This window comes from Xenorhabdus sp. SGI240 (genome assembly GCF_040081915.1).
Lineage (GTDB): Bacteria > Pseudomonadota > Gammaproteobacteria > Enterobacterales > Enterobacteriaceae > Xenorhabdus > Xenorhabdus bakwenae.
On the sequence record NZ_JBEBMB010000022.1, the window covers coordinates 1 to 55,021 of the forward strand.

Here is a 55,021-nt window from a genome sequence, read left to right on the forward strand (position 1 = left end):
GGGCGTTCAGGCACTGGACAAATTAAAATCCAGTCTGGATATATTTACCCAGATTGGAGTTCAGGGACTGGAAGAATTAAGAGCCAATCTGAATAGATTTGCGCAGGTGGGGATTCAGGCCATGGAGAATTTAAGAGATGGTTTGAAGGCATTTGCACAATTCGGAACCGAGGCTTTGGAAGCGCTAAGAGCCGCCATGGACTTTTTTGGTAAAACCGGAAACAAGGTTTTTGGTTCACTTAATGATGGCGCTGATTTGCTGTCGAATAAAGGAGGTAAAGATACCTTTGGAGGACAACGAAAAGGTTTGGGGGTATTAGGGAATATCGGTCAAAAGGTTTTTGGCGTTTTAGGTAATGGTATAAATATTCTGGCAAGTGTTGGTGTAAAAGGCCTGTCTTTTTTAAGTAGTGCTTTTAGTGTATTAGGTAAAGCAATGCTGTTTATTGGCCGAGCTATGATGGCGAACCCCATTCTTGCTATTATCGGCGTTATCGCAATGGCTGCTATTTATATTTGGCAGAATTGGGAAACATTAGGACCCAAATTCACTGCTTTGTGGGAAAACATCAAAAATGTTTGTAGCAATGCATGGCAGGGAATTAAAGACAGAGTCAGTGCTGCTTGGGAAGGTATTAAGAGTTATTTCATGGATGGGGGATTAATTGGTCTTATTTACCAAAATTGGGACACGATTAAAAAAAGCACTTTAGAAGCCTGGGAATCCGTTAAAGCTAAAATAGGTGAAGTTTGGGAGTCCGTTAAACAGAATACATTGGAAATTTGGGAGAGCGTTAAAAAATCAATTTCAGATAGATGGAATGAAATTGTTGCTGATGTTCAGGCTATTCCTGAAAAATTAAAACAGGCTGGTTCGAATATGATCGACAGTTTGTTATCTGGTATTCAAGAAAAATGGGAGAACCTGAAAAATAAATTTGCCTCTATTACTGATTGGTTTAAATCGTGGTGGTCTGATGATGAGAAAAAAGAGGTCACGTTAAAAAAATCAGAGGAAGTTACCAAGAGCGAAACAGCTAAACAGGCGAAGCAGATTGCTCAATACGATACAGGCGGGAATATTCCGGCTGGAGAATTCGGCATCGCGGGTGAGCGTGGCCCTGAAATTATCAGAGGGCCGGCAAGTGTGATCAGTCGGAGAAATACAGCGAAATATGCTGCCGCTGGTGTTGCTCTTAGCACAATGTCACTACCGGTTGCGGCGCAGGATGCACCATTCCACGCGCAGAGTTTACCTGCTCACGCGTATGAGGAAGTGCAGGCGAAACGGGAGCGGAGTCAGCCACAGCAATACAGTGGCGCGGCACCGCAATATAACATCTATGTCTATGGCTCCCAGGGACAATCCGCGCAGGATATTGCCCGTATGGTCAGGCAGGAATTGGAACAAAGGGAACGCATACAACAGGCTCGTACGCGTAGCTCATTTTCAGACAGAGGAGAAGATTTCTCATGATGGCTGCACTTGGTTTATTTGTTTTTATGCTGAAAACAACGCCCTATCAGACTTTTCAATATAAACAGAGTTGGCGACATGCCTTTAACAGCCGCGTGGGAGCGCGGCCTGCATGGCAGTTTGTCGGTTCAGACAATGATACGATCACGCTATCAGGGGAGCTTTATCCTGAACTGACAGGGGGTTCACTTTCATTAACCGCATTGAAATTGATGGCTGATAGTGGCAAGGCGTGGTCTTTTATTGATGGCAGTGGTGCCATTTACGGTATGTTCGTTATCGAAAGCATTGATGAGACAAAAACAGAATTTATGTCAGGCGGTGCGGCCAGAAAAATCAGTTTTACGCTGACTTTGCGACGTGTTGACAATAATTTGTTTGAAATGTTGGGCGATTTGCAGGATCAGCTTTCTGATATCAAGAAAGATTTACCTAATTTGCCAAAGAAACTTTCTGCATCCAAAGATGATGTTGTGGGTAAAGTCAAGGAAGTGTTCTCATGATTGATTCTGAAAAGTGGATACCCGACACGGATTGGATTCCTCAATTTGATTTGGTCACTGGAAAAACCAGTAAGCCTGCTTTTCGGCTGGAAATCAACAACCAGGATATCAGTGGAAAGATTCAATCACGCCTGATGTCATTAACATTGACGGATAATCGTGGTTTGGAATCAGACCAGCTCGATATTGAGTTGGATGATGCGGACGGAATGCTGAAGCTGCCTCGTCGTGGCGATATTCTTATCTTAGAACTGGGGTGGCATGGCCACTCCTTAACACCGAAAGGAAAATTTGTTGTTGATGAAATTGAACATAGTGGTGCGCCCGATCGATTAACCATTCGTGCCCGCAGTGCAGATTTTCGTGGTGATCTGAATACGAAAAAGGAAATTTCTTACCATAAATGCACGCTAGGCAGTATTGTCAGTACCATTGCTGCCCGAAATAAATTGGCATTTAAGATCAGCTCAGAGTTGGAAAATATCTCTGTGCATATCGATCAAACCAATGAATCTGACATGAGCTTTTTGACTCGACTGGCAAAACAAGAAGGTGCAATCGCTTCAGTCAAAAATGGCGAATTATTGTTTGTTCAGCAAGGGCAGAATAAAACAGTGAGTGGTCAGAATATTCAGACTGTGCTGATCACGCGTCAGTCAGGGGATAGTCACAGATTTTCTCTGTCCGATCGTGAGGCCTATACTGGTGTTGTTGCCCAATGGATGGATACACGTACAGCAACTAAACAGACGGTTAAACTGAGGCGAAAGGAATCAGAGGAAGGAAAAGCTGAACTTGTCGTTGAATATGAAAGTAGTCGCCAATCATCAGGCAAAAGTTCTTCTCAAACAGACAAAAAAACCACTAGAAAAGAGGCGGCTTCTTCCGGGAAAAAGCAACCACAATCCTCTAAAAAAGACAAAGATCTTAAACCTAAACCACCTGCACCTGGCAAAGTTAATTTGGCGAAGAAAAAACCAAAAACGAAAGGTCGTGGGAAGCCAGCTTATATTAAAAAGGGGAGTAAAAAGAAAAGCAAAAACAAAGGTAACGGCAGTATCGAGATAGAAGCAAATTTCGATATTGCAGCAAGCTCATCTTATGAAGAACAGCGTGAATCAACGGTTGAACACCATCAAACAACGACGGTACAGCAAGAATCTGCAAGCTATTTGGTGGGAACTCAGGAGAATACTCTGGCGCTTTCGCGTATTTATTCTGACAAAGAAAGTGCAGAGCGTGCCGCTATCGCTGCTTGGAAAAAAATACAACGAGGTGCTGCGCAGTTCTCTATCACATTAGCATTGGGGCGTGCTGATATTTATCCTGAAATGCCCATCCAGTTAGAAGGGTTTAAGCCAGAAATTGATGGAACTGACTGGACCTTGGTCAAAGTCACTCATACGCTCAATGACAGTGGTTTTACGACATCATTAGATCTCGAAATAAAAAGCGACTAATTTGAAATGAGTACTTGATCTCTATATGAGATCTTTGATATATTGTTCACCAGACGAGACGGTGTTATTTCAAGACAGTTATTTCAAGATAACGATTTCAGAAAGGTGAACAATATGATTAAGTGTCCTCTGTGTGATCAATCAGCGCATACACGTAGCAGCTTTGAGCATTCGAGCCAAACAAAGGAGCGCTATAACCAATGTCAGAATATCAATTGTGGGGCAACGTTCGTCAGCCATGAAACCTTTGTCCGTTTCATTTCTAAGCCAGGTGAAGTCCAGAATGTGACGCCACATCCAAGGGCAAAAACCAAGAGACAACCTCGCCAGAAAGCAGCTGCCGTACAATAAATAACGAAAAAATTATTGCTCCAGTTTTTTTGCCACCGTTATGGTGGCTTTTTTTTTGATGCTGGACTGAAGGGGTTCTCTATTCGAGAACTTTTTGTGACGCCCACTCGTCAACAAAGTAGGCGTCAAAACCATTTAACTGTTTATTTCTGGTTCTGATATTGTTCCTGCAAAATCCTTTGCATTTCATCTTTGATGTGTAGTTTTTCTTTTTTCAGACGCACAACTTTATCGTTGTAACCTGCACCATTTGGGCCTTCAAGTTGGGCTATCTCGTGGTCAAGTCGGTTATGTTTTTCAAACAGGGATTGGAAGCGGGGATGAGACTCTTTCAGGTTGGATACTAAATCACGATATTCTGGAAACATAAAACCTCCTATACGAAATTCACTACCACACTCAATGAGAGTGTAGCAGGTCATTTTAATATCAGATTTGAGAAATATCACATAAAAAAGAACTGGTAGAACCTGTTCATCTGGTTGGTGATTAATAAAAATTAACATTGATTATGAGTAATAGATTTTTTCTTATTTGATGCCTTTAAGAATCAGTGCCTTGCCAAAAAACATAATTTACCCCAATTTTTTTGTTGTTATTATCTAGTCTCCTTTTTAAACATATTCAGAGGTAATATATGAAAAAATATCTATTTCCTTTAGCTGCATTGATGGTATCAACTTCGGTTTTTGCCGACAAAAAACTGGAAGACATCGCCCCTTATCCTGCGCCTTCTGAGAAAATGGCTCGTAGCGTGATTGAATTGCCTCAGAAAGAACATGAAAACGGCTATATAGTTGAGTTGGTGATTGGCAAAGATATGAAAGTGGATTGTAATCATCACTGGTTTGGCGGTCAGTTGGAGACTAAAACGCTGGAAGGTTGGGGATATGACTATTATGTGCTAAATAATGTGACGGGTCCCGCTTCAACAAAAATGGCTTGTCCAAATGAAGAAGAAACAGTGCGTTTTGTTCAGGTTCAGTTAGGTAAGGATGCTTTTATCCGTTATAACAGCAAATTACCTATCGTAGTATATACGCCAAAATCGTTGACCGTTAAATATCGTATTTGGCAAGCCTCGGATGAGGTAAAAAAAGCAGTTATCAAATAAATTTTTTGATTAACTAAAATAAACAACCTGGGTTGTTATATTAAACTCAGGTTGTTTAAAAATGCATTTCTTCGTTGCTTATTGTTAATGTAACAATATACCAATTCAATTTCAGGGTGCGTGTTATATTTCCCTGCTGCGCGGGGAAATATAAGGCCTCTCGTCGTCTGGCGGATTGCAACTTGAAGTTTATCGAGTATAAATCAATTTATATTGATTTTTTCTTTATTTTTCTGTCTGTGGTTCCTTGCCCATAATTAAAAACACTAACTAAACTGTTTGTGGATTCTTTTGCATTCATGCAAATCTCATTGAGGAATCATCGAATGTTTAAAAAGTTATCGGCAGAGTTTTTGGGGACTTTTTGGTTGGTGTTTGGTGGATGTGGTAGTGCTGTTTTAGCTGCGGCATTTCCACAGCTGGGGATTGGTTTTGTCGGCGTATCTCTGGCTTTTGGTTTAACGGTGGTAACGATGGCCTATGCCGTAGGGCATATTTCAGGAGGGCATTTTAATCCGGCGGTAACATTGGGATTGTTCGCTGGCGGGCGTATTTCAGCTAAAGATGTTATTCCTTATATTATTGCCCAGATCATAGGAGGAATTGCGGCAGCCGCAGTACTGTACCTTATCGCCAGCGGTAAAAGTGGTTTTGATGCAACGGCAAGTGGTTTTGCATCTAATGGCTATGGTGAACATTCTCCTGATGGTTTTTCATTACAAGCTGCAATTATTATTGAATTAGTATTAACCGGTTTTTTCTTGATTGTCATTCTTGGAGCAACAGATAAAAATGCACCGGCAGGTTTTGCACCATTGGCTATCGGTTTAGCATTGACACTTATTCACTTAATCAGTATTCCAGTCACAAATACTTCGGTTAACCCGGCAAGAAGTACTGCGGTTGCTATTTTTCAGGGGACCTGGGCCTTGGAGCAGCTTTGGGTATTTTGGTTGATTCCATTAATTGGCGGTACTATCGGTGGATTGATATACCGGACACTCTTACAGAAAGATGATTCATCCGTTAATTGATATTTCCCTCATTTTGATTAAGCCATGTTATAGCATGGCTTTTTTTATTCCTTTTTATGGTAGATTTATTCACATTTCAAGCTCTTCTTAAAAGGAAAAATGATGGAACAAAATATAACATGGGAACGGGGTGAATATTGGATCACAACGGATAAGAGTAAGATCGATATGCATTTCGTTCATAGTGAATTAACGCAATTATTTTGGGCGCGGGGTGTTGAGTTGGATAAAGTCAAAACTGCAATAGAAAATAGTTTATGCTTTGCATTATTTCATCGTGATAAAGCAATTGGTTTTGCAAGATTAGTAACTGATTTTTCAATGTTTTCTTATCTTTCTGATGTGTTTATTATCGATGACTATCAGAAGAAAGGATTAGGGCGTTGGTTGGTAGAATGTGTTTTACAGCATCCGATTATTCCCCATGTAAAACATGTGATGTTGGTGACTTCTCATGCAGGTTGGCTTTATAAGAAACTGGGATTTTCACCTGTCGTAGAGCAGGATTTTGTATGGACATTAGACAAAACGAAAATCCCTGGAGTACCTCAATAAGTGTTAAGAAAGCAGGCGGCTATTATTAGTGTTTGGATAATACCGCCTGCGCTGTTTATATCCACTCATTAGAAATAAAAATTCACGCTGAAAATAAATATCATCATCTATTAGCCGTATTATTTTCTTTATATAAGGTGAAAATATCAGGTAATAAAGTTGTTAAGCCAATGAAAGCCATCAATGCACCAACCCATAGTGGAGCCTGCAATCCCCAGCCTAAATCAATACACAATCCACCAAGAAAAGAGCCGATGACCACACCCAGCGTTATCACGGAGGAGTGAATTGTATTAACCAGTGGGCGACTATTAGCTGTTCGCATCACCCGAATGACCATAGCTGGGTTCATCGTTACTCCGACTAATCCGATACCAATTAGGGATAAGGCTGCAAGTGATTTGTTATCAGCAAACAAACCAAAGAGCAGGAGAAATAGGGTAAGAGAAATTAAGCCGATGGTTAAGACTGTGATTATATGGCGATCTGCGAATTTACCTACCACGATATTGCCCACTATTGTGGCGATACCATAGAGAATCAGCAAACTGGCGATCATATCATCACTATAACCCGTTACCTCTTTTAATATTGGTATAAAGTAAGTAAATGCCGCAAAAGTTGCCCCGATAATCAGCAAGCTGGTGGAAAAAACACACCATAATTTCAGATTTTTTAGTTCTCTTAGTTCCGCACGTAAACTAATAGCAGGGATTTTGGGGATAGAGGGAAGGTAAAATATGCTGATAACACTTGCTATTGTGGCTAATACACTGGTTGTCCAAAAACTTTCTCTCCAATCGACATATGTGCCTATTAAGTTAGCCATGGGTAGCCCTAAGATCGTTCCCAACATAATGCCGGAAAGTACAATAGAAATTGCCCATGCTCGTTGCTGTTCCCTTACGATTTCCACACAGATTGCCAGTGCAACACCAAAGAAGGCTCCCGAAGCGGCACCAGTAATAATCCTTGCGACCATTAGCATGGGATAGGAATTTGCAAGTGCACCAAGGATTTCACCGATAATGAAAGTCACGTATAGGCTAATTAATGCTGTTTTGGGGGATGTTTTTAATAATCCCGTAGCGAGAAGTGGGCCACCAAACGCCATGGCTAAAGCATATAAGGAAACAAGATAACCAATTTGAGAAATGGATACGCCTAAATCGTAAGCCATAATTGGTACCATTCCCGTCACTTGAAATTCACTAGTCACTATAGTGAAGATACCGATGGTTAGGATGTAAATGGCCAGAGGAATCGATTTATGCTTTTTCGTAGTATGGCAATTATTCATATTACTAGGGCTTAAGTTTTCCATAATTAGCGTCTTTTGTTGATCATTTATGTAGTAGGGATTACAAAATTATATGACTTGCGAAAATGGGTCAATATATTTATGTTATAGTTACTACAAAAATAACAATGGTACATATGATGGCACAACGAGGACGTCCTTTAAGTTTTAATCGTGATATTGCGCTTCAACAAGCAATGGAGCTGTTTTGGAATAAAGGTTATGAAGGTACACAACTTGTTGATCTCACGGTTGCGATGAATATCAACCCACCGAGTTTCTATTCGGCATTTGGCAGTAAGAAAAAAGCCTTTTATGCAGCGGTTGAACTCTATATTAAAACAGTCGGGGCTAAAGCAATGGACAGTCTTAATGAAGCTGTTAGTGTAAGGGAAGGTGTGCGAGCAATGTTAGAGTGCTCTATCGAGGTGGTGACTTCGAACCGATCCGGCGGCTGTTTGCTGATTTTAGGAGTGATTAACCATTCTCAAGAAAATGAGGATGTTCATGCTTATCTTAAAACTGTGCGTAAAAACACACTCGCATTGATTCATAGTCGGATAGAAAAAGGGGTAAAAGATGGTGAGTTACCCGATGATACCAATGTTGGAAAATTGGCATCATATTTTTTGGGGATTATACAGGCCATTTCATTGCAGTCACGTGATGGCGTGTCAAAAGAAGAACTGATGAGTTTGATTGAGCCGGCAATGACTGCAATACCTTCTTAAATTAATTGATACCAGAAAGCCAGTACTTGCAACCCAACCAGTACCAATCATCACGACCCTGGGTTTGATAAATTTGATCATGTCATGCAGGGTATCACCTGCTTCAACGTGCCCACCTTGACTATTGATAAATATTTTTATTGGATCACTACTGATTTCCTGAAAAATTATTAGCTGCGTTATTACCTTTTCAGCGAGTTGTTGATTAATTTCTCCCGCAATAATAACGCAGCGCGATTTAATGAGTTGATTTTGAGTATATGGGGTTGTTGCTCCCTCGTTTTCGGATTTATTGGTAAATTCGTTATGCATTATTTTTTATTCCGTAACAAATAATGTTGGATATATAAATAATATAGATTTAAAAAATAATATTTTCTAAAAAATTTGAACTTTATTTTTGTTTTGTAACATCATCAAAAAAATTGAATTAAATTTTTAAAAATTTTAATTTTTTTATGAAATTATAATGATATATATTTATGTTCATGATTTTTATGGTTGTATAACACATGTAATAAAAAGAGATACAATAAAAAAACTCAGTGTATTTGTGGTTGAATTTGGTTGTATATTGTAACTTCCATGCTGTAAGTTTTATTTCTGTGTTTTTTTATATATTTGAAAGCATGTGAGCTGATGTTTTATACCCAGCAATATCGCCAATTGCATTAATTAGCCGTGATGTAAATGTAATAAATTAGGAATGAATTATGGAACATCTTGACATAGAAGAAGTGTCTGACAAAATTTTACACGAATTATTGCAGTATCGACGTCGTTTTCCTGAGTCTGAATATACACTTCAAGATGAAGAAAAAAAGGTTTCCGAGGTTCAGCTACCACGTATCCGTGCATTTGTGGAGCAAGGGAAACCTATCGAATGTATTTTACCTGCCTTTCCGACAAAATCCCCCAATCCTAGAAAAGTATTGGGTAAAATGCCGGATATGGCAGAAAAATTATCACTGATTTTTCTGAATTCCCTTTGTCAGCGTATTCAGCTTTATTATCCACCTGGGGCAAATATTGTTATTTGTTCTGATGGTCATGTTTTTAGTGATCTTATTCTTGTCGATGATGACACAATTACCCATTATCAATTAGAAATTGAAAAATTGTTGCATGAACTGGGCGCGACTCATCTTTCAGTTTTTAATCTTGGTAACGTTGAATCACTAACGCAATATACTAATGATTACGATCAACTGCGTGAATTATTGGTTAGTCGTTACGCCTCTTCAATCGAGGAGATCAAAGAAGAACTTAAAAAAACGGAAGAAGGTGTTCAATTATATCGGGCGATTACTCGTTTTCTTTATGAAGATAGCTTATTGCCGGAATATACAGGTTCAAAAAATGCGTTGCAAAAAGATGCACGCCAGCGCTCGGCTGGGGTTATTCAACGTAGCTGGGCGTGGGGTAATTTGTTGGCAGAACAGTTCCCTTTGGCGATCCGTCTTTCTATTCACCCGCAGCCCGTGGACAGTATCAAAATTGGTATTCATATGATGCCAACCCGCGATGATTGGTTGACGCCGTGGCACGGCGTTGCGGCCAATATTAATGGTCAGTTTGTACTGATGAAAAGCGATGAAGTGAAAAAGATGAATGGAAAGCTGATCGAAATTCGGGGTGTTCCAAGCCATTACGTGATTGAAATGTCATCAGAAGAAAACCCGCAAACAGAATTCCAAACAGCGACAGCATAAGCAGAATAACCACGTGGTATACCGTATTTTAGAGAGAGAAATCATGAATACCTATGAACTTGATTGTCATATTGAGGCGATGAAACCTTTTGGCGTATTAATTACGCCCAATTACCCTGAGCAGGATATTACCGCACTGTCGGTTGATGCTTTGCGTGAATTAGCCCGAACTCATCTGCTGGTTGTATTGCGTGGCTTTCAATCCGGTTTTACGGATAAAGAGAAATTAGCGGAATATTCTGGCCGTTGGGGTGAAATCATGATGTGGCCATTTGGTGCTGTATTGGATGTTATGGAGTCTCCGAAACCCTCTGACCATGTTCTGGATAGCAGTAGTGTACCGTTGCATTGGGATGGAATGTATAGGGAAACGATCCCTGAATTTCAGATATTTCACTGTGTATCTGCCCCCGAAGCGGCTCAAGGAGGGCGCACCACGTTTGTCAACACGGAACAATTGATTACTGAGACCAGTGATGATGAGCGTAATGCATGGAAAAATACGACTATTACTTACCGTACAAGACGAGTGACACATTATGGCGGCGAAGTGACTTCACCGTTGGTTTGTCTTCATCCCGACGGTAAAAAATGGGTGATGCGTTATAATGAGCCGATGGGCAAAGAAGATGTGAAGTATGCTGATCATCACGCTTTGAAGATAGATGGCATGTCACACGAAGAGCAACAAGCTCTTGAGGAAACATTGTATAACCGATTGTATGATCCGCGTTATTTCTACGCCCACCAATGGCAGTCTGGTGACATTGCGGTTTGCGATAACTTCACTTTATTACATGGACGTGAAGCTTTTATTTCCCGTTCTCCTCGTCATATTCAACGGGTGCATATCCACGGCGTGCCCGTGTGTAAAAATCACAGCTTCCGTACTATTTCTGTTTCCGGTTCTGTTTCCAGTGCCGATTAAGTAGACGTTACCTTGAAGGAGGTTTGATTAATGTCGCGTATTGTCTTAGCTGCGGTTGCAACGCCTGGTCATGTTTTACCAATATTCACTATTGCGGAGCATTTAATAGGACAGGGACACGATGTCACAATATTCAGTGGTTCCTTGTTTCAACAGAAGGGAGAAGCGTTAGGAGCCACTTTTATTCCTTTCGATAAGCAAGTCGATGTGGATTACCGCTATCTGGAAAAATATTTTCCCGAACGGGCAGAACATCCACCGGGAAATACTCAGATGGCACTATCGCTAAGGCGATTTTTTGCCGAACCTATTCCTGTGTTATCGAAACAATTGATGCAAGTGATCGAAGAAGGACAAGCTGACCTGCTCATTATCGATAATACCTTTTATTCAGTGCTGCCGTTATTGCAGAAACCGGCTGAAAAACGTATTCCTGTCATTGCTATTGGTGTTTCTCCGCTGCCGTGGTCAGCAAAAGATGCCATATTCTGGGGGGCCAGGATCCCACCTGAATTATTACCTGCTGATTTAACACGCGAGCAATTGGTCGATGAGGAAACGCACCAATTAATTGAACAGGTCAGGGCCGCATTCAATCAGTCACTTGCTGCTGTAGATTGTCTCCCACTGACAGGAGATCATAATGATGTTTTGATGAGCGGAGTTGATCGTTTCTTACAACTGGCAACTCAGTCATTTGAATTTTCTCGTGATGATTTACCTGAAACGGTGGAGTTTATTGGCTCATTACCGGTGAAAGTGGAAGAGGATAAAACGCAAATCAGTTGGCCGGATGAGAGCCAGCCCTTGATTCTGGTGACTCAGGGAACACTGGCTAATATTGATTTTAGCCAATTGATATTACCGGCATTGCACGCATTGGCAACGTTGCCAGTTCGGGTATTAGCGATTACCGGTGGCCGTTCTATTGATGTCCTGGGCAACGATCTGCCAGAAAATGCCAGAGTGGTAGAGTATCTCAATTTTGAACACTGGCTTCCAAAATCATCAATTTTTATTACCAATGGTGGATATGGTTCACTGAATTCAGCCATTCGTCACGGTGTCCCTTTGGTGGTCGCGGGAACAGGAGATGGTAAGCTGGAGGCCGTCGCCCGCGTTATCTGGTCACGTTGTGGTATCAGTTTGCATACTGATACACCAAGTGAGCAGCAATTATATCAGGCGGTGACAAGGATATTATCTTCCCCGATATGGCACCAGCAGTCACAGATCATTAAGGCAGATTATGATGCCCATAATGCGTTGGCATCAATAACGCGTCATATTAATGAACTGATGACCCAATAGGTATTTTGAAAGCCGAAGGGGATAAAATAGAACGCGGTACGTTTTTCTTACCGCGTTCTTTTATGATTAGGCTTTTTCCCGCACGCCTTCAACGGAAATGATCAGTTCGACTTCCTGAGATTTTGGTCCCAGATCTTCTTTAATATTAAAGTCTTTTAGTCTGAGTTTGCCTGTCGCCTCAAAACCCGCGCGATATCCTCCCCACGGGTCGTTTCCGGCATTGATCAATTTTGCGTCTAGTGTGACAGGCTTGGTTACACCATTTAATGTGAGATCGCCGGTAATAAAGTAATGTTCACCTTCTTTCTTAACATTCGTTGATGTGAATTTAGCTTCAGGATATTTATTACTGTTCAAAAAGTCAGATCCACGTAAATGCTTATCTCGTTCGGCATGTTTGGTATCTACACTATCGGTTTTGATAACCACATTCACTTTATCGTTTGCCGGATTTTGCGGATCAAAAGTAAAGTTACCATCGAAATCCTTAAAACCCCCATAAAGCCAGCTAAATCCTAAATGCTGAATACGAAATTCAATAAAGGCATGTTGGCCTATTTTATCGAACTTATAATCAGCAGCGAGTGCGCTTCCTGTACTCATAAGCCATCCCCCTACGGTCAGGGCTACTAGCGTCTTTTTCAGCATAATAATTCTCCAAAAGTCATTTTAATTTGGTTTGTAACCAAACATTCTTTTTAGGGTGGTGTCACTTTCAATAAAGTGATGTTTCAGTGCCGCAAGCCCATGTAATAGGGAGAGCACGACAACAATCCAGGCAAGATAAAGATGAATAACGCCCGCCGTATCAGCCTGTATGCCTTGACCTGTTAAGGTTGCAGGAATTTCAAACCAGCCAAAAATGCTGATAGGTTGCCCATCGGCGGTAGAAATAAGATATCCACTAAATAGAATACCAAATAAGGTGATGTAGAGAGTGAGTTGCATCAATTGTGAACTGAGGCGTATAAAAAGACTGTAGCTTGCCAAGGGTTTTGGTGGTGGCGAAATAAATCGCCATACTACCCGAATAATCATGACAATAAATAATAAACTACCTATACTTTTATGCAGCTCAGGAGCACGATGATACCAGTTATCGTAATAACTTAATGTGACCATCCATAATCCAAGTGCAAACATTCCATAAACAGCGAGTGCGGCTAGCCAATGAATTAAAATAGAAATATGGCCAAAGCTGGTGGAGGTGTTTTTGAATGACATATTATATCCTTATTTTTAATATAAAGATGTTTCTACAATATAGCCGAGAGTTTTTAAATTGCGTAGTGAATTAATTTCTTTATTTTATGTGTTATTTTATTTTTTATGGGGTGTTATTCTAATAATATGGTATTTTATAATGTATTAAATAATTCACTATTTTAATAGGAAAATATTAAATTTTATTTAATTACACTGTTTCATTATTATATACCAATCCAACTTCAAGATGCGTGTTATATTTCCCCGCGCAGCGGGGAAATATAAGGCCTCACGTCGTCTTGCGGATTGCAACTTGAAGTTTATCGAGTATAGAGAGAAAGACGATGTATACATTGTGGATAGCCAATAAAAATTACTCTTCCTGGTCACTGCGTCCGTGGATTTTGCTCAAAGTGTTGGATATACCTTTTAATGAAAAGTTGAGCTATTTTGAAGATGCTAAAAGCAGCCGTGAGAAATTCCAGGCATTTTCACCTACGGGTTTGGTTCCTTGTCTGATTGATGGAGAGATTACTGTCTGGGATTCTCTGGCAATTGTGGAATATCTTGCTGAAGAACATATACAAGTTTGGCCATCAGATAAAATAGCCAGGGCATGGGCGAGAAGTGCTGCGGCAGAAATGCATTCTGGATTTGCAACATTACGTCAGTTTTGCACGATGAATTGTTCTATTCGTAATGAGCTTAATGAAATAACACCCGAATTACAGTGCGATATTGAACGAATTGATGCACTTTGGGCAGAAGGGCTAACTAGGTTTGGGGGTGAATGGCTGGCGGGAGATAAATTTACGGCTGTTGATGCATTTTATGCCCCTGTGGTTTTCCGCGCCCAAACCTACGGATTGAAATTTTCTGCAATCAGTCAGGGATGGGTTGATCGTATGTCAAAACATCCTGCAATGGTGGAATGGGCAGAAGCTGCACGAAAAGAGCCTAAAATAACGCATTGATTGGTATAAAAGCGTTAATCTATTTATCTGGGAAAAAAAAGCTCCGTATAGGAACGGAGCTGAAATGGGTAAAAGTAGCTGGGAAAATGTAGTACAAAAGTATAATAACTCTGCGACATTAAATGCGGATTAAACAAAATGCAAGGTTGCATAAAAAACATCTAACCTTAGAAATATTATTGATCTCTCTCGGATTATCCCACCTTTGAAGTCTATCTCCGGCAGTATAATCAGTATTTTTAACAGTTATATAGACAATGGATAGTTAGAATGAAAAATTCAATTGTGGGATCGACTCTGGCTCTAGGTTTACTATTTTGCTCATGTACACAGGCAGAAGCTCAAGCTATCTCTGTAGGTTATGCACATATCAAACTACAACAAGAAAAAGCATTAAAGAGCGCAACACTAAATTATCGTTATGAACTTAATAATGAGTGGGGAATATTATCTTCATTTACCCTTGCTAAGGGCGAGAGAGAAGAGAGTGAAGAGGCTTACAAGGCAAAATTTAATTATTACTCATCTATGAAAGGTCCCACTTACCATATTAATGAATATATCAGCATGTATGGGCAAATGGGTATTGCTTCCCTTAAAGGGAAATTTACAGAAAATAATGATGATAGTGCTATTGAACAAAGTCATTTATCAAAAAGCACATCAGCATGGGGGAACGAGTTTTAATATCGGCTTTGGCTATCGTTTCTAATTTCTTAGTTTGGGCAAGTTGTTTCTGATTGCGAATACTTGGTATGGCTGATAGTGCATAACTGCGCTGTTTATCAACCGAGCCATACCAAATATCAATGGTTATCATAGGTTGATCCTTCATCCATTGACTAATGAGATATTGCATCCCGAATGGCTTCCAAGGCTGCGGGGTTCTCAATCAGGGCAATATCGCTTGGCTCACGTCCTTCACAAATAGCCTGCATGGTACGGCGCAACATTTTTCCTGAACGGGTTTTCGGTAATTGCGTCACAAAATAGACCCGAACCGGACGTCCGACGCTGCCGATTTTCTTATCAACCAATTCCATTAATGCTTTCTCCAATGTGGCAAAATGGTCAGCACTCTGGATTTCTCGTCCTTCTTTGAGGACAGCAAACGCCACGGCAGCTTGTCCCTTTATTTCATCCTTGACACCAATGACGGCAATTTCGGCGACATCTTCGTGGCTGGCAATGCACTCTTCAATCTCTCGTGTTCCCAAACGATGGCCGGAAACGTTAATCACATCATCCGAACGTCCCAGAATAAAATAATACCCCTCGCTGTCACGTATCCCCCAGTCAAATGTCGAATAAACTTGCTGGTCAAAGTGACTCCAGTAAGTATTAATGAAACGGGGATCGTCGCCATAGATGGTCTGGATGCAACCCGGTGGCAAAGGGCCTTTGATGACCAGCATTCCTTTTTCATTATCCCCACATTCCTGCCCCGTCAGTTCGTTGAGCAGTTTGACGTTAAAACCGTACATGGGAAAGCCGGTGCTGCCAAAACAGCCTGGCCTGTCATCCAGACTGCGGGCAATTGCCATAATGGGCCAGCCTGTTTCAGTTTGCCAGTAGTTATCAATGACAGGCACATTAATAGTTTCGGTAATCCAACGGGCGGTATGTTCATCAAGGGGTTCTCCCGCTAAATAGAGTGTTTCAAGCGATGAGATATCATATTTGGCGATACAATCCGTCGGGTATTTTTTCAGAACGCGGATTGCTGTAGGGGCAGAAAACATTCGGGTGACACGATGTTTTTCGACAATTTGCCACCAGATGCCCGCATCCGGGCGTATCGGGAGACCTTCATACATGATGGTAGCCATGCCGGCGATCAAGGGGGCATAGACAATATAAGAGTGCCCGACAACCCAGCCAATATCCGATGTGCAGAAAAAAACGCCGCCTGCCTTACCACCAAAAATAAGGTCCATTGATGTTGCCAGCGCTACGGCATAACCGCCGACATCACGTTGAACCCCTTTCGGGGTTCCGGTTGTACCTGATGTATAGAGCACACAAGACGTTTCATTGGAACCGAGCCAGGTGACAGGAACTTCCGCATCAAGATGCTGCTGCCGTAGTGTGGCAAAATCTATATCCCTGCCGTTCACCCAATGAATATCGGATAGCCCGCGATCTACCATCAAAACATGACGGGGCGTGTGCTTGGCTAACGCAATAGCTTCATCAAGCAGAGGTTTATAAGGAATGATTTTTCCCCCACGTGAACCCGCATCCGCTGAGACGACTAAAACCGGTTCGGCGTTATCTAATCGGGTAGCGAGACTGTGGGAAGCAAAACCGCCAAATACGACTGAATGGATTGCCCCAATACGGGCACAGGCCAGTAAAATAAACAGGGCTTCGGCCACCATTGGCATATAAACAACGACACGATCGCCTTTTTTTACGCCGAGCGACAACATGATGGCGGCGGCTCGATTCACTTCCCGATGTAATTCTTTATAGGTGAAAACTCGTTCGCTATTGGTTTTAGTTTCCGTTGAAATGGCAATCAGTGCTCTGGCATCGGGTTGGCTTTCCAACCAGCGGTCGAGTGCGTTGTAGCAGAGATTAGTTTTTCCCCCACAAAACCAACGGGCAAACGGGGGATGACTATGATCCAGCGCTTGTTCAAAAGGCTGTTGCCAGTGTATTCGTTCAGCCTGTTCTGCCCAGAAAGTAGCGGGATCATCAATTGAATGCTGATAGAAATCTTGGAATGACATAATCTCTCCTACATCCATCGCTCAGGGGTATATACCCGATAAACTTCAAGCTGCAATCCGCAAGACCTTATATTTCCCCGCTATGCGGGGAAATATAACACGCATCTTGAAGTTGGATTGGTATACACATTATATGACATACAAATCAAGGTATTCGTTTACCGGAATGTCTCTCAATGACATCAGGTCAAGAGATACCGCTAAAATTTTTTGTTGCTGCTCTTGCGGGAAGCGACGCGCCAGATTGGTTTTGAATTTCTCCTCTAATAGCGGAATGCCCTCTTTGCGGCGACGGGCGTGTCCAAGCGGGAATTCGATTTTAACTTCGTCCGGTTGGGTGCCATCGGTGAATGTCAACGTCAGCGCATTGGCGATGGCGCGTTTTTCGGGATCGTGATAATCACGGGTAAAATCGGGGTCTTCGACGCAGACTATTTTTTCCCGCAAGGCGTCAATGCGTGGATCGGCCGCGATATCATCTTCATAATCCGCCGCCGTCAGACGACCAAAAATCAGTGCAATAGCAACCATATATTGAATGCAGTGATCCCTGTCGGCGGGATTATTCAATGGTCCTCGTTTATCAATGATCCTGATACAGGCTTCGTGGGTGCGTATTGTGATGTGAGCAATATCTTCAATGCCCTTGCCGCGCTCTTTCAGTTGCTGATGTAAGATCATAGCCGCTTCTACCGCAGTTTGTGAATGGAATTCTGCCGGGAAAGCGATTTTGAACAGCACATTTTCCATCACATAAGAGCCATAAGGGCGCTGGAATTTGAAGGGCTGACCATTGAACAGGACGTCATAAAACCCCCAAGTTTTGGTCGTCAATACGGAGGGATAGCCCATTTCGCCTGTTTGGGCTATCAACGCCAGACGTACGGCACGGGAAGTTGCATCTCCCGCCGCCCAGGATTTGCGAGAGCCGGTATTGGGGGCATGGCGGTAAGTTCTCAAGGATTGTCCGTCAACCCAGGCTAATGAAACCGCACTTAATATTTCTTCCCGTTTCAGCCCCAGCATTTGGGCAACAACCGCCGTAGATGCCACTTTGACTAAAACGACATGATCCAATCCGACTTTATTGAAAGCATTTTCTAATGCCAGACAGCCTTGAATTTCATGCGCCTTAATCATCGCTGTCAGAATATCCCACATGGTGAGTGGTTTTTCTCCGTGGGCAAGCGCATTTCTGGACAACCAGTCGGCGGTGGCAAGTATTCCGCCAAGATTATCAGAAGGATGTCCCCATTCGGCCGCCAGCCAGGTGTCATTGAAATCAAGCCAGCGGATCATGGCTCCAATGTTGAATGCAGCCTGAACAGGATCGAGCTGAAATTGAGTTCCGGGTACACGCGCGCCATTAAGCACCGTTGTGCCCGGCGCAATTGGCCCTAATAACTTTGTACAGGCGGGATATTCCAGCGCTTCCAGTCCACAACCCAAAGTATCTATCAGGCAGTGGTGGGCTGTGGCGTAAGCAATTGGGGATGTAATGGTGTAGTCCATGACATAATCCACAATATCTACAATCACCTGATCGTAATCAGGACGGTTGTTAACAACAGAGGTAGACATAATTAATCCTTAAATCGAATTATTAACGTTGTTCAATCGGTATAAATGCCAAATTTTCAGGGCCAATATAGTTAGCGGATGGACGGATAATTTTGTTATCAATACGTTGTTCAATAATGTGAGCGGCCCAACCGGAAGTACGGGCAATCACAAACAGCGGGGTAAACATGGCAGTAGGGACTCCCATCATGTGATAGGAAACCGCAGAGAACCAATCGAGATTCGGGAACATTTTCTTGTTATCCCACATTATGGATTCAATCCGATCCGCAATGTCATACATCTGAGGCGCCCCTGCTTCCTGAGACAGTTGCCGGGAAATTTCTTTAATCACTTTATGGCGGGGATCGGAAACAGTATAAACCGGATGACCAAAACCCATGATGACTTCTTTTCTCTCCAAACGGGCCAGAATATCGGCCTCGGCTTGCGCGGGAGTGTCATAACGTTGCTGGATTTCAAATGAAACTTCATTGGCCCCGCCATGTTTTGGTCCCCGCAGGGCACCAATCCCCCCGATAATGGCAGAGTAAATATCTGATCCAGTACCCGCAATGACCCGGCTGGTAAAGGTAGAAGCATTAAATTCATGCTCGGCGTACAGGATAAGGGAAGTCTGCATGGCTTTTTCCCATGATCCCTGTGGTTTTTGACCATGCAAGAGATGGAGAAAGTGTCCGCCAATGGAATCATCATCGGTTTCAACTTCAATGCGGCGGCCATGATGGCTGTAGTGATACCAATAAAGCAGTATTGAACTGAGCGAGGCGAGTAAGCAATCAGCAATATCGCGGGCACCCGCCAGGTTGTGATCTTCTTTTTCTGGCAAAGTACAACCCAGTACAGAAACACCAGTACGCATGACATCCATAGGATGCGCCATCGCAGGCAGTGCTTCCAAGGCGGCTTTAACGCTGCCGGGCAGGCCCCGCAAGTATTTCAATTTGTTTTTGTAGGCAGTTAATTCTGCACGGGAGGGAAGCTTGTCGTGGATGAGAAGATAAGCGACCTCTTCAAATTCACAATGGGCGGCCAAATCGAGAATATCATAGCCACGGTAATGTAACTCATTGCCATTTTTGCCAACGGTACAGAGCGCCGTATTGCCTGCCGTAACACCGGACAGTGCAACTGATTTTTTGGGTTTGATGGGTGTAGATTCAGAGACTCCCGCTGTCGTATTCTGCTTACTCATAAGTATCACCTCTGCTATTTTTCTGGGAAAACAGGGCATCCAGTTTTCGTTCAAAATCGTAGTAGTTGATGCTTTCATAAAGTTCATTACGGGTTTGCATCATATTGATGACATTTTTCTGGGTGCCATCCCGACGCAAAGTGGTATAGACCTGTTCGGCCGCCTTATTCATCGCCCGAAATGCCGATAGAGGGTAAAGGGCAATGGCGACGTTTACGCGCCTTAATTCTTCGATTGTAAAGAGCGGCGTAGCACCGAACTCGGTAATATTCGCTAAAACGGGAACCTGCGTTCTGGACGCGAATTCCTGATACATAGGCAGCTCTGTGATTGCTTCAGGGAACAGCATATCGGCACCCGCTGCGATATAAGCTGCGGCCCTGTCCAGTGCGGCATCTAACCCTTCTACGGCCAGTGCATCTGTGCGGGCCATAATGACAAAATTCTCATCAGTGCGGGCATCAACGGCAGCCTTGATACGGTCTACCATCTCCTGTCTGGAGACAATTTCTTTATTTGGACGATGGCCACAACGTTTAGCACCGACCTGATCTTCAATATGGACACCTGCAGCCCCTGCTTTAATAATAGAACGAATTGTGCGGGCGACATTAAACGCTGAGGAACCGAATCCAATATCGGCATCGACAAGCAGCGGTAAGTCACAGACATCAGTAATGCGGCGGACATCAATCAACACATCATCCAGCGTAGAGATCCCCAAATCGGGTAGCCCCAGTGAACCTGCGGAAACCCCACCGCCTGAAAGGTAAATCGCCTTGTAACCTGCCTGTTTTGCCATCAATGCATGGTTTGCATTGATGGTTCCGACGACTTGTAGCGGAGATTCGTCCTTTATTGCCTGACGAAAAGCTAAACCAGCGGAAGAAAATGCCATATACAACCCCATTGTTACTAAAATGAAACCGATCTGTGTTTGATTGTTACTATGGAAATGTTTATAGCAAGGTTTATGCCAATACTTTAAAAGCGGGAAAGTGAACCCGCAGGGATATAACAATCGTATTGTTTTTATTATCTAAATTAATTGGATGAATAGGTTTTGGTTGATGGGTGGTTACTGTTTAGCTATTGGCTATAATGTATATTTGTTTCATCTTGAATCAAATATGTTTCATTTTTGTTTCATGTTTTGGCGGTGAAACAGTATACAAGAAATGGGGGAGGAGATATGGCATCAGCACACTCAGGGGAACGTGATAACAACAAACCCGTGATTTGGACAGTCTCTGTTTCCAGGCTGTTTGATCTTTTTCGTGATATTACACCGGAATTTGATCATCAAGCTGATATCACACCGATTCAGTTGGGTTTTGAACGGGCGGTTCAACATATTCGCAAACGGCTAGAAACCGAGCATTGTGATGCTGTGATTTGCGCTGGGTCTAATGGAGCCTATTTAAAAAGCCGTTTATCCGTGCCGATGATTATTGCTAAAGCCAGCGGATTTGATGTTATGCAGGCATTGGCGCGTGCCCGACAAATCAGTTCCCGAATGGGGGTGATTACCTACCAGAATACGTTGCCTGCATTAGAAGAATTTCAGCAGCGTTTCAATTTGCGCATTGAACAACGCAGTTATGTCACAGAGGAAGATGCCAGGGCGCAGGTTAATGCTTTGAAAGCGATGGGCATCAAAGTGATTGTCGGGGCAGGATTGATTACCGATCTTGCTTATGAAGCTGGGTTAGTGGGGGTTTTTGTCTATTCAGCGGATTCGATTCGGCAGGCATTTCGGGATGCTTTAGATATGGCCCGGATGAGCAAACTGAATCAGGCTGTGATTTCGCCTTATCCTACAGAAGATAAACTACGCACACGGCATACAATCAACGATATCAGAGGCAATTCTGTTGCGGTAGAACAGGTGCGCAATACAATTATGCTGTACTCCCGTTCAACGGCAACAGTGTTAATTCAGGGAGAAAGCGGTACGGGAAAAGAGTTGGTGGCACAGGCTATTCATCATGAATATACCTTGCGGTATGGGCAACTCGCGGGTAAGCATCCACGGCCGTTTGTGGCGGTTAACTGTGGCGCGATTACTGAGTCTTTGCTGGAGGCTGAACTGTTTGGCTATGAAGAAGGCGCTTTCACTGGTTCACGACGTGGCGGGCGTGCGGGGTTATTTGAAATTGCACATAGGGGGACGTTATTTCTGGATGAAATCGGTGAAATGCCGTTGCCTTTGCAAACGCGGTTATTAAGGGTATTGGAGGAAAAATCGGTTGTCAGGGTGGGTGGATATCGCCCGATTGCTGTCGAGGTGCGGATCATCTGTGCGACGCATTGTGATTTGGATACCTGGGTCAGGGAAGGGCGTTTTCGGGCAGATTTGTTCTACCGTTTGAGTGTATTGCGGATCAACATACCTGCCTTAAGGGAGAGGGGAGATGATATTGGTTTGTTGGCGATAGCGTACTTACAACGGGCTTTTGCGGTACTTAACTTACCCGTTTCTGCATTGAGAATACAAGAGCTTGCTGGGTGTCATGACGTGTTGCACGTCTATCATTGGCCGGGCAATGTGCGTGAATTACGTAACTTAATGGAACGGATAGCGCTCTATTTAAGTGCACATCCAGAACAGGCGTTAACCTCTGCATTGATATTATCACTGTCACCTGAGCGCCAGATTGGCACCAATACTATTAGCAGTATGAAATCCGCTCAAATTGCGTCCCCTTCTTTTATTGAAAACACGTCTTCAGTACACGATATTTCAGTACATGAGATTGTGGCGCGGTTTTCAGGTAATCGGCGTGCGGCAGCGGAATATCTGGGCATTAGCCGCACGACGCTATGGCGGAAGTTAAAGAAGGAGCAGGAAAAAGTTAAGTAGAAACAGTTTCCCCGTTTTTATCATGCTAATCGGCTATTTTAATTGTTAGACAATGAATGCTCATTAGATCTTGTTTGCTAACAGATGTGCATATCGTTTTATATCAATATTTCCGCCACTCAAGATAATTCCGATACGTTGCCCTTGCAATTGTTCCCGCATTGCTTTTGCCGCAGCAAATCCCAAACAACCGGTAGGCTCGACAAGGGTTTTCATTCGCTCTGCCAAAAAGTACATGGCATCAATTAATTGATCATCTGACGCAGTAAGAATATCTTGGACAAGGTGGCGAATGATGGCAAACGTGTGTTGCCCTAAGTGCTGTGTTTGGGCACCATCTGCAATGGTTTTTGGGGTGTCTATATGAACTATTTCACCTTTTTTAAAAGATTGCTGACCGTCATTACCGGCTGCCGGCTCGACACCAAAAACCTGACATGTAGGGGATAAGTGAGCAGCGGCAAGCGCAGAGCCAGATAATAATCCCCCACCGCCAAGGGGTATAAACAGAGCATCCAACTCGCCGATTTCTTCAAATAGCTCCTTAGCTGCGGTGCCTTGACCTGCAATGATATGGGGATGATCGAAAGGTGGAATGAGTGTCATACCGTGTTTTTCCGCCAGTTGCCGGCCGATTTCTTCACGATTTTCAGTATATCTGTCATAAAAAACGACTTTACCACCATAACCTTTTGTTGCTGTTATCTTAGCCTGAGGAGCATCGTGTGGCATGACAATGGTGGCTGAAATATTCAGTAATTTAGCTGCCAGCGCAATTGCCTGTGCATGATTGCCGGATGAAAAAGCAATAACCCCTGCTTTTTTCTGTTCATCATTAAACTGGGATAGCGCATTCATGGCTCCGCGGAATTTGAATGCTCCCATTTTTTGATAGTTTTCACATTTGAAATAGACTGTAGCGTCAAAGAGTTTATTGACAGTTGTTGATGTGAATACAGGCGTCTTATTGATATAGGGTTTAATACGAGAATGTGCTGCATGGATATGATTATAATCGGGAATAAACTTCATTATTTTAGTCTCCTTTGCCCAGTAACGTATCTCAAATATTATTGAATACCTTGATAATAAGAAGACAATACAATCACAATATTGTGGTTAATACTGGGATGGCTGTATCATTATGGCATCTTAGAATCTATATATTCCTGAGGCATCCAGCCTGCTTCCCCTGAGTCTTTATATGCCCAATACCAACCATTTAATACTCGGCCCAGATACAGATATTCTCCCGCTTTTACTGTTAACTCGTGAGCGGTGTAATCTTCCTTACATATTGCGTTATCAGGATAAATGAGATCCAGAATTTGTTGAGGAACCCAGCCACTGACATTTAAAGAGTTTGTAGTCCAAATCCAGTAAGGGTACTCAATATCGCTATGGCTGATCGAAACAATATCTCCAGCTTGTAATTTGATCGGATTTGGATAAGCGCTAACATAATCGTGTATAACAATACCTTTTCTCATTATTTTTTACTCTTCACTGATAATTATGATTAGGATATTACAACTCAAAGATACAGAAATAATTATGTGCTATACCAACGGGTTGGATACATGACCGTTAATTCGTAGTCATTCAGACATAGCAATATCCAATAGGCACTCTTGCAACAGTGACAATACTTCATCACTGTGCCCAGTGCGTTGCATCATAATGATCGCCCCTTCGACAAGTAAAGCAAATTTCTGCGCCAGACGTTTTCCGTTAAGTTTTGGGGGTAGAGAAGACGCAATTACCTGTTCCATTTGCTTTTTATGCGCCTGAATAAGAGGAATAACTTGTGGTTGTTCCTTTCCTATTTCGATGACTGTATTGATGAATGCACACCCTCTGAATTCATTAGAGTTGAACCATTCAGCTAATGTTTTTGTCAGAGCTTCAGTCGGTGAGCTAGAACGATTTATGTTAGCCTGGAGAGATCCTCTAAACCACTGAATCCACTGTTCATGGCGATAATCAAGAAAGGCCAGTATCAGGTCATTTTTGGATGGAAAGTGGCGATAGAACGTGACTTTCGTTACCTCAGATTCCTTAATGATGCGGTCAATGCCTGTAGCTCGTATACCATCACGGTAAAACAACATGTGGGCTGCTTTTAGTATGCGCTCACGAGCTTTGGATACTTTTTTACTCATAATCCCTTATCTCCTCATGCAATTATTATTTATGTGGACAGACCAGCCCGCTTAATTTACTGTGTGTAGACAGATCTGTCTACATGCAATAAGGAAACTATTATGGAAATAAGGCAACCTGTACCTCCATTCACATTTGAAACTGCTGAATTGAAGGTCCGTCTGGCAGAAGACGCTTGGAACACCCGGAATCCAGAGAAGGTCGCGCAAGTGTATACAAAAGATACATTCTGGCGTAACCGTACTGAATTTGTGGAAGGACGTGAAGCCGTTGTCAATTTTTTGACACACAAATGGAATAGGGAGATTGATTACCGTCTTATCAAAGAGTTATGGGCATTTGATGAAAATCGTATTGCTGTACGCTTTGCTTATGAATGGCATGATGACTCAGATAATTGGTTCCGTAGTTTTGGCAATGAAAACTGGGAGTTTACTGGACAAGGTTTAATGACACGTCGTTTCGCATGTATCAATGATATGCCAATCAAGGAGACGGAAAGGCTTTTTTACTGGCCATTAGGGCGTCGTCCTGATGAACATAAGGGACTAAGTGAATATGGCTTATGAACTAATAAAAATTGTTTTGCAAGGTAAGAAATTATCAGAATGATGTTCCTCAATGGGCATTGAGCGAGAAAGACAGGGGCGGATCAGATTGCCCCTGATATCCAGAGTAGGATGTTTTAGATTGAGTTGTGACTAATACAATTAATATCCGATAGCTATATATTGTACTTGTGAACTTGACCAGTTTCCAAGTGAGTCGTGAACAACAATTAAGAATTCTTCTTTTGATCTAATTTCAGCAGATATGCCTTGCCCCCACTGATCTCCTCTAACATAACTACCAGTTACAACAAAACACTTATTTTTAAATGGAATTGGAAATTTTCGTAAGTCCGTATTTCTTATTCCACCGTTCACAACTCCCCATTGAATAATTAGTCCACCAGGGAGCGTTTGATAACCCGATTCACTAAGTTTTGATTCAAAACTGTTCATATCCGGTATCTGGTCTGATCCATTTCCTACAGTTCTATAAACCAATTCTGATAAGCCAAGATTCTTCACAAATTCTGCTTTATCAGGAATATCCGCACCGTTCTGATCCTTAGACAAGCGAGTATTGGCATTCTCATTTGCATTACTGGCATTTTGATTAGCTGTATTTGCTAAATCGTATGCTATTTTTACTGCTTTTGGTGTTGCGGCATTAGTTTCGCTATCACTACTAATGTCATTGCTTAGGGTAACAAGTCCTTTATCTTGCAGTGTTGCATAAGGATGATTCCGGCTTTGAGCATGATTTTGAATTAAATCTTTTACATACTTTCGAGTTGGTACTATGACAAATTCATCTTCTTCTAAGGTTGGTGTATTAGGTTGGTTATATTTAGTTTTCATATTTACTCCCTTGTTTAATTAATAAGTTTAGTGCTAGGTAACATGAATGCAGTGGATTATTTCTTCACCTGTGAATATCAATAAAATAAGTTAATCAATATTGGAGAGTCAGTTTTGACTCAGCTCCGTTAGAAAATTGCATATGTTTTGATGATAGGATGGCATAAAAAAGTCAGTGAATAATTAATAAAGTTTATTTTTATTCTGACAAAATTATATAAATAAGGTATTTTGATTGCACATTTGTAAAAAATCCCTCGCATATAATCAATTTATTCAACTATTATCACGTATTAATCTATTTCGATGAGTGGTTTTTTTATGTGATAAAGTCGATATTTCACATCCTTTAACCTATTGATAGATAGTATTTATAACATAGTGCAGTTGGGGGGCATATTAAATCTCTTTAGTCGCTTGCTGAGTTTTGAGTTACGTTGATTAGAGAGGATTATTTATACTGAAATCGGATAGGTGAATAACTTGGATGATATAGAAGTTATCATTTCAGTACTCCATTAATGATGAAGTAATAATAATTTTATTTTTGAGTGATTTCATCAAAAGGGGGCGATATGAAAGTATTATTTAATATAATTTTGATAGCGTTATCTTTAATCATACAGCCAGCTTTGGCTTGGCAAGATTATGACATAAGATTTGTGAATGAATGGTTATCTAAAAGTCTTAACGTGCCTTTTAAACCAGGTTCTGTTGACGTTTATTATTTGTCTAAAATAAATGACTCGTGTATAGCAGCTATTCCTAACCCACTAAATTTCAAGCTTGATGAATCAACTCCAGAACATCGTGTGCGTGTTCAGGATATTAACTCCAGTACGACGTGTGTAGGGAGGCAAAAAAAGATAATTTGGGCGGTGAGCACGAAAAAATATCCTGCCAGCCTAGACTTTGGCGCTTGTTTTGTGCAATGGAGTGTCACTTACTATTGCGATAGCAGCCAAGATCAGAGAACCAAGAATCTTTTTCTTCATTGACGACCCCCTTGTACGTAAGGAAATTGAACTTAAATTTCAATGCCAAAATCACACTACCTATCTATGGGTTAAACCTTATCATCGTATGGTATGCTTCCCAAAACCACAGATAAACAAAAATAATTCTCATTTTTATTTGCCTTTTTTGATTTCTCAGGTGACTTATTACTTTGAAAATATTTCACTTGATCATATTTCAGGAAATTTATGGCAAATAATAGTCAAAAATTAGAAAAACGCCCAATCGCTACCATGATTCAGAAAATTTTAACAGGGACATTAGTATTGGGAGCGGCATTCTCTAGCGCGGTTTACGCGACCGAAGACCCCAAAGAGCAAAAGCCGGAAAAGCAAAATGAGGTAATGAAATTACCCACCCTTTCCGTTGTCGAAAGTTTACATAACAGCACCAGCGCGGGAAGTTCAGTACTTAAAAAGGCAGATATTGACCGCACTCAGGCCGATAATGTTGCTCAGTTACTCGACCAGCTTCCCGGTGTTTCAATGTCAGGCTCTCCGCGTCCTGGTGGGCAAACACTGAATATCTGGGGAATGGGCGATCAGGAAGATATCAAAGTCACATTGGACGATGCACCCAAAGGGTTCGAGAAATATCGTCAGGGTTCTATCTTTATTGAGCCTGAGTTAATCAAACGGGTAGAGGTTGATAAAGGGCCACACAATTTACTCAACGGTAATGGCGGATTTGGTGGTTCAGTCAAACTTGTAACAAAAGAGGCGAACGATTTGCTGCGCCCTGATGAGGATTGGGGTGGCTTTGTCAAACAAAGCTATCACACCAATGACAGACAATCGATCAGTAGTGGTGCAATATACGGCAGGGATCCTGACGGCTTTGCTGATGGGTTGCTTTATGTGAGCAAGCGCGATGGGCACAATATTAAACGCCCTGATGGCACACATTTTGAGTTTTCACAAAACAACCAAACATCTTATTTGTTGAAAACCAATTTTTATCCCAGTGATGCCCATACGATTAGCTTGTCCGCTATGCGATCTGAATCAGATGGCTGGCAGCCTTGGGCAGCCAAACGAAAAAAAATGAGTGTACCTTCAGTCTACGATATAAAAAAATATGGTTTGGATGAGGCATGGAAAAGGAAGCTCGTTTTTCGTCATCAAATCGATCAGAACTACACTGCCAAATGGAATATCGCACCAGAGAACAATCCTTGGTTGAACCTGACGATGATTTATGCTTATTCAAAAACTGAGCAAAATGACCATCGGCCAGAAGATGTTACAGCTAATTATAGCTCCTCTATAGGAAATAAAAGCTGGGTTGATTACACCGATCATCTGGTTGATATCAACAATAAAAGCGCATTCTCAACAGGTATCATTGAACATGAGTTACTGGTGGGAACCCGTTGGCATAAAAACGAACGCAATGTACTGATGTTCGATAAAAGCAAAATCAAGAACAAAAACTACAACTATGGTTATTATCAACCGGGTTATATGCCTGCTGGAGATCAATTCACTTACAGCTTCTACATTCAAGATTCCCTGAAAATAGGCAGCGTCACCGTAACGCCTGGTGTTCGCTATGATCATGTCAGAAACAAGGGTAGAGAAAATAACGCATCCACATATAACGATAAATCGCCAGAAGTCAATCATGACTATAGTAGTGTAACCTATACCGGCTGGTCACCGCATTTAGGCATGATGTGGCAAGCCAATAAAAACCTTTCATTGTTTGCGGATATCAGCCATACATGGCGTGCACCAGTCGTTGATGAACAATATGAGGTACAAGGGTTAGGTAGTCTTAGAGGCTCCAGCCGTAATCTTGACGTTGAAAGAATGACAGGGGTACGCCTCGGGGCAATTCTCGACTTCAATAATATGATGCTTGAAGATGATAGCCTGCAAATCCGTACCACCTTATTCCGTAACCGTGGCCAAGATGAAATCTTTAAAAGACGTGGGATTTATTGTAAAGCCCAGGCCGATGGTTTAGTACCGTACTACGACTGTGAAAAACCACAAGCAAACTATCGCAACCTACCGGGATATACTATTGAGGGGCTGGAGATAGAAACCTTCTACGATAGCCGCACATTATTCGGAAAACTGTCTTTCTCTACTCTGCGTGGCCAGCGTGATGCCTCTCCACGTGATCCGTGGATAGGACATAAAACCTGGATTGCGGACATTCCTCCAACTTCTGCACACGCTATGCTAGGGTTCAAAATTCCACAATGGCAGATGGTGATGGGTTGGAAAGGGGAATTTATTCGTAAACAAGATCGCTCACTTTTAGATGACGATCCAGCAGCCAGTGATTGGTCATATCATAAAAGTAAGGGCTACGCCCTGCACGGCCTGTTTGCAAGCTGGCGTCCTGATTTTATAAAAGGGTTTGAAGCACGAGTCACTATCGATAACCTGTTCAACCGTGATTACTATCCGTACTTAGGAGATGAGGTTTCAGGTATCGGCCGGAATTACAAATTCAGTATTTCACAACAATTCTAACTGACACTGAGTCACCCAACCCCTAACCCTCTTACCTAAAGAGGGTTAGGTTTCCAAACGCTGCATTGACTTCTGCCCATCAAATACAAATAATAACTATTATCAGTTATATCCTATCAGGCAATATCATTATGGCGGTGCAAAAAAGCACATTTAAGCACAATCAAATCACCCAAAAACTCTATGCCGATTACCATCACTGGTTATGCAACTGGATCAGACACAACAGTGCTTGTCCCAATCAAGCTGAAGATCTCGTCCATGAGGTTTTCATCAAATTGATGCAATCTTCGGATCTTGAAAATATCCACCAGCCAAGAGCATTTTTAATGACGATAGCACGCAGAACGCTCTCCAATTACTGGCGCAGGAAAAAACTGGAAGACCATTATCGGGAATATGTCAGTGAACAGCCTAAAATCTCAGCCAATTCTTCTGAGAATCAACTTCTGCTGTTAGAACAGTTAGAAAAGGTAGATAAGACACTGGATGAACTTCCGACAAAAGTCCGACAAACATTTCTGCTCATTCAACTCCAGGGCCTGCGTTATAAAGAGGTTGCGGAACATTTGGAGATCTCAACAAGCTCGGTGAAAAATTATTTGCAGCAAGCTCACAGGGAATGTCACCTTTTTGATGCACATTGAACAGCCATATTGTCATTTTCAGAAGACGACTGTACCAATTGATAGGGCTTAAAGCTGAATGTGCGTATGACTTCTGAAAATGACAGCCGCTTTTTTCTATCAACTGACTGCATAAAAATCAATCGGAACACTTTTGTTCGCGTGCGCTCTATTAATGTGACAGAACCGTGATTATTTCCCCGCATCGAGAGCAATAATTAGAAACAGATGCCTATTGTAATGCCTGGGATTCCTATCTCCCCGCATCGTGGGAGATAATCAGCCACTATTATCTAGCTAAGTGAGACTTGAAGGATAAGATGTATTCATTCAATAAAATTTACAACTATAGGTGGATATTATTATGACTACGCAGACAACATCAAAATATGATTCTGTAACTAAATTTATGAAAAGTTATGAATTAAACAATCTTGAAGAATATTATGCAGTAGGTGGTTTTGAAAACATAGAAAACAAAAATGGAGAGATTGAGATTTTTTTTAAAGGCGGCGGTATTCATATCGACAATATAATTAACCTTTGTCCAGATATTAATAATGATAGTGGGTACACTAGTAAGCCACTTTCTCTTGAAAGCGATATGGATTGGTCTCCTTCTATGAAACATGCATATACGACTACATTTGACAATGGAAGAATTGCTTTGTTTTCTATATATGGAAATGGTATAAATTATATTTATGAAAATGTAAATACAGAAAAAGAACGTTGGAGTTCAGTTAAAACCTTCCCCTTCCCTTATGACATTGAGAAAACTAATATCGATGATATGCAGGTGAAATGTATTAGATCGGATAATGAAAATATAGAAGGAGAACGGATATATATTCTTTTAGTATTGAATGGTAAAAACGATCCTAACATAACAGTGTCATTGTTTGATAACCCTGCTGTCGAAGATAATAGCCCACATACAGTATTGGTTCTTGCTAATAAGGAAAAGTTATATAATAAAAAACAAAGAGATTGTACTAATTTGATATTAACAGGTAATACTACAAAAACAGCAGCTATAGATTATATAGTATATAATCATAAATACCAAAGAAAGCACTTTGCATATAATAGATATACATTTCATGATGAAAGTTTCACAGTAAAAAACTATGATGATATAGATGGTGATTTTGAAAGTGACATTATTAAAATAGATGAATTAACTATCATATATGCCCGTGAAAAGTTAGAAGAAAAAATGAGATCCTACTGTAATATTTCTACAGAAGATTTTCATCAGTATATAATTTCATTGAATCTCGATAAGGAAAATGTATCTATACGTAAAATTTTCTCTAATCAATCAATAGATAAAAATATAACTATAAAGGAAAAAGAAATTGTAAATTTCAAACCATCAGTAGATGGAAATACACACACACATATATTTATTAAATACAATCCTGAAAAAAGTTCTGGCGAAAATAAATCTGAACTATACCATATAGAGGAATACGAGAAATCACCTAGTGGTTGGAGTAATCCCATCATGATTAACCAAAGTGTCATGGAGTACAACCCTATTTCTACTGAATCAGGTGAAATAAATGTTTTTCTTGTTGATATGAATTCTGATAAAAATGTTTATATTCGTTCAATGTGGTCACATAATAATGACCAATGGATCAATAGTAATATAACACCAGGAAGCAAAAAAGTTATAAAAGAGTTATCTGTTTATAGCTCAGAAATTAGTGTGAAAGATAAATTTGGGATCTTATTAATTAATGAACCCGTAGAGATATCATCCTCAGCCCAAACGAAGCTAATTATTAATGGTAGTACGTATTTCGTTGAAGAAGATCAGAAAATATCAATCAAAACGAATATGCGAGGCATTTTTACGATTACACAACCCGCTGAAAATTTAGGCGTAACAGCACTGTCATTTACACTGCCCCAACGTGATCCTTCCCCTATCGCAATTCGCCAATATGCTGATGTAAAAGATCGGCTATCTAAATTGACGGCTCAAGAGTTAAAAGGCGCCAAGGATAGTAAAGGAAATCTTCTTGTGCCTGATCTTTCTACAGATAACGCAGAAAGTATAGTGAGCAGCGTCAAAAAATGTATGGAAATGGCGGATACCGTACCTAAGCTACGACGTACATTGAAAAAAGAACCTCATGTTGGAAAATATCTCACTGAAACATTACTTCAACTAGAAACATTACAGGTACCTAAGCAATATCAATCATGGATGCTTGATTTAAGTAACAGTACGCCTATTTATAGAGAATTGAATAAAGACGTTCACCAAAAGGAAATAGCTAATGTATTGAATCGTGGCATAATAGAATGGTTTGGTTGTATAGGAGATTTTATTAAAAATGCAATAAATAACATCATAGACGTTGTTAAAATTATAGTATATTCCACTCCCGATGGATTTAAAGCTATAATCCATTTTGTTGAGGATGGCATTGAAAAATTTTTCACAGCAGTAATAAAAGTGGCTATTGATGCTATGAATATAGCATCTGTAGTATTTAATTATATCAAACTAACAGTTGATAAACTCATTGAATGGATTGGGTTTGTTTTTGATTGGGATGATATACTTAGGACTAAGGAGGCTATTTCTCATATTCTATCTCTACAAAAAGAATTTCTCACAAAATCTACTGGAAAAGTAAATAATTATGTTGATAATAAATTTATTCACCTCCAAAACGAGGTTAACCAGAGTTTCGATAATTGTATTAATACATATAAAGGTAAAAGTATTAAAGATGGTTATACTCAATTTCAATCACTTAAAAATAGTTACGCACCTAAAGATATGGATAAGGCTTTGGCCAACAATCCATTAATCGATTATCTCTCTAACCCAAATAGTCATAATGAATTATCGAAATCATTAAATGTAGTTCAGTCCCGGTTTATTTCTATTGACGACGACGATGGTAGCCAAATAAAATACGTTGGAGAGAAGATAGAGGCATATGCTGATGATTTTGAAGATTCTGATGATATGAACGCTTTGAAAGCTCTATTTCATGACAGTGAAAACACTGAGACATTCCTTTCAAAAAGAATAGAAGATATACTTGAAATTTTAAAAAACATAACGAATTCAGCAATAAAAAAAATAACAAAGTTAGTTGATTCAATAATAGCATTCGTTGAAACTGCATTTTCTAAATTTGATACTATTATGAATGAGCCATTATATATTCCTTTTGTATCAGAGATGTTCAAGTTTATTACAAAATCCAAAAAAAATCCAAGTATGAATGATTTTCTGTCACTACTTATCGCTATCCCAACGACCATATTATCAAAATTAATATTACATAGAAGTCTGTTTCCTGATGAAGAAAGTGTTTTGCAGTTTAAAGCTGAAATTAATATAACTGACTTATTGAAAATATTAAATTCAATATATAATGATAATGACTCTATGGTATTAATAAAAAATACAGGGAAAACAAAGCGTAAAAAAAGAAGCACTATCAACAGCTCAGGCTTCACAGCAACCACACTCAAATGGATTAGCGCAATTTGCACTCTACTTTCAGGGATTTTTGAAGGCTTACGTTCAGCATTAGTGATGATAAAAAAATTCTATCCTAACAATACTCTACACACTAGAATAAGTAGATTTATAAAATGTTTTGCTGTAGGAATAGCTGCCATTAATGTTTGTTGCCTGTTATTTTCAGGCTCTCTAGATATTTATTCAGTTCTACTTATTGCAACGTCTCTTTTTATGCTTGTATTGTCAATTGCTTATATTTTCGCTTCTTTTTATCTAGCTGAAAGTGAAATTTATGATACAACTTTTATAGTGATAAGTTCTGTGTTTGGCGTGGTTATACTCCTTGCCACTGTATATAACATGGATCAATTAGATTGGTGGGATAGAGCACTAGGATTCATATTTGCAGCATGGCAATTACTTGATTTAGTGGCTTTGTCGAGCGCTGTGAATGCACTTGCTGCTGCGGTAGCTATTCAGTGTCTTTTAGGGGTAGTTGCTGGTGGCATTAAAATATATAAAATAGTTAAATAGTAGATCCAATAAACTTCAAGTTACCACCTGCAAGACGACACAAGGCTCTATCTCGGGCCTTGTGTCCATTTAAACAAACAACCCCGCTGTTTATCTGGCAGCAGGGCACTTGTTTTAACTGAAAATTTACTTGACGGAAAAACCGTATCAAAGAATACGATTCTTCTCCAACTGTGCTTGACGGGCGGTTTCCCTTGCCATGCGTTTTTTACGGGCGTCGCAGGGTTCAGGACAATCACACACTTTTTCTACACCGATGCTTCCCAAGCCACCACAACTTCCCTGAATACTTTTGCGCTTAAAAATATAGCCCAGCGCCATGCCAGCAAAAGCCAGCAAGAAAAAGATAAAAGTGGCAATAAAGACTTCCATCGCCTTTCCTCCTTTCTTATTTCTTCTGTAAGTATGCCTTAAAGGCCGTATTATAGCGTTCTTCAAAACCTGTTTTGGTTTTAACGATCATAAAAACCGGAATATTCAGCTTCTCAGCCACTTCCATACCCTTCTCAGGCCCTAATACATCCAAAGCGGTAGAGAAGCCATCTGCATTCATACATGTCGGCGCTATTACGGTAAGTGAGACCAAATTATGCGTTATCGGCCGGCCGGTTTTCGGGTTAATGGTGTGAGAGTAGCGCACGCCATTCTGTTCAAAATAGTTGCGGTAATCACCCGACGTTGCCACAGACATATTACCCGGTTCAATAATCTCCTGAGCGCTCTGTTCCATGCCACTATCCGATGGTTTTTCAATCGCTATCCGCCACGGATTTCCTTTGCCGTTGTTGCCCGAGGTGCGAACTTCACCACCAATATCAACCATGTAATTTTTGATATTCTGAGATTCCAGATACTCAGCGACAACATCAACACCATAGCCTTTGGCAATGGAAGAGAGATCAACATACAGTTCAGGGATGGATTTAATCAAATTATTGCCTTTAACAGACAAATTATCGATCCCCGTCCAGATACGACGCATCTCCAATTCTTCATCCGTCGGCGCTTTGGTAATCCGACCCTCCGGCCCAAATCCCCACAGATTCACCAGTGGGCCAACCGTCACATCCAGTGCACCTTCGGTCAGCTTATTGATTCGGATAGCTTCTTTGACCACTTTCGCTGTAGCGGCAGAGACCGGAAACCGTTGATTCACTTCACGGCTTTGATTAAAACGACTCAGTTCAGAATTTGGCCGATAGGTGGACATCTGATCGTTCACTTCTTCCAGCAGACGATCAATCTCTTTTTGCAGGTTTTCCGGGGCAGGGGCAGATGAATCAGCAACATATTTGATGGAATAATAAGTCCCCATCGTCTGTCCATTCAGGTTTTGCTGTTTGGTGCCATCGCATGCCGCCAGCATCATCATTGCAAACAGCAATGCCACCCAGTTGATCAATTTTTTACTCAACATAACTTACTCTTTCTGGCTTATTTTGGCTGTTTCTAAATCACAGCGCCCACAAAGATGTGGGCGCTGGTCGTTAACGCATTGTATTAAATATACCCTTTATTTTTCAAATCACAGTTGTCTTATCTGTAACCTGAAACTATCGTGGGTATATTATCAGCCACCGAAATCATCCAGCATGATGTTTTCATCTTCTACGCCAAGATCTTTCAACATCTTAATGACCGCAGCGTTCATGACTGGAGGCCCACACATATAGAATTCACAATCTTCTGGCGCTGGATGATCTTTTAAATAATTCTCATACAGGACATTGTGGATAAAGCCCGTATAGCCATCCCAGTTATCTTCCGGCAGAGCATCTGACAGAGCCACATGCCATGTGAAGTTCTCATTTTCTGCGGCCAACTGATCAAAATCTTCGGTATAGAACATTTCACGCTTAGAGCGCGCACCATACCAGAAAGAGATTTTACGCTTGGAGTTTAAACGGTTAAGCTGATCGAAAATGTGAGAACGCATTGGTGCCATCCCTGCGCCCCCACCGATGAAGATCATTTCTGCATCCGTGTCTTTCGCAAAGAATTCACCAAATGGGCCGGAGATCGTGACTTTATCACCCGCTTTCAGTGACCAAATATAAGAAGACATGATACCCGGAACAACATCTGGGTTTCTTGGTGGTGGCGTGGCAATACGCACGTTCAGCATGATAATGCCATGCTCTTCTGGATAGTTCGCCATTGAATATGCACGAACCGTCGGCTCTTTGACTTCGGAGACATAACGGAACAGATTGAATTTATCCCAATCTTCACGATATTCCTGTGGAACATCATAATCAGCATAACGGGCAACATGGGGAGGACATTCTATCTGAATGTAACCACCGGCACGGAATGGCACCACTTCCCCATCTGGAATTTTCAGCTTCAATTCTTTAATGAAAGTGGCTTTGTTATCGTTGGAGATAACTTCGCATTCCCATTTTTTAACCCCGAAAATTTCCTCCGGCAGTTCGATTTTCAGGTCTTGTTTCACATTGACCTGACATGCCAGGCGACAACCCTCTTTTGCTTCACGCTTGTTGATATGGGAAAGCTCCGTTGGCAGAATATCGCCACCACCTTCCTTAATTTTCACGCGGCACTGACCACAAGAGCCACCACCACCACAAGCAGAGGAAACGAAAATCCCCTGATTGGAAAGCATATTCAACAACTTATCACCAGCGGGAGCAGAGAAACCCTTATCCTCATCGCCATTGATTTCAACGTTAATATCCCCGGTGTTCACTAACTTAGATTTTGCGAACAAAATCATTGCCGTTAGTACCAACACAATCAGGGTAAACATGACTACGCCTAAAATGATTATATCCATGAATTCCTCTCGCCTTTAGAGCTGCACACCGGAGAAGGACATAAAGCCCAATGCCATCAAACCGGTGGTGACAAAGGTGATCCCCAATCCTTTCAGACCCGCCGGAACATCCGCATATTTCATTTTTTCACGGATAGCAGCCATCAGAACAATTGCCAGCATCCAGCCCATACCTGAACCGAAACCGTATACGATGGATTCACTGAAGTTATAGTCACGTTGTGCCATAAATGAAACGCCACCGAAAATTGCACAGTTCACTGTAATCAACGGCAAGAAAATTCCCAATGCGTTGTAAAGTGCCGGAACATAACGGTCTAAGATCATTTCCAGGATCTGTACCAATGCTGCAATGACCCCGATAAAGGTAATGAAGTTCAGGAAACTCAAATCCACCCCATCCATCAGTGCTCCATCACGGAGCACCAGATTGTAGACAAGGTTATTGGCAGGAACGGAAATTCCCAATACGACGGTGACCGCCACACCCAGGCCAAAGGCCGTCTTAACATTCTTTGATACCGCCAAAAACGTACACATACCGAGAAAGAAAGATAATGCCATATTCTCGATAAAGACTGCGCGGACAAACAAACTAATATAATGTTCCATTTTGTTTGTTACTCCTTCTCAACCTGCGCAGGTTTCAGAGTCCGCAAACCCCAAATCAGCATACCAATAATGAAAAATGCGCTCGGTGCCAGCAAGAATAAGCCATTAGGTTGATACCAACCGCCATTTTTGACAGATTCCAGCACCGTAACACCGAACAATTTTCCTGAACCAAACAGTTCACGCAAGAAACCAACCAGCAACAGAATAACGCCATAGCCCAAACCATTGCCGATACCATCCATAAAACTTTCAACGGGTGGCGCTTTCATGGCATAAGCTTCAGCACGTCCCATGACAATACAGTTCGTGATGATAAGGCCAACAAACACTGATAGCTGTTTGGAAATTTCGTAGGCATAAGCCTGCAAGATCTGGTCTACGACGATAACCAGAGATGCAATGATCGCCATCTGTACGATGATTCGCACACTGCCAGGAATATAGTTACGAATTAATGAAATGAAAAAGCTGGAAAACGCGGTGACCAAGGTAACTGCAATGGTCATGACTAACGCAGTTTCCAATTTAGTGGTCACAGCCAGCGCTGAACACACCCCCAAAACCTGCAATGCAATTGGATTATTATCAAACAGTGGCCCAAGAAGGACGCGTTTTATCTCTTTACTATCAGCCATCTTTCAAGGCTCCCTCACGTACTTTTTTCAGGAATGGGCCAAAACCGTTATCACCCAGCCAGAAATCAAACATATGCTGAACACCGTTAGAAGTCAGGGTTGCACCAGACAGCCCATCTACACCGTAAGGGTTATCACCGGCGCCGCCCCGAACAATCTTAAGTGCCGGAACACCTTGCGGGTTATAGAGTTTTTTACCAACCCACTGTTTACGCCATTGCGGGTTATCAACCTCCCCCCCCAAACCCGGAGTTTCACCATGAGAGTAATAAGTGATGCCATGAGATGTGACACCATCTATGTCAATGGAAATAAAGGCATACATCATTGACCACAGGCCAGAGCCATATATTGGCAGAACCAGCTCAGTCGTTTTACCGCTTTCATCCTTGACCAGATAGATTTCAGCCATATTGGCACGACGGCGAATTTTCGCCAGATCCAGCTCTGGTAACAAAGCAATACTGGTTTCGTCACTGCGCAGGGCATTATTCAGGTCAAAATTACCCTTGCTTTTTTTCAACGTTGCTGTTTTCAAATCAAGCAATTCAGGCTGAATACGGCTGTTATAAATTTCGTTGATTTCCGCCGTTGTCATGGCAGGTTTTAGTAAACCCGCCACATCCAGAATATTACGCTGCTTATCCAGCAACTTCTGTTCCTGCTGCTGTGCTTTCAAACCGACGGCTGAACCGGCAACCACTATCGAGCAAACAAGGCACAGCACAAAAACAACGAGGAATGTTCTGCCGATGCTATCATTATTTCTTGGTTTATCATTAGCCACGGGCTTTTCTCCGCTTAATATTGGCCTGTACGACCAGATAATCGAACAGTGGCGCGAACAGGTTAGCGAACAAAATCGCCAACATCATTCCTTCTGGGTACGCGGGGTTTACCACCCGGATCAAAATGCACATAGCCCCGATCAGGATACCGTATGCCCACTTCCCTTTATCCGTAAACGCTGCGGATACAGGATCAGTCGCCATAAAGATCATACCGAAAGCGAAGCCTCCCAGAACCATATGCCAGTACCACGGCATAGCGAACATGGGGTTAGTGCTGGAACCAATGGCATTAAACAGGTAAGACACAGCAATCATACCGATCATCACACCAGCAACGATGCGCCATGACGCAATGCGGGCAAACAGAATGATGGCACCACCGATGAAAATCATCAAAGTGGAGACTTCACCAACTGAGCCTGGAATGTTACCAATAAAAGCGTCCATCCAGGTGATTGGCTGACCGGTAATGGTATTTATCAGACCGTGGCTACCCGCTGCTGCCCATTGGGACAAAGGCGTTGCACCCGAAAAACCGTCAGCTGCAGTCCAAACCAAATCACCAGAAATCTGGGCCGGGTAAGCAAAGAACAGGAAAGCACGACCCGCCAAAGCTGGGTTCAGGAAGTTACGACCCGTACCACCAAAGATCTCTTTCGCAATCACCACGCCGAAAGTAATCCCCAAAGCCGCCTGCCACAGTGGCAATGTGGGTGGAACAATCAATGCGAACAGAATGGAGCTAACAAAGAAGCCTTCGTTAATTTCATGTTTGCGGATAATGGCAAACAAAACTTCCCAGAAGCCACCCACGACAAACACAACCGCATAAATTGGTAGGAAGTAGGTCGCTCCCAACAGCATCTTACTGCCCCATCCGGCATCTGGTGTTAATGATGCTCCAAGATACTGAGCAAGCATATAATGCCAGTCAGAAGCCAGAATCTGTTGTAAGGCATCTCCGTTATATAAATGAGTCAGCGCAGGTAGTGCCTGATTTCCGACGTTATACATGCCCCAAAACATCGCAGGGAAAACAGATAGCCACACCAGGATCATCATGCGCTTGAGATCGATGGCATCACGGACATGGGCACTTCCTTTTGTCACTGTGCCCGGCGTATAGAAAATGGTGCTCACTGCCTCATAAAGAGGATAATACTTTTCCAGTTTGCCACCGGACTCAAAGTGAGGCTCTACTTTTTCAAATAAATTTTTCAGGCCCATGAATTACCCTTCCAGCTCAATCTTAGTCAGCACTTCACGCAGTACCGGGCCGTACTCATATTTGCCGGGGCAAACATAGGTACACAAGGCCAAATCTTCTTCATCCAGCTCCAGACAACCCAGCGCCTGAGCGCTATCAGAATCACCTGCAAGCAAGTCACGCAATAGGTGAGTTGCCATGATATCCAGCGGCATGACACGCTCATAGTTGCCAATGGGCACCATAGAACGTTCCCCACCGTTTGTTGTGGTTGAGAAAGCAAAACGTTTCTTTTTCAGGAAATGGCCGATTGTGGTGCGGGTAACCGAGAACTTATTAGCGCCGGGCGCGATCCAACCAAACAGCTCTTTTTCCCGACCTTCCGCAAGGACAGAAACCAGCGTATGGAAGCGGCCAAGATAATGACGAATGTCATCTGATTTTGTACCACACAGTACGGAACCAGAAACAATACGGTTTTCACCCTCTTGCAACTGATTTTGCGTCAATTCCCGCAAATCAGCGCCTAACCGAGTACGTACCAAGCGTGGCGATTTCACCTGTGGTCCCGCCAGAGACACCACACGATCAGCGTAAAGCTCCCCCGTGGTAAACAGTTTACCGATAGCAATAACATCCTGATAACCCAGATGCCAAACCATTTTTTGGGCACTAACAGGTTCAATGAAATGAATATGAGTGCCCACCAAACCGGCTGGGTGTGGGCCAGTAAACTGGCTATAGGTGATTTGAGCGTTATTTCCCACCGTTGGAATATTGCCAGCGCCGTAACAAACGTGGATTTTCCCCTCCGTCAATCTTGACAGAATATTCAGGCCATCAACAAAAGCCTCTTCCTGAGTTGCGATAACGACGAGTGGATCAGCAGCCAGTGGCTGGGTGTCCGTTGCCGTAACGAAGATTGCCTTTGGTGTGGAACCGGAGACAGGGGTACGGCTGAAAGGACGTGTACGCAACGCTGTCCACAATCCTGACGCAAGTAGATTTTTCTCTACTTGTTCACGGCTCAGACCAGCAAGTTCAGCACGCTCATAGCGATCGAATGTGACTTTCTCATCGCCACTTACTTCAATAACAACAGATTGCAAGACACGACGTTCACCACGTCCAATAGTGACAACTTTCCCGCTTGCGGGACTCGTGAAAACAACCCCTGGATTCTTCTTATCTGCAAAAAGAATTTGCCCTTTTTTGACATGCTCACCTTCCTTAACCAGCATAGAAGGACGCATTCCGACATATTCTTCACCCAGTAAAGCCACATGGCGAATTGTCGGACCATCTTCTATAACTTGGGCAGGCGCTCCTGCTATCGGGAGGTCGAGTCCTTTTTTAATTTTAATCATAAGATTTGCACAAGTTTATCAGTTAAATCATATACTACAGATTACCTTGCGGTATTCCCGTGAGGTAATGCAGCGACTCTAGTAATACAAAAAACCTTGAGCAATATATGTCTCAAGTTATTCACTCCGATAATCGTTACAAAGTTTCTCTTAATTTTCGCCGGGGTAATTCTAACACCTCCCCCACTGACTGTCTGATTAATCAAGTGACACAGTTCAAGCAAATAAAAATAATTTCTCTGCTAAACCGTCAACCATTCGATAAAGACGAATGTTTCTATCACTTTTCTCTACATCAGGGCGATTTTCAATCAAAAATTAATTATTGCGCTGTTAATTTGAGTCTTCCCAACGGGTTCGATAAATCAAAAGGAGATTCCGGCAGGAATTTAATGGAAGCGGCAGTAAAATAACGACAATGAGTTGTTTTGGAAACAATGACAGCCGCTTATGCGTATTTTGTCCAAAATAGCATTCCTGCCACAGTTAACGTAATAGACGGGCAATATGTCATTAATGTAAAACCAGAAAACCAATCACCCTTTCGGAACAGCGAATCAAATTATCCTCTCTCCAAGATGAAATAACACATAGTCACCTGATTCAATACAGTGCCAAACTTCATTTCCGGTTAAAGGTTGGGTGGCAATCACGGATACGACATCCCCTGGCTGGGTGTGCTGCTGGAAATCGATTTCAACATCCTGATCAAGTAATTTAGCCCTGCCGAAAGGGGCACGACGAGTAATCCAATGCAATTGAGTCGAACAGTAAGCCATGACAAACTGCCCGTCTGACAACAGCATATTGAAAACACCTTTCTTTCTCAGGTGATCCGCCAGGGAAGCAATAAATTTAAATACCGCAGGCCAATTGGAAGGTCGCTTGGGATATTTCAACGATAACTGATGTAATATCCAGCAAAATGCCCATTCACTGTCTGTCTCACCAACCGGACGGTAACTACCCGTTTTCAGCTTACTGTATCCCTTAAGCTGACCATTATGGGCATAAGTCCAATACCTTCCCCACAATTCACGGGTAAATGGATGAGTATTGGCCAGGGAGACATGACCACGGTTTGCCTGACGAATATGGGCAACAATCACTTCCGATTTGATTGGATAGCCTTGTATAAATCGAGCTACAGGTGAATGACAACTGGATTGGTGATCTTTAAATGTCCGGTATCCCAATCCCTCATAAAAGGTAACTCCCCAACCGTCTTTATGTGGGCCGGTATGCCCACCACGCTGAATTAAGCCACTCAGACTGAAAACAATATCTGTTGGCACGTTGGCACTCATGCCAAGTAATTCACACATCACCTACCCCTAATGCCGATTCCTAATGAAAAGCAATCAGGCTTTTACCATTTCTTTTTCAATCAATTGAATCAAGATGTGAATGACTTTGATGTGAATTTCCTGAATACGATCTGCATAACCAAAATGGGGCACCCGAATTTCAACATCTGCCGTTCCTGCCATTTTTCCGCCATCTTTGCCAGTCAGCGTAATGACTTTCATACCCTTGGCGTGGGCTGCTTCAACCGCTTTAATGATGTTGCCAGAGTTTCCAGAAGTTGAAATGCCTAGCAGTACATCACCTTTTTGACCGACAGCTTCAACATAACGGGAAAATACATAGTCATAACCAAAGTCATTACTCACACAAGATAAGTGGCTGGGGTCAGAAATCGCAATGGCCGGATATCCCGGACGATTCTCACGGTAGCGGCCAGTCAATTCTTCTGCAAAATGCATAGCATCACAATGCGAACCACCATTACCACAGGAAAGCACTTTTCCTCCTGTTTTGAATGAATCAGCCAGCAAAACGGCGGCTTTTTGAATGGCGTCGATATTTGTATCATCGTTGAGGAAGTTAACCAACGTATCTGCGGCTTCGGATAACTCACTGCGGATCAGTTCTTGATACATGGAATTCATACTCCTGAAAAGTCTTCGGGATTAATAATATCAGCTAACCAGTGTAACGGATTCCCCCATCTGAAAGAAGATATCATCACATTTTGAAAGAATTATTGTTTGCAAAACTAAAACGACTTTGTGAGCTAGATTGTAATTAAGATGTAAATGTATTGATAAATACATTTTCCTCATCTAAAAAAGAAGGACATCACAACAGGTCAGACCTCTGACAACTCAACCTGAGATTTACAGGAGTTTTACTATGACCGCTTTCAGCATTATCTTATTTTTAGTCTTGATTGGCGGGCTTTGTTACCACAAAGTCAGCCTAACGCTCAGTAGTTTACTGCTTGTTGCCTATACATTCGTTATGGGCATAACCGGCCTTTGGAGTTACTGGCTGCTGTTACCACTCGCTATCGTCCTGTTCCCGCTGGTTTTTACACCAGTACGTATCTCTTTATTCTCTGCGCCCGGCCTAAAAGCTTTCCGTAAAGTTATGCCAAGCATGTCCAAAACAGAGAAAGAAGCCATTGATGCAGGAACCACATGGTGGGAAGGCGATCTATTCCGTGGTAACCCTGACTGGCAAAAATTGCATAACTACCCAAAACCACAGTTAACTGCTGAAGAAAGAGCATTTATTGATGGCCCGGTAGAAGAAGCCTGCCGCATGGCAAATGATTTCCAAATCACCCATGAACTGGCTGACTTACCACCAGCGCTTTGGGCCTATCTGAAAGAACACCGCTTCTTTGCCATGATCATCAAGAAAGAGTACGGGGGTCTGGAATTTTCCGCTTACGCTCAGTCTCAGGTACTACAAAAACTGGCCGGCGTATCGGGTATTCTGGCAATTACTGTTGGCGTACCCAACTCCCTGGGGCCAGGTGAATTGCTGCAACACTATGGCACAGACGAACAGAAAAAACATTACTTGCCCGGTCTGGCTCGCGGTGAAGAAATTCCCTGCTTTGCTTTGACCAGCCCAGAAGCCGGTTCAGATGCCGGAGCTATTCCTGATACTGGTGTTGTCTGTATGGGAGAATGGCAAGGCGAGCAAGTGCTTGGTATGCGTCTGAACTGGAATAAGCGTTACATTACTCTTGCCCCTATCGCGACCGTGCTGGGATTAGCATTTAAACTGTATGATCCTGATCATCTGCTGGGTGATACTGAATCATTGGGCATTACCTGTGCCCTGATCCCAACCAGTACGCCCGGCGTTGAAATTGGTCACCGCCATTTCCCGCTGAATATCCCATTCCAGAATGGTCCGACCCGTGGTAAAGATATTTTCGTTCCTATCGATTACATCATCGGCGGGCCAAAAATGGCAGGTCAGGGCTGGCGTATGCTGGTCGAATGTCTGTCTGTTGGCCGTGGTATTACTCTGCCATCCAACGCAACCGGAGGATTAAAAAGTGCAACGATGGCAATCGGGGCTTATTCCTATATTCGTCGTCAATTCAAGTTACCTATCGGTAAAATGGAAGGGATTGAAGAGCCACTGGCACGTATCGCAGGTAACGCTTACCTGATGGACGCGGCTGCAACCATGATCACCGGCGGTATCATGTTGGGCGAAAAACCTTCCGTTCTGTCTGCTATCGTGAAATACCATTGTACGCACAGAGGCCAACGTTCCATCATTGATGCCATGGATATCGCTGGCGGCAAAGGCATCTGCCTTGGGCCATCTAACTTCCTTGCCCGCGGTTATCAGGGTTCACCCATTGCTATTACCGTTGAAGGTGCGAATATCCTGACCCGTAGCATGATCATCTTTGGTCAGGGGGCAATCCGCTGCCATCCTTATATACTGGCTGAAATCGCCGCAGCAGAAAGCAACAATGTGAAACACTTTGACAAGGCTCTGTTTGGTCACTTAGGCCATGTTGCCAGCAACACTTTGCGCAGCCTGTGGCTTGGTATTACCAAAGGCAGAAGCAGTCATTCGCCAGTCAATGATGCTACTCGCCGTTACTACCAGAAGATCAACCGCTTAAGCGCCAACCTTGCCCTGCTCTCTGATGTTTCAATGGGCGTATTGGGCGGCAGTCTGAAACGCCGTGAACGCATTTCAGCTCGTCTGGGGGACATTCTGAGCCAAATCTTCCTGGCTTCGGCCGCGTTGAAACGCTATGAAGACGAAGGGCGCCAAAAAGAAGATTTACCATTGGTACAATGGGCAGTAGAAGATAGCCTGAATCAAGCTGAACAGGCCATGAATGAGTTACTGAGCAACTTCCCAAACCGTTTGGTTGCAGGTTTAATGCGTGTAATCGTCTTCCCATTGGGACGTGTACATACCGCTCCATCTGATAAATTGGATCACAAACTGGCCCAGATATTACAGACTCCTTCTGCAACCCGTAGCCGGATTGGACGTGGGCAATATCTGACTCCCAGCGAACATAACCCCCACGGGTTACTGGAAGAAGCATTGCACGATATCATCGCCGCAGAGCCTATCCATGCTCGCTTGAGCCGCGAAGCAGGCAAACATCTAAGCTTCACCCGTTTGGATAAATTAGCTGAACAGGCACTGGCTGAGAACAGAATCACCCAGGAAGAAGCAGAGATCCTGAAACGTGCTGAAAGCAGTCGGCTGCGTTCAATCAATGTCGATGAATTTGAGCCAAATGCATTCGCTGTACCCAATCCAGCAAAAAAGCCTGAAAGTCAGCGTCAAGATAAAGCCGCATGATGCTGACCAGAAAACCTGATTAATGCAAATATGGGACTAAGAAACGGGGCACCAACGCCCCGTTTTTATTTAAATGGCTTCCAGCAATAACAACTCTTCGATGGTCTGGCGACGACGGATCAAATGCGCCTCTCCCCCGGTAAACAAAATTTCCGGGATCAAAGGACGACTATTATAATTTGAAGACATAGAAGCACCGTAAGCGCCGGTATGGTGAAAAATCAGATAATCTCCGACACTAACACGAGGCAACATACGTGATATAACTTCTCCGCCTTCCAACTGAGTGAACACATCACCAGACTCACATAACGGCCCCGCGACAATGGTTTCTGCCAATGTGGTTTCCGGCCGCGCGTTTATCGGTAATACCGAAATAGGGTGATAACTGCCATACATCGCCGGACGCATTAAGTCATTGAAACCCGCATCCACCAGCACATAATGCCGATTGCCCATAGATTTAACCGCCCGTACTTCCGCCAGCAAGATCCCTGCCTCAGCAACCAGAAAACGACCGGGTTCGATTTCTAACTCAACGTGATGCCCCAGATGCTGCTCAATACGTTGGCGAGCTTCATGCCACAAGCTGTAATAATGTTCGGTATCGACTGACTCTTCACCGTCCTTATAACGAATTGATAAACCACCGCCTGCGGAAATGGCTTGAATATCTTCCCCGCACAACCTGACCTGCTCCACCATAGCATTACAGACATTGGAAAGATGCTGATAATCTACTCCTGAACCAATGTGCATGTGCAACCCGACTAACTGCAAACCATATTGATGAATTTTTTCAATTGCCAGAGGGAGATCCTGAAACCAGATCCCATGTTTGCTGTTTTCGCCGCCAGTATTCGTCTTTTGGCTATGCCCATGCCCAAATCCGGGGTTGATGCGCAGCCAAACCGGATGACCAGACTGACGTTCACCAATTTGTGCCAACATATCAATAGAACCGGCATTGACCGGAATATCCAGCTCAATGACACGCGACAATGTTGCCTCATCGATCACATCCGCAGTGAACACAATTTCTGCTTTCTCACGCCCAGGTTGAAACCCTGCATAAAGCGCCCGCTCGATTTCACCCAATGACACGGCATCAACTTTCACGCTCTGCTCTCTCATCAAGCGTAAAATATGGATATTGGAACACGCTTTCTGTGCAAACCGAATGACATCAAACTGTTTTAATTTTTTAATTTGTTTGATGATGCTATCGCCATCATAAACCCACAATGGTGTTCCATACTGAGCAGGTAAACGAAGCAGATTTTCAGGGGTAAAATGTTTCCTTAAGTCATGAGGTAAGCTCGATATAGTCATGGAAGTGTCTCACAAAATCAGCGGTTCCCTCATTATTGACAATAATAGGACAGGAAAAAAATATCCATTTAGCTATAGTCTATTCATTTTTGATATCCTTATAGCTATTTTCCAATCAAAGAGAACAATGTATGCACTCCTGCTCATGGCGACACATTGAAATTTTTCATGCTGTAATGACCACCAAAAACCTGACTGATGCAGCATTATTACTGAAAACATCCCAGCCCACGGTCAGCCGTGAACTTGCGCGCCTTGAACAATTACTGAAACTTAAATTGTTTGATCGAATCAAAGGGCGTTTGTTTCCTACCGCGCAAGGATTACGGCTATTCGAAGAAGTGCAGCGCTCTTATTATGGGCTGGAAAGAATAATCAATGCGGCTGACAGTATCCGACAATTTGAACAGGCGCAGTTATCCATCGCCTGCCTGCCAATGTTCTCCCAATCTCTGCTGCCAAAAGCCTGTTGCAGTTTTATTGAACACTATCCCGAAGCCAGGCTGACCATCATTCCACAAGAATCTCCCCTTTTGGAAGAATGGCTTGCAGCACAGCGCCATGATATTGGCTTAACCGAACATTTACAGACGCCAGCAGGTACTGAACGAGAAACGTTGATAACCTTAAATGAAGTTTGTGTTTTACCCATTAATCATCCGCTCGGTCAAAAATCACAACTGACGCCAGCAGATTTTCACAATCAAAAATTTATCAGTCTTTCGATCACAGACAGTTACAGGCAACTGATTGATACTATTTTTACTGAGCACCAAATCAATCGCAAGATGGTGATGGAAACCCATAGCGCAGCCTCAGTTTGCGCCATGATTAACGAAGGCATTGGCGTGTCTATCGTAAATCCGCTAACTGCATTGGATTATTTAGATGACAGCGCCAAAATCTGCATTCGGCCATTCAGTATCGACATTCCATTCACAGTCAGTTTAATCAAACCCATCCATCGCCCCTCCTCAGAGTCCGTAGAGACCTTCATTACACATTTAAAACAACAGGTTGCTCTATTTGCCGACAAATTGACATTAGCGTTTCAACATTAATTGTTGCCAATGAGGTGATGTCGCAAACCAATCCACCAGAAAATCCAACAGTGCACGCAAAGTTGCTGGCATATTCTGGCGGCTGGCATAAATGCCATAGATCCCCATTGCTTGAGGTTGGTAATCAGGCAGCAGCTCAACTAACTGCCCTGACATCAAATAAGAAGAAACTGAATAGTAAGGCTGCATTGCAATTCCTGCTCCCTGCAAAGCAGCTTCCATCAATACGGTCGATTCATTGGCACTTAACGTACCACTGACAGGAACTGAATAGTGCTCATGCTGTTTTTTAAATACCCACAAACTTTTGCCGAAAAAGTTATAGGTCAGGCAATTATGTGATGTTAACTCCATAGGATTGTTGGGAATAGATTTTTCCGCTAAATAAGACGGTGCAGCACAAACGATGGAATGGCAAGTTGATAATGGGCGAGCAATTAGATTTGGCTCCAGATTATTGGTAATACGGATTGCCAAATCAATGCGTTCTTCTATCAAATTGACAGCCTTATTATCCATTTGCAAATTGACGGCAATGTACGGATATATCCGCATAAATTCAGGAATGGCAACTGCCAGCGCACTAATGCCCAATGATTGGGAACAACTCACTCGCAACAATCCCTTCAAGGTTTGTGCTTCCAAAGACTGTTGCGCCGGCATACCTTCTGCTAATTCCATTAACTTAAGGCTGCGTTGATAAGCACTTTCACCCGCCGAAGTCAGGCTAATTTTCCGTGTTGTACGATGCAATAAGCGAACACCTGCCCATTTTTCCATTTCAGCCAAATATCGCGATACCATTGCCCTCGACATATCCAACCGTTCTGCTGCCGCGATGAGGCTTCCCTGTTCAACAATCGTAACAAACACTTGTGCTGCGGTGATCCTATCCATTTTCAGCCAACCTATTTTTTGTCCTGATTCGCTCGATTTGTGCAACAAATAGTTGCTGGTTATGGGGTTTTTAAATCGGAATATGCAACTTATCATACATGTCATTCAAGCACACAAGCTTTTTGCTACAGGAATTCGACGATGGCTCGCAAAACAACATTAAACATCGCTCTGGCAGCGACACTCTCCTTGGGGATAACCTCACTGGCTCAAGCAACCGATCTGAAATTGGATATCTATAATCCAGGTGAAAGAGGTGTTTTCCCTGTTTCTTCTGAAATTATCAGCGGTGATCATGAAGTTGTCCTGATCGATGCCCAATTTAAGAAAAATGATGCACAAGAGCTGGTTAAAATGATCCGGCAAACAGGTAAAAAATTGACAACGATCTATATCAGCCAATCCGATCCTGATTTTTATTTTGGCCTTGATGTGATTACCGAAGCTTTCCCTGACGCCAAAGTGATCGCATCACCAGAAACCATCAAAGCAATCAATGAAACCAAAGATGGCAAGCTGGCTTATTGGGGGGGAATTCTTGCAGACCAGGCCCCCAAAAAGATCGTCGTACCAGAGCCACTAAAAGGAAACGCCTTCACTGTTGATGGTGAAAAACTGATTATTGAAGGTTTAGATGGCCCAGCCGCAGATCGTACTTTTGTCTGGGTTCCTAAATTAAAAGCCGTTGTTGGTGGTGTGACTGTTTCTGACAATATCCATGTATGGATTGCGGATACCCAGACCAAAGCGTCACGCCAGCATTGGCAACAAACATTGGATCGCATCAAGAGCCTACAACCTAAAACTGTTGTACCAGGCCACTATCTGGGGAATTCATCAATGACGTTGGATTCAGTGACTTTTACCCAAAATTACCTGACGACATTGGAAAAAGAGTTACCGAAAGCAAAAGATTCCAATGCGCTGATTGCAGCCATGAAGAAACACTATCCAGATCTGGCTGATGAATCGAGTCTTGAGCTAAGTGCCAAAGTATTAAAAGGCGAAATGAAGTGGCCTCAGTAAGTTAAAAATCATCACGGGTGTTGCGGATAGTAGCGCCCGTATAACAATATTTAAAATATTACCTTAATGCCCCGTTTAATTTCAACGAATCAAAAACGCCAAATAAAAAATGCCAAATAAAAAACAAAACCTCATTACCCATCTTTAATAAAATTAGTATCAAAATTTATTTTAATACTTTATATTAACCCCCATATAAAAATCAATAATGCATTCATTTTAAAAATGAAAAAAACTTATCAAATAAACATAATTCCTTTTTGATTAATGTGATATTTAGCGCCTTTTTATACTTTGAAATAACTAATCACCTTAAGTTGTGATCAATAGTCCATAATCCAATAAATCAGCTTGAATAAAAATCTCACTTTTTTTAAATTTGCAGTCAGCGGAGAGATAAGCCAGCAACCTAAAGCTAACTAGATGCTTCCAACGTCTAGAATATGCAGGGCAAGCAGCTTAAGCCAACTAGATGCTTCTAACATCTAGCGCATACAGAATAATAGCCTAAACCAACCAGATGCTTTTAACGTCTAATGTACGCAGGATGCGCTGCTCAAGCTAACCAGATGCTTCCAACGTCTGGCATGTGCAGAAAAGCAGCTTAAAACAACTAGATGCTTTTAACATCTAGTATTTACAGAATGCGTACCGTAGGTTAGGTTCCTGTTCTCTCCGCCACTTTTTATTTATTGTCTCACTTTGCAGATGAATACTATACTCTGCCAATACCATACCCCAGTAATACTATCGCGGATAAACATAAATAAGGCCCAAATGCGATAAATTCAGGAAACGATTTTCTTTTCACGCCAATTATTACAAACCCGAACACGCCAAATAATGAAGCCATCAGCATCAATATTGGTATTATTTCCACACCCAACCAAGCACCGATCGCTGCGGTTAATTTAAGATCACCATAACCTATTCCCTCCTTATTTAAGGTATATCTACATAACCAATACAAAAACCACAAAAAAAGATACCCTGATATGGCGCCATATATTGCACTCTTTATTGAAACCAAATTGCCATCAATATTAACCAAAAGACCAAGCCATAATAAAGGAAGAGTGATAATATCCGGCAAGCAATACATTTTAATATCGATAACGGCCAATAACAATAAGGTACTACAGAAAAACATAACTATTATATAATCTACGTTAATTAAAATAAAACCCTTCCTTTTTCTCACCTGTAAGAAATTAAAATCCATTTATAAATAACATCCTTGTTACCGTCTTCTTTCCTTAATTTCCTGACATCAATCAGGACAAGATGAATATTAATTTTTTATTCCGGGTATTGGCAATAAAAATTTAGCTAAAAAAGCAATTATAAAATAAATATGCGAACCAGCTCGCATGGAGATATCTTGTATTCCTTAAGCCAAGAGATAACTTGATCACGCAAACAGCGCTAATTTATCATGGCAATGAATCAATTTTGTCATATGGCTGTTTGCGCCATACCGGAAGAACCCGGAAAAAGAAGGAAAGAAGAATATGCGAATACCCCGCATCTATCACCCTGAACTGCTCTCAACAGGCGTGGAGGTTTATTTGAGTGATGACGCTGCCAATCACGTGGGTCGCGTGCTTAGAATGAGTAATGGGCAAGCATTACAACTCTTTGATGGCAGTAATCAGGTTTTTGATGCAATAATCACGGAAGCCAGTAAAAAAACAGTTAAGGTGTTTATCCTTGATGGCAAATTATCTGATCATGAATCACCACTGAACCTGCATCTGGGGCAGGTCATGTCCCGTGGTGAAAAAATGGAATTTACAATCCAAAAATCGGTTGAATTGGGTGTCAACACGATTACCCCACTTCTGTCTGAACGTTGTGGCATAAAACTGGATACAGAAAGGTTGGAGAAGAAATTACAACAATGGAAAAAAATTGCCATTTCTGCCTGTGAGCAGTGCGGACGTAACCAGATCCCTGAAATCCGCCCCATTATGCCACTTGAAACCTGGTGCGCAGAAAATGACGGCAGCCTAAAATTAAATCTGCACCCCCGTGCCAGCCATAGCATCAATACCCTCCCACTCCCCGTGGAAAAAGTACGCCTGCTGATTGGGCCTGAAGGGGGATTGTCTGCCGAAGAGATAGAAATGACAGCAAAATATCAATTTACTGATATCCTGTTAGGGCCTCGAGTCCTGAGGACAGAAACGACAGCACTCACTGCAATTACCGCATTGCAAGTACGTTTTGGTGACCTGGGTTAAGGAGAAAAAATGATTAAGCTCGGTATTGTGATGGATCCTATTTCATCCATCAACATCAAGAAAGACACTAGTTTTGCCATGCTGCTGGAAGCACAAAAACGCGGATGGGAAATCCATTATATGGAAATGCATGATCTCTACCTGCATCAGGGAGAGGCTCGCGCCCGCACACGTTTGCTCACGGTGGAAGAAAATCCACAACAGTGGTATCAGTTTGGCAGTGAGCAAGAAATCGCTCTCGATACTTTGCACGTTATTTTGATGCGCAAAGATCCACCTTTTGATACTGAGTACATTTATGCGACCTATATTCTGGAAAGAGCAGAAACCAAAGGCCGCCTGATCGTTAATAAGCCCCAAAGCCTGCGCGATTGTAACGAAAAATTGTTTACTGCCTGGTTCCCAGAATGGACACCCGATACGCTAGTTACCCGCAGTGCCAAAAAACTACGCGAATTCCACCAAAAACATGGCGATGTTATTTTTAAACCTTTAGATGGTATGGGAGGCGCTTCCATCTTCCGTCTGAAACAAGATGACACCAATGTTGGTGTTATTATTGAAACCCTGACTGAACATGGCAATTGTTATTGTATGGCCCAAAATTTTCTGCCTGCCATTAAAGATGGAGATAAACGCGTACTGGTTGTTGATGGTGAACCTGTGCCTTATTGCCTTGCCCGTATCCCTGCTCAAGGAGAAACCCGTGGTAACCTGGCGGCAGGTGGTCGTGGAGAAGCTCGCCCATTGTCAGAAAGCGATTGGGCAATTGCCCGTGCAGTTGCTCCGGTATTAAAAGAGAAAGGGTTAATTTTCGTTGGGCTGGATATCATTGGTGACCGCTTAACTGAAATCAACGTAACCAGCCCAACCTGTGTACGTGAAATTGAAGCCGCTTTCCCGGACATCGCCATTACTGGCATGTTGATGGATGCTATCGAAAAACGATTGGAAAAACAGATAGCTTAACAGGTCAAACAACATTCGTTTCCTGACAATATTTGCCATTTATAATAAGAGTCCACATACTGTGGGAATTTTAGAGATGTTACATATTGATTATAAAAGGATTTATATGACATCATCCACATCTCATCCACTTTATAACTGAAACCGCTAGCAAAAGCCCTTTGATTTTCGAGGGGCTTTTTTATTTTTCCATATGAAAGGTTAAAACCACCGTCTTTAGACGGTGACCTTGAACTTAAATATTTTGACGTATGCGCGTTTAGTCATAACTGAATACCACCTCCTGTGGAGGTGGTCAGCAACAAATTGGCTCTGCCAATAATGCTACTCATGGGAAAATCCGAACTGTTATCCCCATAACAGAGACGGATTTAACCATGAGTAGATTTAAGAAAGCATCGCATGTAGTTTGGTGTTGCCAATACCATATCGTTTGGACACCCAAATATCGATTTAGAATACTGAAAAATAATGTTGGAAGGGAGGTCTATAAACAGATACGGATTTCCTGTGAGCAACTCGGTATAGAAATTGTAGAATTGAATGTTCAAATAGATCATGTTCATCTTTTGGTAAAAATACCCCCGAAATTATCTGTATCTCAGGTACTTGGTTATTTAAAAGGCCGAACAGCTATCCGAGTATTTAATAAATTTAACGCGATGCTCGACTT

Annotated in this window: 50 protein-coding genes and 2 pseudogenes; 26 read left to right on the forward strand and 26 right to left on the reverse strand. The window is 42.2% G+C overall.

Annotated elements, in window-relative coordinates; genetic code table 11:
- From ABLA76_RS05205 to ABLA76_RS05220, 4 genes and pseudogenes are all read left to right on the forward strand, one after another.
- Positions 1-1,477: pseudogene (locus ABLA76_RS05205) on the forward strand (phage tail protein); the annotation flags it as partial.
- Positions 1,474-1,980: a phage tail protein gene (locus tag ABLA76_RS05210; protein WP_047769640.1), complete on the forward strand. Its 507-nt coding sequence runs from the start codon at positions 1,474-1,476 to the stop codon at positions 1,978-1,980. The pseudogene ABLA76_RS05205 and the gene ABLA76_RS05210, both read left to right, overlap by 4 nt.
- The gene (locus tag ABLA76_RS05215; protein WP_348987133.1) at positions 1,977-3,440 is read left to right on the forward strand and encodes a phage late control D family protein; all 1,464 of its coding nucleotides are present in this window, start codon (positions 1,977-1,979) and stop codon (positions 3,438-3,440) included. The genes ABLA76_RS05210 and ABLA76_RS05215 overlap by 4 nt, the downstream gene beginning before the upstream one ends.
- Before the next feature lie 114 nt (positions 3,441-3,554).
- Entirely contained in the window at positions 3,555-3,791 is a 237-nt protein-coding gene (locus ABLA76_RS05220; protein ID WP_047769644.1) for an ogr/Delta-like zinc finger family protein, read from the forward strand.
- Between the two features lie 143 nt (positions 3,792-3,934).
- Here ABLA76_RS05220 and ABLA76_RS05225 read toward each other — a convergent pair whose 3' ends face one another.
- Positions 3,935-4,159 (reverse strand): YdcH family protein, encoded by a 225-nt coding sequence (locus tag ABLA76_RS05225; RefSeq protein ID WP_047769721.1) that lies wholly within the window; start codon positions 4,157-4,159, stop codon positions 3,935-3,937.
- A gap of 269 nt (positions 4,160-4,428) precedes the next feature.
- Here ABLA76_RS05225 and eco point away from each other — a divergent pair, with 269 nt between their 5' ends.
- The 3 genes from eco to ABLA76_RS05240 all read left to right on the forward strand — a co-directional run bounded on the left by eco (position 4,429) and on the right by ABLA76_RS05240 (position 6,494).
- Positions 4,429-4,905, forward strand: a complete 477-nt coding sequence (gene eco / locus ABLA76_RS05230; RefSeq protein WP_047769646.1) for a serine protease inhibitor ecotin — start codon at positions 4,429-4,431, stop codon at positions 4,903-4,905.
- A 326-nt stretch (positions 4,906-5,231) separates the two neighbouring features.
- Positions 5,232-5,939: an aquaporin Z gene (gene aqpZ, locus ABLA76_RS05235; RefSeq protein ID WP_348987134.1), complete on the forward strand. Its 708-nt coding sequence runs from the start codon at positions 5,232-5,234 to the stop codon at positions 5,937-5,939.
- Between the two features lie 102 nt (positions 5,940-6,041).
- Positions 6,042-6,494: a GNAT family N-acetyltransferase gene (locus tag ABLA76_RS05240; protein WP_348987135.1), complete on the forward strand. Its 453-nt coding sequence runs from the start codon at positions 6,042-6,044 to the stop codon at positions 6,492-6,494.
- Between the two features lie 103 nt (positions 6,495-6,597).
- On the opposite strand, the gene ABLA76_RS05245 is transcribed toward ABLA76_RS05240, so the two are convergent.
- Complete coding sequence (locus tag ABLA76_RS05245; RefSeq protein ID WP_348987136.1) at positions 6,598-7,818, reverse strand: MFS transporter; 1,221 nt, start codon at positions 7,816-7,818, stop codon at positions 6,598-6,600.
- Between the two features lie 113 nt (positions 7,819-7,931).
- Here ABLA76_RS05245 and ABLA76_RS05250 point away from each other — a divergent pair, with 113 nt between their 5' ends.
- Positions 7,932-8,525, forward strand: a complete 594-nt coding sequence (locus tag ABLA76_RS05250) for a TetR/AcrR family transcriptional regulator (protein WP_348987137.1) — start codon at positions 7,932-7,934, stop codon at positions 8,523-8,525.
- 18 nt (positions 8,526-8,543) lie between these two features.
- Here ABLA76_RS05250 and ABLA76_RS05255 read toward each other — a convergent pair.
- Positions 8,544-8,837, reverse strand: a pseudogene (locus ABLA76_RS05255) (ATP-dependent Clp protease proteolytic subunit); the annotation flags it as partial.
- Positions 8,838-9,238: 401 nt separating this feature from the next.
- Between ABLA76_RS05255 and pvcA the strand changes: the two are divergent.
- The 3 genes from pvcA to ABLA76_RS05270 are packed head-to-tail and all read left to right on the forward strand — an operon-like array spanning position 9,239 to position 12,476.
- A complete protein-coding gene (gene pvcA / locus ABLA76_RS05260; protein ID WP_047769654.1) occupies positions 9,239-10,237 on the forward strand; it encodes an L-tyrosine isonitrile synthase in 999 nt (332 codons plus the stop codon).
- Positions 10,238-10,280: 43 nt separating this feature from the next.
- Positions 10,281-11,165, forward strand: a complete 885-nt coding sequence (gene pvcB / locus ABLA76_RS05265; protein ID WP_348987138.1) for a tyrosine isonitrile desaturase/decarboxylase — start codon at positions 10,281-10,283, stop codon at positions 11,163-11,165.
- A 30-nt stretch (positions 11,166-11,195) separates the two neighbouring features.
- On the forward strand, positions 11,196-12,476 hold the full coding sequence (locus ABLA76_RS05270) for a nucleotide disphospho-sugar-binding domain-containing protein (RefSeq protein ID WP_348987139.1): 1,281 nt from the start codon (positions 11,196-11,198) through the stop codon (positions 12,474-12,476).
- Positions 12,477-12,542: 66 nt separating this feature from the next.
- Here the strand turns inward: ABLA76_RS05270 and ABLA76_RS05275 are convergent, their stop codons facing one another.
- Both ABLA76_RS05275 and ABLA76_RS05280 read right to left on the reverse strand, forming a co-directional pair.
- A complete protein-coding gene (locus ABLA76_RS05275) occupies positions 12,543-13,124 on the reverse strand; it encodes a YceI family protein (protein WP_348987140.1) in 582 nt (193 codons plus the stop codon).
- A 21-nt stretch (positions 13,125-13,145) separates the two neighbouring features.
- Positions 13,146-13,700 carry a cytochrome b gene (locus tag ABLA76_RS05280; protein ID WP_348987141.1) on the reverse strand — a complete coding sequence of 185 codons (555 nt, stop codon included), beginning with the start codon at positions 13,698-13,700 and terminating at the stop codon, positions 13,146-13,148.
- Positions 13,701-14,026: 326 nt separating this feature from the next.
- On the opposite strand from ABLA76_RS05280, the gene ABLA76_RS05285 reads away from it, so the two are divergent.
- Both ABLA76_RS05285 and ABLA76_RS05290 read left to right on the forward strand, forming a co-directional pair.
- Positions 14,027-14,656: a glutathione S-transferase family protein gene (locus tag ABLA76_RS05285; RefSeq protein WP_348987142.1), complete on the forward strand. Its 630-nt coding sequence runs from the start codon at positions 14,027-14,029 to the stop codon at positions 14,654-14,656.
- A 270-nt stretch (positions 14,657-14,926) separates the two neighbouring features.
- Positions 14,927-15,343: an Ail/Lom family outer membrane beta-barrel protein gene (locus ABLA76_RS05290; RefSeq protein ID WP_348987143.1), complete on the forward strand. Its 417-nt coding sequence runs from the start codon at positions 14,927-14,929 to the stop codon at positions 15,341-15,343.
- A 155-nt stretch (positions 15,344-15,498) separates the two neighbouring features.
- On the opposite strand, the gene ABLA76_RS05295 is transcribed toward ABLA76_RS05290, so the two are convergent.
- The 4 genes from ABLA76_RS05295 to prpB all read right to left on the reverse strand — a co-directional run bounded on the left by ABLA76_RS05295 (position 15,499) and on the right by prpB (position 21,065).
- On the reverse strand, positions 15,499-17,391 hold the full coding sequence (locus ABLA76_RS05295) for a propionate--CoA ligase (protein WP_348987144.1): 1,893 nt from the start codon (positions 17,389-17,391) through the stop codon (positions 15,499-15,501).
- A gap of 129 nt (positions 17,392-17,520) precedes the next feature.
- Positions 17,521-18,972 (reverse strand): bifunctional 2-methylcitrate dehydratase/aconitate hydratase, encoded by a 1,452-nt coding sequence (locus ABLA76_RS05300; protein WP_348987145.1) that lies wholly within the window; start codon positions 18,970-18,972, stop codon positions 17,521-17,523.
- 22 nt (positions 18,973-18,994) lie between these two features.
- Positions 18,995-20,167: a 2-methylcitrate synthase gene (gene prpC / locus ABLA76_RS05305; RefSeq protein WP_348987146.1), complete on the reverse strand. Its 1,173-nt coding sequence runs from the start codon at positions 20,165-20,167 to the stop codon at positions 18,995-18,997.
- Complete coding sequence (prpB, locus tag ABLA76_RS05310) at positions 20,160-21,065, reverse strand: methylisocitrate lyase (protein WP_047769673.1); 906 nt, start codon at positions 21,063-21,065, stop codon at positions 20,160-20,162. Before prpB ends, prpC begins: the two co-directional genes overlap by 8 nt.
- Positions 21,066-21,359: 294 nt before the next feature.
- Between prpB and prpR the strand changes: the two genes are divergently transcribed.
- Entirely contained in the window at positions 21,360-23,030 is a 1,671-nt protein-coding gene (gene prpR, locus ABLA76_RS05315; RefSeq protein ID WP_348987147.1) for a propionate catabolism operon regulatory protein PrpR, read from the forward strand.
- A gap of 63 nt (positions 23,031-23,093) precedes the next feature.
- On the opposite strand, the gene ABLA76_RS05320 is transcribed toward prpR, so the two are convergent.
- From ABLA76_RS05320 to ABLA76_RS05330, 3 genes are all read right to left on the reverse strand, one after another.
- Positions 23,094-24,062, reverse strand: coding sequence for a threo-3-hydroxy-L-aspartate ammonia-lyase (locus ABLA76_RS05320; protein ID WP_348987148.1), 969 nt, complete (start codon positions 24,060-24,062; stop codon positions 23,094-23,096).
- Between the two features lie 110 nt (positions 24,063-24,172).
- Complete coding sequence (locus ABLA76_RS05325; protein WP_348987149.1) at positions 24,173-24,520, reverse strand: SH3 domain-containing protein; 348 nt, start codon at positions 24,518-24,520, stop codon at positions 24,173-24,175.
- Positions 24,521-24,628: 108 nt separating this feature from the next.
- Complete coding sequence (locus ABLA76_RS05330; protein ID WP_348987150.1) at positions 24,629-25,192, reverse strand: TetR/AcrR family transcriptional regulator; 564 nt, start codon at positions 25,190-25,192, stop codon at positions 24,629-24,631.
- A gap of 102 nt (positions 25,193-25,294) precedes the next feature.
- Between ABLA76_RS05330 and ABLA76_RS05335 the strand changes: the two genes are divergently transcribed.
- Complete coding sequence (locus ABLA76_RS05335; protein ID WP_348987151.1) at positions 25,295-25,762, forward strand: nuclear transport factor 2 family protein; 468 nt, start codon at positions 25,295-25,297, stop codon at positions 25,760-25,762.
- A 141-nt stretch (positions 25,763-25,903) separates the two neighbouring features.
- On the opposite strand, the gene ABLA76_RS05340 is transcribed toward ABLA76_RS05335, so the two are convergent.
- The gene (locus ABLA76_RS05340) at positions 25,904-26,599 is read right to left on the reverse strand and encodes a phage tail protein (protein ID WP_053014256.1); all 696 of its coding nucleotides are present in this window, start codon (positions 26,597-26,599) and stop codon (positions 25,904-25,906) included.
- A 575-nt stretch (positions 26,600-27,174) separates the two neighbouring features.
- On the opposite strand from ABLA76_RS05340, the gene ABLA76_RS05345 reads away from it, so the two are divergent.
- From ABLA76_RS05345 to ABLA76_RS05360, 4 genes are all read left to right on the forward strand, one after another.
- Positions 27,175-27,597 (forward strand): hypothetical protein, encoded by a 423-nt coding sequence (locus tag ABLA76_RS05345; RefSeq protein WP_047769684.1) that lies wholly within the window; start codon positions 27,175-27,177, stop codon positions 27,595-27,597.
- 207 nt (positions 27,598-27,804) lie between these two features.
- A complete protein-coding gene (locus ABLA76_RS05350) occupies positions 27,805-30,102 on the forward strand; it encodes a TonB-dependent hemoglobin/transferrin/lactoferrin family receptor (protein WP_348987152.1) in 2,298 nt (765 codons plus the stop codon).
- A gap of 131 nt (positions 30,103-30,233) precedes the next feature.
- Positions 30,234-30,749 carry a sigma-70 family RNA polymerase sigma factor gene (locus ABLA76_RS05355; RefSeq protein ID WP_348987153.1) on the forward strand — a complete coding sequence of 172 codons (516 nt, stop codon included), beginning with the start codon at positions 30,234-30,236 and terminating at the stop codon, positions 30,747-30,749.
- Between the two features lie 343 nt (positions 30,750-31,092).
- The gene (locus ABLA76_RS05360) at positions 31,093-34,764 is read left to right on the forward strand and encodes a hypothetical protein (RefSeq protein ID WP_348987154.1); all 3,672 of its coding nucleotides are present in this window, start codon (positions 31,093-31,095) and stop codon (positions 34,762-34,764) included.
- 147 nt (positions 34,765-34,911) lie between these two features.
- On the opposite strand, the gene nqrM is transcribed toward ABLA76_RS05360, so the two are convergent.
- The 8 genes from nqrM to ABLA76_RS05400 all read right to left on the reverse strand — a co-directional run bounded on the left by nqrM (position 34,912) and on the right by ABLA76_RS05400 (position 42,176).
- A complete protein-coding gene (gene nqrM, locus ABLA76_RS05365) occupies positions 34,912-35,136 on the reverse strand; it encodes a (Na+)-NQR maturation NqrM (RefSeq protein ID WP_074020165.1) in 225 nt (74 codons plus the stop codon).
- A 16-nt stretch (positions 35,137-35,152) separates the two neighbouring features.
- Positions 35,153-36,181 (reverse strand): FAD:protein FMN transferase, encoded by a 1,029-nt coding sequence (locus tag ABLA76_RS05370; RefSeq protein ID WP_348987155.1) that lies wholly within the window; start codon positions 36,179-36,181, stop codon positions 35,153-35,155.
- Positions 36,182-36,334: 153 nt separating this feature from the next.
- On the reverse strand, positions 36,335-37,561 hold the full coding sequence (nqrF, locus tag ABLA76_RS05375; protein ID WP_348987156.1) for an NADH:ubiquinone reductase (Na(+)-transporting) subunit F: 1,227 nt from the start codon (positions 37,559-37,561) through the stop codon (positions 36,335-36,337).
- A 15-nt stretch (positions 37,562-37,576) separates the two neighbouring features.
- Complete coding sequence (gene nqrE, locus ABLA76_RS05380; protein WP_038235359.1) at positions 37,577-38,173, reverse strand: NADH:ubiquinone reductase (Na(+)-transporting) subunit E; 597 nt, start codon at positions 38,171-38,173, stop codon at positions 37,577-37,579.
- An 8-nt stretch (positions 38,174-38,181) separates the two neighbouring features.
- The gene (locus tag ABLA76_RS05385; RefSeq protein WP_348987157.1) at positions 38,182-38,811 is read right to left on the reverse strand and encodes an NADH:ubiquinone reductase (Na(+)-transporting) subunit D; all 630 of its coding nucleotides are present in this window, start codon (positions 38,809-38,811) and stop codon (positions 38,182-38,184) included.
- Positions 38,804-39,598: a Na(+)-translocating NADH-quinone reductase subunit C gene (locus ABLA76_RS05390; RefSeq protein ID WP_348987158.1), complete on the reverse strand. Its 795-nt coding sequence runs from the start codon at positions 39,596-39,598 to the stop codon at positions 38,804-38,806. Before ABLA76_RS05390 ends, ABLA76_RS05385 begins: the two co-directional genes overlap by 8 nt.
- Positions 39,591-40,829, reverse strand: a complete 1,239-nt coding sequence (locus tag ABLA76_RS05395) for an NADH:ubiquinone reductase (Na(+)-transporting) subunit B (protein WP_047769698.1) — start codon at positions 40,827-40,829, stop codon at positions 39,591-39,593. Before ABLA76_RS05395 ends, ABLA76_RS05390 begins: the two co-directional genes overlap by 8 nt.
- A gap of 3 nt (positions 40,830-40,832) precedes the next feature.
- The gene (locus tag ABLA76_RS05400) at positions 40,833-42,176 is read right to left on the reverse strand and encodes a Na(+)-translocating NADH-quinone reductase subunit A (RefSeq protein ID WP_348987159.1); all 1,344 of its coding nucleotides are present in this window, start codon (positions 42,174-42,176) and stop codon (positions 40,833-40,835) included.
- 107 nt (positions 42,177-42,283) lie between these two features.
- On the opposite strand from ABLA76_RS05400, the gene ABLA76_RS05405 reads away from it, so the two are divergent.
- Positions 42,284-42,589: a hypothetical protein gene (locus tag ABLA76_RS05405; RefSeq protein ID WP_047769702.1), complete on the forward strand. Its 306-nt coding sequence runs from the start codon at positions 42,284-42,286 to the stop codon at positions 42,587-42,589.
- Between the two features lie 144 nt (positions 42,590-42,733).
- On the opposite strand, the gene ABLA76_RS05410 is transcribed toward ABLA76_RS05405, so the two are convergent.
- Entirely contained in the window at positions 42,734-43,501 is a 768-nt protein-coding gene (locus ABLA76_RS05410; protein ID WP_348987160.1) for a class II glutamine amidotransferase, read from the reverse strand.
- A gap of 36 nt (positions 43,502-43,537) precedes the next feature.
- Complete coding sequence (gene lpcA, locus ABLA76_RS05415) at positions 43,538-44,119, reverse strand: D-sedoheptulose 7-phosphate isomerase (RefSeq protein WP_348987161.1); 582 nt, start codon at positions 44,117-44,119, stop codon at positions 43,538-43,540.
- Positions 44,120-44,372: 253 nt separating this feature from the next.
- Between lpcA and fadE the strand changes: the two genes are divergently transcribed.
- Complete coding sequence (fadE, locus tag ABLA76_RS05420; RefSeq protein ID WP_348987162.1) at positions 44,373-46,820, forward strand: acyl-CoA dehydrogenase FadE; 2,448 nt, start codon at positions 44,373-44,375, stop codon at positions 46,818-46,820.
- A gap of 69 nt (positions 46,821-46,889) precedes the next feature.
- Here fadE and lysA read toward each other — a convergent pair whose 3' ends face one another.
- Positions 46,890-48,152: a diaminopimelate decarboxylase gene (gene lysA, locus ABLA76_RS05425; RefSeq protein WP_348987163.1), complete on the reverse strand. Its 1,263-nt coding sequence runs from the start codon at positions 48,150-48,152 to the stop codon at positions 46,890-46,892.
- A gap of 131 nt (positions 48,153-48,283) precedes the next feature.
- Between lysA and ABLA76_RS05430 the strand changes: the two genes are divergently transcribed.
- Positions 48,284-49,213, forward strand: a complete 930-nt coding sequence (locus ABLA76_RS05430) for a LysR family transcriptional regulator (RefSeq protein ID WP_047769711.1) — start codon at positions 48,284-48,286, stop codon at positions 49,211-49,213.
- Here ABLA76_RS05430 and ABLA76_RS05435 read toward each other — a convergent pair.
- Positions 49,196-50,110, reverse strand: coding sequence for a LysR family transcriptional regulator (locus ABLA76_RS05435; RefSeq protein WP_348987164.1), 915 nt, complete (start codon positions 50,108-50,110; stop codon positions 49,196-49,198). The genes ABLA76_RS05430 and ABLA76_RS05435 overlap by 18 nt on opposite strands.
- A gap of 141 nt (positions 50,111-50,251) precedes the next feature.
- Here ABLA76_RS05435 and ABLA76_RS05440 point away from each other — a divergent pair, with 141 nt between their 5' ends.
- A complete protein-coding gene (locus ABLA76_RS05440) occupies positions 50,252-51,136 on the forward strand; it encodes an MBL fold metallo-hydrolase (protein WP_348987165.1) in 885 nt (294 codons plus the stop codon).
- Between the two features lie 715 nt (positions 51,137-51,851).
- On the opposite strand, the gene ABLA76_RS05445 is transcribed toward ABLA76_RS05440, so the two are convergent.
- Positions 51,852-52,358, reverse strand: a complete 507-nt coding sequence (locus ABLA76_RS05445; RefSeq protein WP_348987166.1) for an A24 family peptidase — start codon at positions 52,356-52,358, stop codon at positions 51,852-51,854.
- Between the two features lie 289 nt (positions 52,359-52,647).
- On the opposite strand from ABLA76_RS05445, the gene rsmE reads away from it, so the two are divergent.
- The 3 genes from rsmE to tnpA all read left to right on the forward strand — a co-directional run.
- Positions 52,648-53,379, forward strand: a complete 732-nt coding sequence (gene rsmE / locus ABLA76_RS05450) for a 16S rRNA (uracil(1498)-N(3))-methyltransferase (RefSeq protein ID WP_047769717.1) — start codon at positions 52,648-52,650, stop codon at positions 53,377-53,379.
- A 9-nt stretch (positions 53,380-53,388) separates the two neighbouring features.
- Entirely contained in the window at positions 53,389-54,348 is a 960-nt protein-coding gene (gene gshB, locus ABLA76_RS05455; RefSeq protein WP_348987167.1) for a glutathione synthase, read from the forward strand.
- Between the two features lie 377 nt (positions 54,349-54,725).
- On the forward strand, positions 54,726-55,021 hold a 296-nt coding region (gene tnpA, locus ABLA76_RS05460; protein ID WP_348987168.1), incomplete at its 3' end, for an IS200/IS605 family transposase.

Excerpts from the sequence above, each read along its gene's own strand:
- rsmE (WP_047769717.1), top strand. The coding sequence starts at position 52,648 with ATGCGAATACCCCGCATCTATCACCCTGAACTGCTCTCAACAGGCGTG.
- aqpZ (WP_348987134.1), top strand. The coding sequence starts at position 5,232 with ATGTTTAAAAAGTTATCGGCAGAGTTTTTGGGGACTTTTTGGTTGGTG.
- ABLA76_RS05210 (WP_047769640.1), top strand. The coding sequence starts at position 1,474 with ATGATGGCTGCACTTGGTTTATTTGTTTTTATGCTGAAAACAACGCCC.
- ABLA76_RS05290 (WP_348987143.1), top strand. The coding sequence starts at position 14,927 with ATGAAAAATTCAATTGTGGGATCGACTCTGGCTCTAGGTTTACTATTT.
- ABLA76_RS05400 (WP_348987159.1), bottom strand. The coding sequence starts at position 42,176 with ATGATTAAAATTAAAAAAGGACTCGACCTCCCGATAGCAGGAGCGCCT.
- eco (WP_047769646.1), top strand. The coding sequence starts at position 4,429 with ATGAAAAAATATCTATTTCCTTTAGCTGCATTGATGGTATCAACTTCG.
- ABLA76_RS05270 (WP_348987139.1), top strand. The coding sequence starts at position 11,196 with ATGTCGCGTATTGTCTTAGCTGCGGTTGCAACGCCTGGTCATGTTTTA.
- ABLA76_RS05320 (WP_348987148.1), bottom strand. The coding sequence starts at position 24,062 with ATGAAGTTTATTCCCGATTATAATCATATCCATGCAGCACATTCTCGT.
- pvcB (WP_348987138.1), top strand. The coding sequence starts at position 10,281 with ATGAATACCTATGAACTTGATTGTCATATTGAGGCGATGAAACCTTTT.
- ABLA76_RS05330 (WP_348987150.1), bottom strand. The coding sequence starts at position 25,192 with ATGAGTAAAAAAGTATCCAAAGCTCGTGAGCGCATACTAAAAGCAGCC.
- ABLA76_RS05395 (WP_047769698.1), bottom strand. The coding sequence starts at position 40,829 with ATGGGCCTGAAAAATTTATTTGAAAAAGTAGAGCCTCACTTTGAGTCC.
- ABLA76_RS05440 (WP_348987165.1), top strand. The coding sequence starts at position 50,252 with ATGGCTCGCAAAACAACATTAAACATCGCTCTGGCAGCGACACTCTCC.
- ABLA76_RS05250 (WP_348987137.1), top strand. The coding sequence starts at position 7,932 with ATGATGGCACAACGAGGACGTCCTTTAAGTTTTAATCGTGATATTGCG.
- ABLA76_RS05435 (WP_348987164.1), bottom strand. The coding sequence starts at position 50,110 with ATGGATAGGATCACCGCAGCACAAGTGTTTGTTACGATTGTTGAACAG.
- ABLA76_RS05405 (WP_047769702.1), top strand. The coding sequence starts at position 42,284 with ATGTCTCAAGTTATTCACTCCGATAATCGTTACAAAGTTTCTCTTAAT.
- ABLA76_RS05350 (WP_348987152.1), top strand. The coding sequence starts at position 27,805 with ATGGCAAATAATAGTCAAAAATTAGAAAAACGCCCAATCGCTACCATG.
- ABLA76_RS05295 (WP_348987144.1), bottom strand. The coding sequence starts at position 17,391 with ATGTCATTCCAAGATTTCTATCAGCATTCAATTGATGATCCCGCTACT.
- fadE (WP_348987162.1), top strand. The coding sequence starts at position 44,373 with ATGACCGCTTTCAGCATTATCTTATTTTTAGTCTTGATTGGCGGGCTT.
- ABLA76_RS05280 (WP_348987141.1), bottom strand. The coding sequence starts at position 13,700 with ATGTCATTCAAAAACACCTCCACCAGCTTTGGCCATATTTCTATTTTA.
- nqrF (WP_348987156.1), bottom strand. The coding sequence starts at position 37,561 with ATGGATATAATCATTTTAGGCGTAGTCATGTTTACCCTGATTGTGTTG.
- ABLA76_RS05225 (WP_047769721.1), bottom strand. The coding sequence starts at position 4,159 with ATGTTTCCAGAATATCGTGATTTAGTATCCAACCTGAAAGAGTCTCAT.
- ABLA76_RS05220 (WP_047769644.1), top strand. The coding sequence starts at position 3,555 with ATGATTAAGTGTCCTCTGTGTGATCAATCAGCGCATACACGTAGCAGC.
- pvcA (WP_047769654.1), top strand. The coding sequence starts at position 9,239 with ATGGAACATCTTGACATAGAAGAAGTGTCTGACAAAATTTTACACGAA.
- prpR (WP_348987147.1), top strand. The coding sequence starts at position 21,360 with ATGGCATCAGCACACTCAGGGGAACGTGATAACAACAAACCCGTGATT.
- ABLA76_RS05345 (WP_047769684.1), top strand. The coding sequence starts at position 27,175 with ATGAAAGTATTATTTAATATAATTTTGATAGCGTTATCTTTAATCATA.
- ABLA76_RS05355 (WP_348987153.1), top strand. The coding sequence starts at position 30,234 with ATGGCGGTGCAAAAAAGCACATTTAAGCACAATCAAATCACCCAAAAA.
- ABLA76_RS05215 (WP_348987133.1), top strand. The coding sequence starts at position 1,977 with ATGATTGATTCTGAAAAGTGGATACCCGACACGGATTGGATTCCTCAA.
- gshB (WP_348987167.1), top strand. The coding sequence starts at position 53,389 with ATGATTAAGCTCGGTATTGTGATGGATCCTATTTCATCCATCAACATC.
- ABLA76_RS05370 (WP_348987155.1), bottom strand. The coding sequence starts at position 36,181 with ATGTTGAGTAAAAAATTGATCAACTGGGTGGCATTGCTGTTTGCAATG.
- prpC (WP_348987146.1), bottom strand. The coding sequence starts at position 20,167 with ATGAGTAAGCAGAATACGACAGCGGGAGTCTCTGAATCTACACCCATC.
- ABLA76_RS05335 (WP_348987151.1), top strand. The coding sequence starts at position 25,295 with ATGGAAATAAGGCAACCTGTACCTCCATTCACATTTGAAACTGCTGAA.
- ABLA76_RS05285 (WP_348987142.1), top strand. The coding sequence starts at position 14,027 with ATGTATACATTGTGGATAGCCAATAAAAATTACTCTTCCTGGTCACTG.
- prpB (WP_047769673.1), bottom strand. The coding sequence starts at position 21,065 with ATGGCATTTTCTTCCGCTGGTTTAGCTTTTCGTCAGGCAATAAAGGAC.
- ABLA76_RS05340 (WP_053014256.1), bottom strand. The coding sequence starts at position 26,599 with ATGAAAACTAAATATAACCAACCTAATACACCAACCTTAGAAGAAGAT.
- ABLA76_RS05430 (WP_047769711.1), top strand. The coding sequence starts at position 48,284 with ATGCACTCCTGCTCATGGCGACACATTGAAATTTTTCATGCTGTAATG.
- lysA (WP_348987163.1), bottom strand. The coding sequence starts at position 48,152 with ATGACTATATCGAGCTTACCTCATGACTTAAGGAAACATTTTACCCCT.
- ABLA76_RS05410 (WP_348987160.1), bottom strand. The coding sequence starts at position 43,501 with ATGTGTGAATTACTTGGCATGAGTGCCAACGTGCCAACAGATATTGTT.
- ABLA76_RS05300 (WP_348987145.1), bottom strand. The coding sequence starts at position 18,972 with ATGTCTACCTCTGTTGTTAACAACCGTCCTGATTACGATCAGGTGATT.
- ABLA76_RS05360 (WP_348987154.1), top strand. The coding sequence starts at position 31,093 with ATGACTACGCAGACAACATCAAAATATGATTCTGTAACTAAATTTATG.
- ABLA76_RS05325 (WP_348987149.1), bottom strand. The coding sequence starts at position 24,520 with ATGAGAAAAGGTATTGTTATACACGATTATGTTAGCGCTTATCCAAAT.
- ABLA76_RS05240 (WP_348987135.1), top strand. The coding sequence starts at position 6,042 with ATGGAACAAAATATAACATGGGAACGGGGTGAATATTGGATCACAACG.
- ABLA76_RS05245 (WP_348987136.1), bottom strand. The coding sequence starts at position 7,818 with ATGGAAAACTTAAGCCCTAGTAATATGAATAATTGCCATACTACGAAA.
- nqrE (WP_038235359.1), bottom strand. The coding sequence starts at position 38,173 with ATGGAACATTATATTAGTTTGTTTGTCCGCGCAGTCTTTATCGAGAAT.
- ABLA76_RS05275 (WP_348987140.1), bottom strand. The coding sequence starts at position 13,124 with ATGCTGAAAAAGACGCTAGTAGCCCTGACCGTAGGGGGATGGCTTATG.
- ABLA76_RS05445 (WP_348987166.1), bottom strand. The coding sequence starts at position 52,358 with ATGGATTTTAATTTCTTACAGGTGAGAAAAAGGAAGGGTTTTATTTTA.
- lpcA (WP_348987161.1), bottom strand. The coding sequence starts at position 44,119 with ATGTATCAAGAACTGATCCGCAGTGAGTTATCCGAAGCCGCAGATACG.
- ABLA76_RS05385 (WP_348987157.1), bottom strand. The coding sequence starts at position 38,811 with ATGGCTGATAGTAAAGAGATAAAACGCGTCCTTCTTGGGCCACTGTTT.
- nqrM (WP_074020165.1), bottom strand. The coding sequence starts at position 35,136 with ATGGAAGTCTTTATTGCCACTTTTATCTTTTTCTTGCTGGCTTTTGCT.